Genomic DNA, 48,906 nt, shown 5'->3' on the forward strand with positions numbered 1-48,906 from the left:
GCGGTGCCGTACTCGTCGTTCCACGTGCGGCCCAGGCCGAAGCGCTCGTAGCGGACCATGTCCAGCAGCGGCGCGCTGCAGACCACGCCCGCGACGAGGTCGGGCCGCTGGGTCAGCGTGGCGCCCACCAGCAGTCCGCCGTTCGAGCCGCCCATGACCGCCAGCTGCGCGGACGTCGTCCACCCCTGGGCGATCAGGTGCTCACCGGCCGCGGCGAAGTCGTCGAAGACGTTCTGCTTGCGCTCGCGCATGCCCGCGCGGTGCCACTCCTCGCCGTGCTCGGAGCCGCCGCGCAGGTTGGCCACCGCCCAGACGCCGCCCGCGGCGACCCAGGCCAGCGCCTGCGCCGAGTAGGCCGGGGTGAGGGAGACGTTGAAGCCGCCGTAGCCGTAGAGGACGGTCGGGCGCGGGGTGTCCGGGGCGCCGGTGGCCGAGAGCACGAACAGGTGCACCGGCGTCCCGTCGCGCGAGGTGGCGTGCGTCTCGACGACGGTCACGTCCGGCACCTCGCCGGCCACCGGTGCGCGCTCGTCCTCCACCAGCGCCGTCGGCTCGGCGGCCTCCCAGCGCAGCACCGAGGGCGGGGTGGCGTGGTCGGTGTAGCCGACCCACGCCGTCGGGCCGCCCTCCGGCGGGGCGCTGACGCCGGAGACGCTGCCCGGCGGGAGCCCGGTCACCTCGGCCAGCCGTCCGGAGCCGTCGCCGGCCCACACCGAGAGCCGGTCGGTGGCGTCGACGGAGTGGACGGCGAGCACCTGCAGCGACCCGCCGGCGCCGTCGACCAGCGCGACGTCGGACAGCACGCCGTCGCCGGACTCCGGGACGACGTCGGCCCAGCGCTCGGGTGCCCAGGTCGCGGGATCGGCGGGGTCGGCGACGGCCAGCCGCCAGCGCGGGGTGCCGCGGTCGCTCATCAGCCACAGCCGGCCGTCGCGGGCCACCCAGGCGGCGGTCTGCGCGTCGACGCCGACCTGCAGCTCGCGCAGGGCGCCGTCCCCGTCCAGGTCGGCGAGCCACACGTCGTCGCGCGGGGCGGTGCCGGCCGAGGCGGAGACGACCAGCCAGCGGCCGTCGGCGCTGACCCGGACGCCGTAGTAGTTGGTCGGGTCGAGCTCATCGCCGTGCACGAGGACGTCGCCGGCGGGGTCGGCGCCCACGCGGTGGCGCCACACCCGCCGGTGGAACTGCTCCTCGCCCGCGGGCACCTGGTCGGGCGCCAGGCGGCGGACGTAGAACAGCTCCTCGCCTCCGGGCAGCCAGGCGACGGGGGAGTAGCGGCAGCGGTCGACCGGCCCGTCGAGCCGCTCGCCGGTGGCGACGTCGAGCACGTACAGCCGCGACTCCTCGTCGCCGCCGGTGGACAGCTGGTAGGCCAGCCGGTCGCCCTCCCAGGACGGCGACCAGGCGTCGAGCGTCGTCGTCCCAGAGGGGTCCACGGCCATCGGGTCGACAAGCACCCGCACGGAGCCGTCGGGCTCGCGGACCCGCAGCACCGCGTGCTCCTGGCCGGGGTCGCGGCGGGTGGAGAAGGCCCGGCCGCCGCGGTGCACCGGGACGCCGACCGCGCCGGCGTGCACGAGCCGCTCGAGGCGGGCGGCGAAGTCGGCCCGCGCCGGCAGCGCGCCGAGGACGTCGGCGGCCAGCGCGTCCTGGGCCGCCGTCCACGCGCGGGTGCGGGGGTCGGCGGGGTCCTCGAGCCAGCGGTAGGGGTCGGCGACGCGGTGGCCGTGCAGGTCCTCGACGAGGTCGAGCCGCTCGGCGTGGGGATGGCGCACCCGGTCCACCGTAACCGCCGTCCGGCGGCGTCCCGGGAGGTGACCGCCGGTCCCCGCGCGCGCCGGGGGCCCTGGCCAGGGCAGGATGGGGAGGCCCGCGGGCCGCCCCGGTACGGCGGTCCGGGGCGTCCGGAGGTGATCCGTGCCGCGTACAGCGCCCGGGTCGGTCGTGGGCCAGCCAGGTCCGCGCCGCGACCCCGTCCCCCGCCCCCGGCTGCCCGTGCCCTCGTCCGGCACGACGTCGGCGACGCTGCTGCTCAACGCCACCTACGAGCCGTTGTGCGTGGTCTCCAGCCGCCGCGCCATCGTGCTGGTCCTGGCCGACAAGGCGGTGCCGGTGGACGCCGCCGCCGAGGTCGTGCACGCCGAGCGGGTGAGCCTGGCCGTGCCCGTCGTCGTCCGGCTGACCCGGTACGTGCGGGTGCCCTACCCGGCGCAGGTGCCGCTGTCGCGCCGCGCGGTGTTCACCCGCGACGGGCAGACCTGCGTCTACTGCGGCGGGTCGGCCACCAGCATCGACCACGTCGTGCCGCGCAGCCGCGGGGGCACGCACACCTGGGACAACGTGGTGGCCGCCTGCCGCCGGTGCAACCACACCAAGGCCGACCGGTCGCTGGCCGAGCTCGGCTGGAAGCTGCCGCACCCGCCGCGCACCCCGAGCGGTGCGGCCTGGCGGCTGCTCGGCGCCCGCACCGTCGACCCGCGCTGGCGCGAGTGGCTCAGCATGCCCGAGAGCGTCTCCGCATGAGGAAGGACCCTGCTGCCCCCCGGGAAGGACCTCCCTGCCGCCCGCCGCCCGCAGGCTCGCGCCGGGCCCCTGCAGGGAGGCCGATCGGGGCTCGCGACGGGCCCCTGCAGCGGCGCCGACCACAGGAGTGCCCATGACTTCTCCGGGGACTGCTCGGCGGCTCTGGGCGCTGGGGGAGCCCTTCCACGCGCTCACCTACTTCGCCGACGAGGCGCGGACCGCGGGGGAGGCCGCCGGGCTGGGCGGCTTCTGGTCGGTCTACTTCGCGCAGCGGGCAGCGCCGCTCGGGCCGGTCGGCGCGGAGGTCGTGACGGCGACCTTCTACAACTTCGCGCCGTCCTTCGTCGCGCGCCGGGTGCCCGGCGTGTGGTCCGCGACCACCCCGGCCGCGGCTCTGGAGGCCCGGCTGGCCGGGGTGGACGGCGCCGTCCACCGGGTGCTGGGGGACTGGGCCGCGTCGCCCGAGGCCGCCGAGGCCGCGCGGCTGGCCGGCGCCGCGGCCGCGGCGGTGGACCTGCCCGGGCGGCCGCTGGCGGCGGCCAACGCCGGGCTCGAGCACTCCGACGAGCCGCACCTGGCGCTGTGGCAGGCGCTCACCACGCTGCGGGAGCACCGCGGCGACGGGCACAACGCCGCGCTGCTGGAGCGGGAGGTGTCCGGGGCCGGGGCGCACGTGCTGGCCGCGGCGGCCGGCCGCACCGACCGCGAGTGGCTGCAGCGGGCCCGGGGCTGGGACGACGAGGAGTGGACGGCGGCCGCCGACGAGCTCACCGCCCGCGGCTGGCTCGACGGCGCGGAGCTCAGCGCCGAGGGCCTGGCGATGGTCACCGCGATCGAGGCCGACACCGACCGCCTGGCGCTGCGGCCGTGGCGGGCGATCGGCGACCCCGGGTGCGACCGGCTGGCCGAGCTGCTGGTGCCGCTGCGCCGCGCCGTCGTCACCGCGGGGCTGTTCCCCGATCGCAACCCGATCGGCGCCCCCGACCCCGAGTGAGCCGGCGACGTGCCGGCGCGGCCCTCGTGCAGGGGCCCGCCGCGAGCTCGCGAGCGGTGGGGGGCACGAGGGTCCTCTCTCAGGTGACGCGGGTGCGCTCCTCGGGGTAGGCGCGCCACCCGCCGTCCTCGAGCAGCGCGCGGAACCGGTCGACGGCGTCCCACACGTCGACGAACCGCGTGTAGAGCGGCGCCGGGCCCAGCCGCACCCGGTCGGGCGTGCGGAAGTCGGGGACGACGCCGCGGTCGATGAGCGCCCGGGTCAGCTGCCAGGCGTGCGGGTGGGCCAGCGTGACGTGCGCACCCCGCCGCGCGCCGTCCCGCGGGCTGGCCAGGGCCACCCCGTGCGGCACCAGGTGCTCGTCGGCGAGCGCCACCAGCAGCCCGGTCATCGCCCGTCCCTTGGCCGCCAGCCGCCCGATCCCGGCCTCGGCCACCAGCCGCGCGCCGACCTCCACCGCGGCCGCGGCCAGCACCGGCGGCGTCCCCACGGCGAACCGGTCGATGCCCGGCGCCGGGTCGTAGGCCGGGCCCATCGCGAACTGGTCCCGCTGGCCGAACCAGCCCCAGATCGGCTGGCGCAGCTGCTCCTGCAGCTCCCGCCGCACGTAGAGGAAGGCCGGCGCGCCCGGCCCGCCGTTGAGGTACTTGTACGTGCAGCCGACGGCGAGGTCGGCGCCGCTCGCGGCCAGGTCGACCTCCACCGCGCCGACGGCGTGCGAGAGGTCCCAGACCACCAGCGCCCCGGCGGCCCGGGCGGCCGCCGTCACCGCCGCGACGTCGGCCAGCGCGCCCGAGCGGTAGGCCACCGCCGACAGGACGACGACGGCGACCCGCTCGTCCAGCGCGGCGGCCAGCACCGCGGGGTCGAGGCCCTCGTCGACGTCGGCCGGCACCTCCCGCACCGCCATCCCCCGCGCCGCGGCCACCCCGGCGACGACGTAGCGGTCGGTGGGGAAGTCGTCGGCGCAGCAGACCAGCACGTCGCGGCCCGGCCGGGCGTCCGCGGCGGCCACCAGCAGCTTGTAGAGGTCGACGGTGGTGGAGTCCGACAGCAGCACCTCGCCCGGCCGCGCGCCCAGCACGCCGGTGCCGATGACGTCGCCGACCCGGGTGCCGACGTCGATCCACGTCTCCCACGAGCCGATGAGTCCGCGGCCCCACTCCTGCTCGGCCACCCGCGCCAGCGCCGCCGGGGTCTCCCGCGGCATGCGGCCGAGCGAGTTGCCGTCGAGGTAGAGCAGCCCGTCGTCGACGCCGGCGAAGCGGTCGCGGAAGCCGGCCAGCGGGTCGGCGGCGTCGAGCGCCGCGGCGGCGGAGCGCGTGAGGTCCACGGGACCTGTCTACCGGGCGCCGCTACCGTCGCGGCCCGGGCGGCGATGGAGGCGCTCACCGCGCTGCGGCTGTTCGCCCGCCGGTTCCTGGAGGCCACCGCGGGCTTCGACGTCCTGCTCGCGCCGGTGACGACGATGACGCCGCGGCCGCTGGGCTGGTTCGACGCCGACGGCGACGGCGCCGCGGACTTCGAGCGGCAGAAGCGCTACGCCGCGTTCACCGCCGTCTACAACGTGACCGGGCAGCCGACCGTGAGCCTGCCGCTGTGGTGGACCGACGACGGCCTGCCGATCGGCACCATGCTGGTCGGGCGCCCGGCGGACGAGGCCACGCTCGTCTCGCTCTCGGCCCAGCTGGAGGAGGCCCGGCCCTGGGCGCGACGCCACCCGCCGCAGTGGCACGCGTACCGATAGGGAGGGACCCCGGTTGGGTAGGTTGTCGGGGTGACCGTCGTCGAGACACTGCTCGTCTTCCTCGCCGCGCCGCTGGCCGTCTACCTCCTGCTGTGGGCGCTGACCTACCTGCCCGGCGGGCGCAAGCGGCAGGGCGTCCAGTACAGGCCGGGGCAGTCGTGGGACCACGAGCCGGTCTGGTACGAGCCGCAGCCGGAGAACGCGCCGACCCACGCCGCCGGCGAGGGGGACACCCAGGCGGTCGGGTCCTCGCTGTACGGCGAGACGGCGGCCATCGGCTCCGGTGACGGCGCCGGCCCCGGGCACGGCGGCCACGGGAGCCACGGCGCCACCGCGATCACGGCCGGCGCCCCCACCCCCGCGAGCGTCGGACCGCTCGGCGGCGCCCGCGGGACCTGGTGACATGACCCGCCCGACCCCCACCCACCTCGGAACCGTCCCCGGAGGCCGGCGATGACCCGCGTCCTGCACGCCGAACCCCACGACACGGGGACGGTGGACACCGCGCCCAACCGTGCCGACGAGGGCTACGACACCGTCTTCAGCTACCGGGAGCTGGCCCGGCTCGACGAGGCGCTCACCATGTCCTCGCGCGAGACCGGCCTGCGCTTCACGCTCTACATCGGTGACCTGGGCAAGCAGACCCGGCTGCGCGCCGAGGAGCTGCACGCCCGCGGCGGCGACCCGGCCAACTCCGTGCTGCTCGCCGTCTCGCCCGGGCAGCGGGTGATCGAGGTGGTCACCGGCCCGTCGGCCGCCCGCCGGCTGCCCGACCGCGCGTGCGCGCTGGCCGTGCTGTCGATGACGAACTCCTTCGCCTCCGGCGACCTCGTGGGCGGTGTCGTCAACGGCCTGCGACAGCTCTCCGACCAGGCCGGCCACCCCCGCCTCGCCCGGGACCACTGAGCGACGGGGCGCACCGCCCCACGACGCCACGGAGCCCGGCCGGACACGACGTCCGGCCGGGCTCCGTCGCTGTCGGGCCTCAGCTCGCCGCGGCGTCCCGCCGGCGGGCGCGCAGGGCGCGGGCGATGCCGTCCCGGCCCTCGGACACCAGCCGGCGCAGCGGCGCGGGGTGCTCCTCGCCCTCGAGCCAGGCGTCGGCCGCCTTCAGCGTCCGCTCCTCGACCACCGGCGGGAACAGGTACTGGACGGCGTTCTTGGCGATCTCGCCCGGACGCCGCTCCCACATGGGGCCGATCTCGGCGAAGTACCGGTCGACGTAGCCCGCGGTGAGCTCGCGCTGCGCCGGGTGCCAGAAGCCGGCGACCAGCGCCTCGTGGACGGCGTTGGGCACCTCGGCGTCGTGGAAGGCGCGCTGCCACGTCTCCTCCTTGGCCTCCGCGGTCGGCCGCAGCGCCCGCGCGGTCGCCGCCCGGCGGACCCCGGTGGCGGTGGCGTCCCGCTCGGCCTCGGCGTCGATCTCGGCGTCGCCGGCCGCGCCGATCGCGACCAGGCCGTTGAGGAAGGCCCACCGCGCGTCGGCGTCGACGGCCAGCCCCTCGTAGGTGCGCGAGCCGTCGAGCAGGCCCCGCAGCACCGCGGCGTGCTCCTCGGTGCGGGCCGCCGCGGCCAGCGTCCGCGACCACTGCAGCTGCTCGTCGCTCTCCGGCGCGGCCGCCCCGAGCGCCTGCAGCGCCTTGTCGGCCAGCGCGGCCCAGCCGGACCCGTCGGCCCAGGCCGGGTCGGCGTAGGAGGTCAGCGCCGACTGCACCCGCGCCAGCAGCGACTGCACCACGCTGATCTCGGTCTCGGCGTCGATGCCGGCCAGCACCAGCTGCACCCACTCGCGGGCGGGCAGCTCGGCGTCGCGGGTCATGTCCCACGCCGCCGCCCAGCACAGCGCCCGCGGCAGGGAGTCGGGGATGGTGCCGATCGCCTCGCGCAGCGTGGCCAGCGACCGCTCGTCGAGGCGCAGCTTGGCGTAGGTGAGGTCGTCGTCGTTGACCAGCACCAGGTCGGCCGCCGGGTGGCCCACCAGCTCGGCGACCTCGGTGCGCGCGCCGTCGACGTCCAGCTCCACCCGGGTGCTGCGGGTCAGCCCGTCGGGCCCGCGGTCGTAGAGACCGACGGCGAGGCGGTGCCGGCGCAGCACCGGGTGCTCGGGGACGGCGGTCTGCTCGATGGCGAAGGAGGCGTAGCGGCCGTCGTCGGTGAGCTCGTACACCGGGCGCAGCGTGTTCACCTGGCTGGTCTGCAGCCACTGCGCCGACCACTCGGACAGGTCGCGGCCGGTGGCCTCCGACAGCGGGTCGAGCAGGTCGGCCAGCGTGGTGTTGCCGTACTCGTGGTCGCGGAAGTACTGCCGGATGCCGGCCAGGAACTCCTCGCGGCCCACGTAGGCCACCAGCTGCTTGAGCACCGAGGCGCCCTTGGCGTAGGTGATGCCGTCGAAGTTCACCTCGACCGCGGCGACGTCGACCATGTCGGCGGCGATCGGGTGGGTGGAGGGCAGCTGGTCCTGCGCGTAGGCCCACGCCTTCTCGGCGTTGGCGAAGGTCGTCCAGGCGGTCGTGTAGTCGGTGGCCTCGGCCTGGCACAGGGTGGAGATGTAGGTGGCGAAGGACTCGTTGAGCCACAGGTCGTCCCACCAGCGCATGGTCACCAGGTCGCCGAACCACATGTGCGCCAGCTCGTGCAGCACCGTCTCGGCCCGGCGCTCGTAGCGCGCGCGGCTGGTGCGCGAGCGGAAGACGTAGTCCTCCAGCACGGTGACCGCGCCGGCGTTCTCCATCGCGCCGGCGTTGAACTCCGGCACGAACAGCTGGTCGTACTTGTCGAACGGGTACGGGTAGTCGAAGACCCGGTGGTAGAACTCGAAGCCCTGCTTGGTGACCCGGAAGAGCTCCTCGGGGTCGAGGTGACGGGCCAGCGAGGCGCGGCAGTACAGCCCCAGCGGGATGTCCTCGTAGGCGTCGGTGACCCGGGCGTAGGGCCCGGCGACGAGCGCGACCAGATAGGTCGAGAGCCGCTTGGTGGGCTCGAAGTGCACCAGCTGCGAGCCGCCCGGCCCGGCCTCGATGGTGCGCCCGCCGGTGTTGGAGACGACCTGCCAGTCGAACGGCGCGACGACGTGGACGGTGTAGCTGCCCTTGAGGTCGGGCTGGTCGAAGCAGGCGAACATGCGCTTGGCCTCGGCCGGCTCGAAGTGCGAGTAGAGGTAGACCTGCCCGTCCTCGGGGTCCTCGAAGCGGTGCAGGCCCTCGCCGGAGTTGGAGTACCGGCAGTCGGCGACCACCTCGAGCACGTTCTCGGACGCGAGGTCGGGCAGCGGCAGGCCGCCCTCCTCGGTGTAGCCGGCGACGTCGAGCGCGCTCCCGTTGAGCGTGGCCGAGTGCACCCGCTCGGCGACCAGGTCGATGAAGGAGCTCGCGCCCGGCTCTCGGCAGGTGAAGCGCACCGTCGTCGTCGAGCCGAAGGTCTCCCGGCCCGGGTGGCCGGAGCCGTCGGTGAGGTCGAGGTGCAGGTCGTAGCTGTCGACGTCCAGCAGCCGGGCGCGGGCGGCGGCGTCGTCGCGGGTCAGGTTGGGTACGGCCACGCCCGGCAGCTTCCCACGGACGGCCGACACGCCCGGCGGGCGCGGGGAACAACCGCCCGGCCGGGGCACTTGGCAGCCAGCAGCGGTCCGGGCGCAGCCTGCCCCGGACGACGACGAGAGCGAGAGTGAGCGATGACCGAGGCAGTGCAGAGCGCCCCCACGGCGGCCCGGGTGGACTTCTGGTTCGACCCGCTGTGCCCGTGGGCCTGGCTGACCAGCCGCTGGGTCCTCGAGGCCGCGAAGGTGCGCGACATCGACCTGCACTGGCACGTCATGTCGCTGGCGGTGCTCAACCGCGGCCGCGACCTGCCGCCCGAGTACCAGCAGATGATGGAGCAGGCGTGGGGTCCGGTCCGGGTCGCGATCGCCGCCGCGGAGAAGCACGGCGACGAGGTCCTCGGCGACCTCTACACCGCCATGGGGACGCTGCGCCACCACGAGGGCAAGGAGCTCGACGAGCTCGTCGCGCCGGCGCTGGAGCGCGTCGGCCTGCCCGCCGAGCTGGCCGAGGCGGCGACGTCGACCGAGTACGACGAGGCGCTGGAGAAGAGCCACCACGCCGGCATGGACCCCGTCGGTGACGACGTCGGCACGCCGGTCATGCACATCGACGGCGTCGCGTTCTTCGGCCCGGTGATCAGCAAGGTGCCCACCGGCGAGGAGGCCGGCAAGGCCTTCGACGGCGCCGTCCTGCTGGCCAACCTCCCCGACTTCTGGGAGCTCAAGCGGACCCGCACCTCCGGGCCGGACATGGACTCGGTGCCCGCCGACGCCCTGGAGCTCACCCGCCGGTGACGTCCCCGTGCACGTCCGCGGAGTCGCACCGCGCGACTCCGCGGACGTGCACGGCTGGCATCCTCAGCGGGTGCCGCACCCCACCCGCCAGCGCATCCTGATCACCGGCGCGAGCTCGGGCCTGGGCGCCGGGATGGCCCGCCGGTTCGCCGCGCGGGGCCGCGACCTCGCCCTCGTCGCCCGGCGCACCCACCTGCTCGACGAGCTGCGCGACGAGCTGCTCGCCGCCCACCCCGGGATCCGGGTGGTCACCGCCGCGATGGACGTCGACGACCCCGCGGCGGTCGCCGACGGCGTGCCCGCGCTGGCCGCCGAGCTGGGCGGCGTCGACCGCTTCGTCGCCAACGCCGGCATCGGCAACGGGAGGCCGGTGGGCACCGGCGCCGCGGCGGTGAACCGCGCCGTCCTGGCCACCAACGTGCTCGGCACCCACGCGCAGTGCGAGGCCGCCGTGGAGCTGTTCCGCGCGCAGGGCTCGGGCCACCTCGTCGTCATCAGCTCGGTGGCCTCCGTCCGTGGGATGCAGGGCTCCCGGACGGCGTACGGCGCCAGCAAGGCCGCGCTGAACGCGCTCGCCGAGGGCATCCGCGCCGACCTGCTCGGCACCGGCACCCGGGTCACCACGGTCCTGCCCGGCTACATCGAGACCGACATCAACGCCGGCCGCCGCGGCCCGTTCACCGTCGACCTCGACACCGGCGTCGACGCGCTGGTCGCCGCCATCGAGCGCGAGCCGGTGCGCGCCTACGTGCCCGAGTGGCCCTGGCGCCCGGTCTCGGCGCTGCTGCGCGTGCTGCCCCTGCCGGTGCTCCGCCGGCTCACGTGACGGACCTCCCTGCCCCCGCTCCTCGCGAGCTCGCGGCGGGACCCCGGCAGGGAGGCCGCTACCACCAGATCCGCATCGGGCGGTCACGGGCGTCGCGGGACCCGTCGCCCACGCACTCCGCGACGCCGTCGGCGATCCGTCGCGCCGACCAGGCCGCCGCGCAGGCGTCGAGCGCGTCGACGGCCGGCACCCGGGGCGGCGCGGCCGGCAGCGCGGCGTCGACGTCCATGACCGGGCGCAGCGCAGCCAGGCGCTGCGCCAGCCCGCGGGCGGTGACCTTCGGGTCGGTGACCCCGCCGAGGCCACGGCGGAACGCCAGCTCGGGGTGGACCTCGACGACGCGCTCCAGCGGCGGGTCGCCCAGCGCGTCGTCGAGCGCGCGGATCGACCGGACCAGCCGGAACGCCTGCGCCGACAGCGACACCCCGCCGGTGGCCGCGACCGAGAGCCGGCGCGCCTCGGCGTAGTCGTCGGTCGCGAGCACCGCCCGGACGGGTGCGGCGAAGACCGAGCTGCCCGCCCTCCCCAGGAGGGCCTTGGCGCGCTGGTCACAGGCCCGCGCGCCGTCGTCCGACAGGCCGATCGGCATGTCGATGCCGACCACCTCGACGTCCGGGACGGCGAGCACGGCGGGGACGTCGTCGAGGTCGAGCAGCCGGACCGAGCGCCCCTCCAGGAGGGCCCCGACCCACCGGCCGCGCCAGCCGTCGACCCCCAGCACCGCCACCGTCGCAGCCTGTCAGACTCGCCGCCATGCGCGTCTTCGTCGGGACCGACCACGCCGGCCTGGAGTTCAAGGAGCACCTCAAGCAGGCGCTGACCGAGGCCGGGCACGAGCCGGTCGACTGCGGCGCGTTCGACTACGACCCGCAGGACGACTACCCGCCGTTCTGCTTCGAGGTCGGCGAGCGGGTCGTCGTCGAGCCCGGCAGCCTCGGCGTCGTCATCGGCGGGTCGGGCAACGGTGAGCAGATCGCGGCCAACAAGGTGCCCGGGGTGCGCGCGGCGCTGGTGTGGAACCGCGACACCGCGGAACTGGCGCGGGCGCACAACGACGCCAACGTGTGCGCGATCGGTGCCCGGCAGCACTCGGTCGAGGAGGCCACCGCGCTGGTGCTGCACTTCCTCGCCTCGCCCTGGAGCGGCGAGGAGCGGCACGTGCGACGGATCGGCCTCATCCACGACTACGAGCAGAACCGGCACCGCCCCGCCGGCGGCCTGCCCACCCGGGACGACGTCGTGTGAGGCAGCGGGTCCTCCTAGAAGGTGTCGGGGCACCACGGTGAGACCGGCCAGGACAGCGCGGTCGCGGCCAGCGTGACCGCCCCCGGGCTCACCTCGGTCACCCGCCCGGCGGCCTGCAGCGTGGCCAGCGAGACCCCGCCGAGGTGGGCCGCGGCCAGCGCGTCCGCGTCGACGACCAGGTCGGGGTCGAGGTCGGTGCGGCCGCAGTAGCCGCCCGCCGGGTGACCGGCCCAGCGCCAGCGCCCCTCGTTCCAGGGGCAGAACGGGTCGCGCACCTCGAGCACCAGGTCGACCGGGGCGGGGTAGCGGCGGGCGGCCAGCGCGCGGTCGACGTCGACCAGCCGCAGCCACAGCCCGTCGGTGGGCCGGGCGCGCAGCGCGCGCGGATCGGCCAGCAGGTGCCGCAGCGGCTCGTCGACGCCGCCCTGTGGGTACTCCAGCGTGCGGACCAGGTCGAGGTCGAGCAGGTACCGCCACAGCGCCGCGTGCGCCGGGGTGCCGCGGCCGCGGACCTCGTCGACGACCAGGGTGCCGTCGGGGTCGCCGTCGTCGAGGTCGCGGGGGCGCACCCGGAACGCGGCGTAGCCGGTGACCTCGCCGTCGGCCTCGGTGTGCAGGACGAACCGGCGGGGGGTGGCGCCCCGGCGCTGGTCGGGCGGGTCGCGGAGGACGCGCTCCCACCACCGCTCGTCGCGCTCGAGCTGCCCGGGCACCCAGCGGCGCAGCGCCTCGTGCACCCGCGGGGCACCGGACCGGAAACCGTCGAGGTCGACCGGTGCGACCGTGCCGGTGCCGAGGTCCACGCCGGGCCGGAAGGTCATCCGCTGCGTCGGGCCGGTGAGGTTGCCGCGCACCGCCGCGGGCGCGTAGCCGAAGCGGCCGTAGATGCCGCCCTCCGCCGCCCACAGCGCGGCCACCGGCTCCCGCTGCTGCTCGTGCAGCTCGGTGAGCTGGCGGCGCATGACGGCGGTGAGCACGCCCCGGCGGCGGTGGGTGGGGGAGACGGTCACCCAGGTGACGCCCGCACAGGGCACGACCGCGCCGGGCACGGTGAGCGTGCGGCTGTAGATCCCGGACGTGGCCACCACCCGGTCGCCGTCCCACAGGGCCAGCGTGCGGTCGAGCTCGGTCGTGGCCGGCGGCGCCTCGACGAACGACCCGGTCGCCTCCTCGCCGAAGACGTCGAGCATCGAGCGGGCGAAGACCGGCCACTCGTCGGCGGTCACGGGTCGCAGGGTGGCGGGGTCGGTCACCCCTGCTGTCTACCGGGCGGTCCGGCGGCCCCGCGACCGCGTTCCGTCGGCGGCCGGTGCCAGGCTGCGCGGCGTGCAGGAGCGGCGGCCGGTCGGGTGGTGGGTCAGGCGGCTCGACGAGCTGCTCGAGGAGGGGCTCGACGCCGTCGTCGGCGCCGAGGGACTCACCCGGCGGCACTGGCAGGTGCTGCAGTCCGCCGTCGACGGGCCGGTCGAGCGGGCCGCGCTGCACGCCGCGCTCGCCTCCTTCGCCGGGCCGGCGGAGGTCGACGGCGTCGTCGCCGAGCTGGCCGGGCGGGGCTGGCTGCGCACCGACGGCGGGCCGCTGTCGGCCACGGACGAGGGCCGGGCGGCGCACGCCCGGCTGGCCGCGGCGGTCGGCGCGTTCCGGCGCTCGGTGGCCGACGGGCTCAGCGAGGAGGAGTACGCGCGCACGGTCGCCGGCCTGGCGCGGATGGTGGCGAACCTGGAGCGGGCGCTGGGCCGCTGACCCGTTCGGCGGCGGGGACGGCGACGGCGTCGGTAGGGTGCCCCGGGAGCCGGGCGTGCCGACGGCGTCGCGCCCCCGCGCGGCCGGGGGCCCGGCGGACGGAGGTCCCCGCGTGCGACGTCGGACCGCACCCCTCGCCGTGAGCGCGCTGCTGCTGGCGGCCGGCTGCACCTCGTCGGCCACCGGCGACGGGCCCGGCGGCGGCGGTGACGCGGGAGCCTCCGTCGCCGCCTCCGCCCCCGACCAGCGGCTCACCGTGGTCGCCGACGCCGAGCCCGCCGCCGCCGCGGTGAGCACCAGCCGGGCGCTGTTCGACGCGGCCGGCGTCGTGGTGGTCGCCCCCGACGGCGATGCCGCCGCCACGCTGCTGGGCGCCTCCGCCGCGGTCGGCCTGGGCGTCCCGCTGCTGCTCGACCCCGAGGGCGACGCCGGGGACGACGCCGTCGCCGCCGAGCTCGACCGTCTCGGCACCGGCACCGTGCTCGCCGTCGGCGGGGACGCCGCGCCCGGCGGGGGCGACCGCGAGGTGGTCGGCGTCCCGGCCACCGCCGAGGCCGTCGGCGCCGCCACCGGCCTCGACCTCGCCGAGGCCGACCCGGTGCCGGCCGACGGGGAGGCGGCCGCCGTCGCGGTGCTCGACCCCGACGCGCCCGCCGCGCTGGTCCCCGCGGACGGCGCGGGCAGCGGTGAGGGCGAGGCGTCCGGCGAGCTGCCGGAGGTGACCCGCGCCGAGCCGCTGGAGGACACCGTCGTGCTGGCAGCCGGGACGCCGGAGTCGCTGGCCGGCGTGGCGACCGCCCGGGCGGCCGGCGCGCAGGTGCAGCTCACCGGCGGGTCGACCGACCCGCGCGCCTCGGGCGACGTCGTCGACCTCGTGGCGCAGGACCCCTCGGGGACGGTCGTGGCCCTGGGTGCGGGCTTCGGCGCCGAGGAGGGCCTGGACTGGAAGCTGGAGACGGCCGCCACCGGCGCGCAGCTGCCCGGCGGCGGACAGCTGCTGTTCCCGCAGCACTTCATGGTCGCCCTCTACGGGCACCCGGGCACCGGCTCGCTGGGCGTGCTCGGCGAGCAGGACGTCGACGCCAGCGTGCAGCGGGCCCGCGACCACGCCGCGCCCTACGAGGCCCTGGTGCCCGACGCCACCGTCGTCCCGGCCTTCGAGATCATCGCCACGGTCGCCTCGCAGTTCCCGACCGAGGAGGGCGACTACTCCTACGAGGCGCCGGTCGAGCAGCTGCGCCCGTGGGTGGAGGCGGCGGGGCGGGCCGGTCTCTACGTCGTCCTGGACCTGCAGCCGGGCCGCACCGACTTCGTCACCCAGGCCGAGCGCTACCGCGAGCTGCTGGTGCTGCCGCACGTCGGCCTGGCCCTCGACCCCGAGTGGCGGCTCGCCCCCGACCAGGTGCACCTGACCCAGATCGGGTCGGTGCCGGTCGAGGAGGTCAACCGGGTGGTCACCTGGCTGGCGGACCTGACGCGGGAGAACCGGCTGCCGCAGAAGCTGCTGGTGCTGCACCAGTTCCGGGTGGACATGATCCCCGGCCGCGAGGGCGTCGACCTCTCCCGCGACGAGCTGTCGGTCATGGTGCACGCCGACGGGCAGGGTCCCCAGGGCAGCAAACAGGAGACCTGGCGGGTGCTGCGGGGGATCGGCCCCGAGGGCCTGAGCTGGGGCTGGAAGAACTTCTACGACGAGGACCAGCCGATGCTCACCCCCGAGGAGACGATCGCGCAGGTCTCGCCGCGGCCCCAGCTGATCAGCTACCAGTAGCCACTCGCGCGGGGGTCCCGTTCCGTCCCTGGTCCGTGGTGGACTACCGCCCGCCGACGGGGGATGCCGACGAGGAGAGGTGGTCCTGAGGTGACCAGCGTGCTGACCGGGGTGACCGGCGAGATCGACCCGCGGCTGCTCGAGCACCGGCGGGAGCTGACCGGCTACTGCTACCGGATGCTCGGGTCGTCCTTCGACGCCGACGACGCGGTGCAGGAGACGATGGTCCGCGCGTGGCGCAGCCTGGCCGACTTCGAGGGCCGCTCCTCGCTGCGCTCGTGGCTCTACCGGATCGCCACCAACGTCTGCCTCGACCAGCTCTCCGGCCGGCAGCGCCGCGCCCTGCCGATGGACCTCTCCGGCCAGTCGTGGTCACCGGTGGAGGCCTCGCTGGCGGCCACCCGGCCGGCCGAGGCCTGGGTCGAGCCGGTGCTCGACCGCCAGGTCCTCCCCGAGGACGGCGACCCCGCCGAGCGGGCGGTGGCGAAGGAGTCGGTGCGGCTGGCCTTCGTCGCGGCCCTGCAGCACCTGCCGCCGCGCCAGCGGGCGGTGCTGCTGCTGCGCGACGTGCTGCGCTGGCACGCCGACGAGGTCGCCACCCTGCTGGAGACCACCGTCGCCTCGGTCAACAGCGCGCTGCAGCGGGCGCGGGCGACGCTGGCCGGGCTGGGCGGCGCCCCCGAGCCGCGGCCGCTGGACGCCGACAGCAGGGACCTGCTCGAGCGCTACCTCGACGCCTTCGAGCGCTACGACATCGACGCGTTCGTCGCCCTGCTGCACGAGGACGCCACCCAGCACATGCCGCCGTTCGAGATGTGGCTGGGCAGCGCCGCCGACATCGGCACCTGGATGCTCGGCCCGGGCAGCGAGTGCCGCGGGTCGCGGCTGCTGCAGACCGAGGCCAACGGCTGCCCCGCCTTCGCGCAGTACCGGCCGCGCGCGGGCGGCGGCCACGAGCCGTGGGCGCTGCACGTGCTGGAGGTCGAGGACGGCCGCATCCGGCACATCACCAGCTTCCTCGACCTCGACACCGGGCTGTTCCGCCGGCTGGGCCTGCCTCCGGCCCTGGAGCCCGAGGAGCAGCCGAGCGCCGGCGTCTGACCGGACGGCACCGGGGCCGGGGAGCGAGCGCTCCCCGGCCCCGGTCTGACCCTCCTGCAGGGTCCCGCCGCGAGCGTGCGAGCGGTGGGGGGCAGGAGGGTCCTTCTTCAGACCTGCCGCAGCCAGACGGTGGTGTCCGGCGGCAGCTGCCCGCCGGTCAGCGGACCGCTGGCGAGCAGCACCTCGCCCTCGGGCAGCTCGACGGGCGCGTCGCCGAAGTTGGTGACGCTCTCCCACCCGGTCGGGCGGCGCAGGTGCAGCAGGTGCGTGCGGGCGACCGGGCCGGCGTCGACCCACTGCAGCGACTCGTCGGCCTGCAGCTCCCGGCGCAGCGCCAGCGCCGACCGGTAGAGCTCCAGCGTCGAGCCCTCCACGCCGTCCTGCGCCTCGGCCGACAGGGCGCCGAACGACGCCGGCTGCGGCAGCCACGCGCCGCCGTCCCCGAAGCCGAACGAGCTGCCCTCGCGGGTCCACGGCAGCGGCACCCGGCAGCCGTCGCGGCCCTTCTGCGCGTGCCCGGTGCGCTCCCAGATCGGGTCCTGCAGCGCCTCGGCCGGCAGGTCGGCGACCTCGGGCAGGCCGAGCTCCTCGCCCTGGTAGAGGTAGGCCGAGCCGGGCAGCGCCAGCATCAGCAGCGTGGCCGCGCGGGCGCGGCGCAGGCCCTGCTCGGCGTCCGGCGCCGGGGTGGCGCCGTCGGCGAGCAGCCACGCGTCGAGGTCGGCGCCGGAGGGGAGCGCGTAGCGCGAGGCGTGCCGGACGACGTCGTGGTTGGACAGCACCCAGGTGGCCGAGGCGCCGGCGACCGCGGCCGCCGACAGCGCGGCGTCGATCTCCACGCGGAACTGCTCGGCCGACCACGGCTGCACCAGCAGCTCGAAGTTGAAGGCCTGGCCGAGCTCGTCGGGACGGGCGTAGAGCACCCGGCGGCTGGTGGTCACCCACGCCTCCGCGACGGCCGACCGCGGCGGGTCGTAGGTGTCGAGCACCTTGCGCCACTCGCGGAAGATCTCGTGCACCTCCTCGCGGTCGAACAGCGGGTGGCTGCCGTCGAGGGGCAGCTGGGTCATGGCGTCGGGGTGCACGCCGCCGTAGTCGCGCAGCGGCTCGGAGAGGTCCTTGGCCAGCGCGTGCGCGACGTCGACCCGGAAGCCGTCGACGCCCCGGTCGGACCAGAACCGCAGGGTGGCGAGGAAGTCCTCGCGCACCTCCTGGTTGTCCCAGTTGAAGTCGGGCTGCTCGCGGGCGAACAGGTGCAGGTACCACTGGCCGTCGGGCACGCGGGTCCAGGCCGGGCCGCCGAAGTGGCTCATCCAGTCCGAGGGCGGCCGGCTGCCGTCGGGACCCCGGCCGTCGCGGAAGACGTAGCGGTCGCGGGCGGGGGAGCCCGGCTCGGCGGCGAGCGCCTCCCGGAACCAGGCGTGCCGGTCGGAGCTGTGGTTGGGGACGATGTCGACGACGACCTTCATCCCGAGCTCGTGCGCCTTCGCGATCATCGCGTCGGCGTCGTCGAGAGTGCCCAGCCGCGGGTCGACGTCGCGGTAGTCGTCGACGTCGTAGCCGCCGTCGGCCAGCGCCGAGGGGTAGAACGGGCTCAGCCAGACGGCGTCCACGCCGAGCTGCTTCAGGTAGGGCAGCCGCGAGGTCACGCCGGGCAGGTCGCCGAGGCCGTCGCCGTTCGCGTCGGCGAAGCTGCGCGGGTAGACCTGGTAGACGACGGCCTGGCGCCACCAGTCCGCGGCGGCGCTCCGGTTCGGGGCAGGGGTGTTCACGGGCACGGGTCTCCTGGGGAGTGGTCTCGAGAGGGTGCGGCGTCGGCGCGCCGGGCCCGGGGTGCCTGCGCTGGGTGGTCCCGGGCTCCTGCGGTCTCGGGGCAGCGGCGGTGCTGCGCGCGCGAGGGCCGTCTCCACTGTAGGGACCCGGACGCGCGTGCCGCGCGCGACATCCCCCGTCAGGGGCGGGGGTCGGTGCGGGTCCAGCCGCGGTCGTCGCGGCGGGCGCCCATGCCGGCGCGGCAGCGCCGGCAGACGTCGGCCACCTCCTCGGCGTGCCGGCCCGACTCCGGCTGGACGTCGGCCCAGCTGACGTGCGGGAAGCGGGCGAGGCGGGAGCGGGACAGCGACAGCCCGCAGACCGTCTCGTTGCGCCCGCGCTCCCACGCGTGCACCTCGCCGGAGGGGTAGCGGACGCCGTCGTCGGGGTCGACCCACTGACCGCCGGCCGCCACGGCCGCGTTGCGCAGTGCCATGGGGTCCCGGTACCCACGGACCGGGTCTTCAGCGGGCTCCTCGGTGGACGAGGGCCAGGACGGGAGGAACGCATGGACACCTCGGGTCCCTCGGGCGCGGTTCCGGACCGGTGACGAGCGTCGAGGGCAACAAGCGGCTGGTCGCCCGGGCTATCGCCGAGGTGCTCAACGGCGGCGACCTCGACGCCGTCGACGAGCTGTACGCACCGGGGATCGCCGCTGCTGCGCGGGAGTGGGTGGCCCCGTTCCGGGAGGCGTTCCCCGACGTGCGGATGGAGACCGTCGCCCTGGTCGGCGAGGGTGACACCGTCGTGGGCCACTTCCGCTGCTCGGGCACCCACACGGGGCCGTGGAGGGGCCGCCCGCCGACCGGTCGAGCGTTCCGCGACGTGCGCGAGGTCTACTGGTTCACCCTCCGCGACGGCCGCATCGTCGACTGGTGGGGGCTGGAGGACGACGACGACCGACGGCGGCAGCTGGGCCGGCGGCCGGGATCGTCCTGACCGGTCCTCGGGTGTCCCGGGCGGCTACGCCGAGCGTGGCGCGTACATGATCACGGCGACGCCGGCGAGGCAGACCAGCGCGCCGACGACGTCGTAGCGGTCGGGCCGGAACCCGTCGGCGACCACGCCCCACGCCAGGCTGCCGGCGACGAAGACGCCGCCGTAGGCGGCGAGGATGCGCCCGAAGTTCGCGTCGGGCTGCAGGGTCGCGACGAACCCGTAGGCGCCCAGTGCCACCACGCCCAGGCCGATCCACAGCCAGCCCCGGTGCTCCCGGACGCCCTGCCAGATCAACCAGGCGCCGCCGATCTCGGCGACCGCGGCCACGGCGAACAGCACGACGGAGCGCAGCACGGTCATGCGCGGCAGCCTGCCAGCGGCACGCGCGGGTAAGTCGACCGCGGTGCCCTGCCGGTCAGTCCAGTGGGCGGCGCAGCAGCACCAGTCGGCGGTCACCGAGGTGCAGTGTCGGACCGCCGACCGGACCGGCCGCCTCGCCTCGCGCTGATCCGGTGTCCACCTCGACCGACCACTCACCCGGGGGCAGGGTGACGTCCACCGGGTCGGTGCCGGCGTTGATCGCGATGAGCAGGTCGTCGTCGCGGACCCGCTCCCCGCGGGGCCCCGGCTCGCTGATCCCGTCGCCGGCGAGGAACACCGCGAGGGCCCGCGCCCACGGGGTGTCCCAGTCCGGGCCGGTCATCGGTGTGCCGTCGGGCCGGAGCCAGGCCAGGTCGGCGTCGTCGCTGTCGAGGACGGGCCGGCCCTGGAAGAAGCGGCGGCGGCGCAGCGCGGGGTGCGTGCGGCGCAGCGCCACGAGGCGGCGGGTGAAGGCGAGCAGGTCGCCGTCGACGTCCTCCCAGTCGAACCAGGAGATCGCGTTGTCCTGGCAGTAGGCGTTGTTGTTGCCGCCCTGGGTGCGGCCGATCTCGTCGCCGCCGAGCAGCATCGGTACGCCCTGGGAGAAGAGCAGCGTGGCGAGCAGGTTGCGCACCTGCCGGGCCCGCAGGGCCAGCACGTCGGGGTCGTCGGTCGGGCCCTCGACACCGTGGTTGTCCGACCGGTTGTCGTCGGTGCCGTCGTCCGCACCGTTCGCCTCGTTGTGCTTGCGCTGGTAGCTGACCAGGTCCCGCAGGGTGAACCCGTCGTGCGCGGTGACGAAGTTGACCGACGCGGTCGGCCGCCGCCGGCGGGCCTGGTACAGGTCGGACGAGCCGGACAGGCGCCTGGCGACGTCGCCGAGCCCGGCGGTCCGCCCGCGCCACAGGTCCCGGACCGTGTTGCGGTAGTGGTCGTTCCACTCGCTCCACAGGTCGGGGAAGGCCCCCACCTGGTTGTCCCTGGTGTCCCACGGCTCGGCGATCAGCTTGACCTGGCTGATCACCGGGTCCTGCTGCACGAGGTCGAAGAAGACCGCCGCCGGGGTCGGGTCCTGGCCGGCCTCGCGGGCCAGCGTGGTCGCCAGGTCGAAGCGGAACCCGTCGACGTGCATCTCCAGCACCCAGTAGCGCAGCGAGTCCATGACCAGCTGCAGCGGTGCCGAGTGCGTGACGTTGAGCGAGTTCCCGGTGCCGGTGGTGTCGAAGTAGTAGCGCCCCTCGTGCAGGCGGTAGTAGGCGGCGTTGTCGAAGCCCCGCAGCGACAGCGTGGGGCCGAGGTGGTTGCCCTCGGCGGTGTGGTTGTAGACCACGTCCAGGACCACCTCGAGGCCGGCGCGGTGCAGCGCAGCGACCATCTGCTTGAACTCCGTCACCTGGGCTCCGGTGTCGCCGCCGGCGGCGTACCCGCCGTGGGGGGCCAGGAAGCCGAGGCTGTTGTACCCCCAGTACTGGCGCAGCCCGCGGTCGAGCAGGTGGCCGTCGTGGACGAACTGGTGCACCGGGAGCAGCTCGACCGCGGTCACGCCCAGCGAGGTCAGGTGCTCGATCACTGCCCGGTGAGCGAGGCCGGCGTAGGTGCCGCGCAGCTCCTCGGGGACCTCGGGGTGCCGCTGCGTGAGGCCCTTGACGTGGACCTCGTAGACGACGGTGTCGGCGTACGGGGTCCGCGGGGCGGTGTCCTCGCCCCAGTCGAACGCCGGGTCGACGACGAGGCCGCGCGGCGCGTAGGGGGCGCTGTCCTCGTCGTCGCGGACGTCGGGCTGGTCGGCCTGGCCGCCGTTCAGCGCCGGGTGCCAGCGCACCTCGCCGGTGATCGCCTTCGCGTAGGGGTCGACGAGCAGCTTGGCCGGGTTGCAGCGGTGGCCGCGGGCCGGGTCGAACGGCCCGGTGACGCGGTACCCGTAGCGCTGCCCCGGGCCGACGCCGGGGAGGTAGGCGTGCCAGATGTCGGCGTCGACCTCGGTGAGCTCGATGCGTTCCTCGGTGCCCGCGTCGTCGAACAGGCAGAGGTGGACCGCGTCGGCGACCTCGCTGAAGACGGCGAAGTTGGTGCCGCCTGCGTCGGGTGTGGCACCCAGCGGCCGGGCAGCTCCCGGCCAGACGCGGGCCTCCGGCGGGACCGGCCGGTCCTCGTCCTCGAGTGGGTGCACGTCCGCCTCCGTCTCGTCGGGGGACGGTCACCGTGGCAGGAGCCCGTCACCGCCACGTCACGCGCGCCCCGGCCGAGTGGGGCTCCCGCGCCTCCTGGCCACCGACCGGTCCGAACGCGACAGGACCGAAGGGCCTCCCGGGTGACGACGTGGTGACGGCGCCGTGATGCCGCGTCCCGACGATCCCCGCGACAGGTGAACGGACCAGTTCGGGAGGATCGACCATGGCGAGTGACGGGACCCGCGGCGGAGCGCGCGCGGACGGGCAGCGGTCGTACTGGGCCGCCGGCGAGCGGGTGGAGCTCACCCCGTCGTCGGCCTTGGTCGCCGTCCGCGAGGCACCGGGCGAGGAGCGGGGGACGGCGGCCGTCGCCGAGCGGATGGCCGGGGTGGCGGGGGCCGAGCGGGTGATCACGCTCCCGGACCGGGGTCTCGTCCTCGTCCGCGCCGACGGCGGCGCGGCCACCGCCACCCGCTCGACCGAGGGGATCCTCGAGGCCGTCGAGCACGACGAGCACGTCGCCGGCGGGCCCACCGTGTTCGAGACGGCCAGTGCTCCCGGCGTCTACCTCGTGCCCGACGGCGAGGTGATCGTGAAGTTCCGCCAGGGCGCGGACGACGGTGCGGTGCAGTCCGTCCTGGCGCGCCACGGCGCTGCCGTCGTGCGGACCGACCACCCCGAGCCCGGCGCACTCCTCGTCCAGGTGGACGACGACTCGACCGTCGACGCGGCCAACGCCCTGCACGACGAGGAACTGGTCGAGTACGCGGAGCCCAACTTCGTCCAGATCACCCGGCCGCCCGGCCCCGCCGTCCAGGTCCTCGACAGCGTGCCCGCCCCGGCGCGCCCGGTCGACGACATGAGCGCGCTGGTGCGCACGGACGGCGGCACCCGGGACGGCGGGCTCGCCGACCCCGGGTTCGCCTCCCAGTGGGGCCTGACCAAGATCCGCGCTCCCGAGGCGTGGGGGATCTCGACGGGCAGCAGCGCGATCAGCGTCGCGGTGATCGACGAGGGCAACGACGTCACCCACGAGGACATCTCCTACCGCCTGCCCGGCTTCGACGCCTACGACGGCGACAACGACCCGACCCCTGCCGGCAGCGACGCCCACGGGACGGCGTGTGCCGGGATCGTGTCGATGCGGAAGGGCAACGGAAAGGGCGGTGTCGGCGTAGCGCCGAGTTCTCCCGTGCTCCCCGTGCGCATCGCCAAGGGCATCGGGGGTGGCAACTGGGACACCGACAACGCCAAGGTCGCCAACGGCATCCGGACCGCGGTGGACCGTGGGGCGGACGTCCTGTCCAACAGCTACCGCCTCGCTCCCAGCACCGCGGTGACCAACGCCCTGCAGTACGCGGCCACCAACGGCCGGGGCGGCCTCGGCTGCGTCATGGCGGCGGCCACCGGCAACGACGACGTGTCCGGCGTCGACTTCCCGGCCCGGCTGTCGCCGTCGATCAGGGGGCTGCTGGCCGTCGGCGCCTCCAACGAGTGGGACCAGCGCAAGAGCAAGACCAGCCTCGACGGCGAGAACTGGTGGGGCTCCAACTGGGGACCGGAGGTCGACCTCGTCGCCCCCGGCGTGCACGTCTACACGACCGACATCACCGGCGCGGCCGGCTACAGCGGCGGCAACTACGTGACCGACTTCAACGGCACGTCGTCCGCCACCCCCCACGTCGCCGGGGTCGCCGCGCTGGTCCTCTCGGTCGACCCCCAACTGCGCGGCTGGGAGGTCGAGGACATCCTCAAGCTGACCGCCCGCGACCTCGGCACGCCCGGCCGCGACCAGTTCACCGGCTTCGGCCGCGTCGACGCCCGCGCCGCTCTCGAGGCGGCCAGCCGGCTCTGGTGCGAGGTCACCGCGAGGGTGGAGTTCATCTCCGGCAAGGCCTTCATGCGGGTCGACGCCCGCCTCTTCAACCCGGGGATCAACACCGTGCGGGTCGACTCGTTCACCCTGAGGTCCCTCACGGCCGACGGGACCAGCGAGGTCGACCGGTTCGAGTACCGGCCCACCACCGGTGACATCCTGCTGCCGCGCAGCGGCCAGGAGGTGAGGTTCAACCAGCTGCTGCTCAGGGCCAACGGGACGCCGCAGGCGTGGTCCTACCGGTGGGCCGCGAGCTGGACCTACACGTTCTGGCGGCCCACGGGCCCCGGCTTCCCGCTCAACGCCGGCACCGCGAGCCTCGACGCGGCCATGGCCGGAACACGCGGTCAGGGCGAGGGAGGGTCGGGGGACGGGTCCAGCGGCTCCGCGCCGGCCGCCCAGGACGGCGTCGCCACGGCCGACGGTGAGGCCGTCCGCCAGACCGGCAGGCGCACGATCACCATCACGATCGACTGATCCCGACCGGGGCTCCCGGCCCTGTCCCCGTCACGGGCGCCCGCTGCCAGGGTGCCCGTGCCGGGGACAGGGCGCCCGCGCTGCGGGGGAGGCACAGGGCGATCACCGACACCGGCCGGCCGGGACCCGTCCGCGACAAGGCACTGACGGCACGGTCGATGCGCACCGCTGCCTCGACCCGGTAGGAAGGGCGGGTGAGCCGCATCAACGACGTCGGTGGGATGGCCGGGTTCCCGGCCATCGCCGAGGAGCCCGACGAGCCGCCGTTCCACGCCGACTGGGAGGCCCACGTCTTCGCCCTCAACGGCGCGCTGATCAAGCGGGGCGTCTACAACCTCGACGAGTTCCGCGACGCGATCGAGCGGATGCCGCCGGAGGAGTACCTCGCCGCCTCCTACTACGAGCGCTGGTTCACCGCGATCACCACGCTGCTGGCGGAGAAGGGCGTGGCCCTGCCCCACGAGCTGGAGGTCCCGCGTGGGTGACCTGGCTCCCGGGATGCGGGTGCGGACGCGCACCGCCGACCCCGACGGCCACACCCGCCTGCCCCGGTACGCCCGCGGCGCCGTGGGCGTGCTGGTGGAGCAGGCCGGCGTCCACCCGCTGGCCGACGACCGGGCCCGGGGCCGCGCCGGCACGCCCCAGCCGGTGTGGCACGTGCGGTTCGCGGCCGCCGACCTGTTCGGCTCCGGCGACCACACGGTCACCGTGGAGCTGTGGGCCGACTACCTGACCCCGATCGAGGAGCCCGCATGAGCGCCGACCACACCAGCTCCGTCATCTCCGCCCGGGTGCGCCACGTGGAGGCGCTGCTGGAGAGCCGGGGCCTGCTCGACGAGGGCGAGATCGACGGGCGGATCGACGAGTTCCTGGCCGGTGGGACGCCGGCCAACGGTGCCCGGATCACCGCCCGCGCGTGGGTCGACCCGGGGTTCCGCGAGCGGCTGCTCGCCGACGCGAACGCCGCGATCCGCGAGGTGGGCCTGTCGATGGCCGGCGGCCTGCAGGAGCAGCGGCTGAAGGTCGTCGCCAACACCGCCGACGAGCACAACGTCGTCGTCTGCACCCTGTGCTCCTGCTACCCGATCGCCCTGCTGGGTCCCTCGCCCGGCTGGTACAAGAGCGAGGCCTACCGCTCGCGGGTGGTGCGCGACCCCCGCGGCGTGCTGCGCGAGTTCGGGCTCGAGCTGCCCGAGCGGACGCGGATCTCGGTGTGGGACGCCAGTGCGGAGTCGCGGTACATGGTGGTGCCGCGCCGACCCGAGGGCACCGAGGGGTTGTCCGAGGAGCAGCTCGCGGCCCTCGTCACCCGCAAGGGCCTCATCGGGACCGCCGCGGTCTGACAGCGGACCGTCGACCTCGGCGCCCGCCCGGGAGGTCCGATGGGTCGACTGACCTGCGGTGGTGCGTGGAGCAGCCGTCGTCGAGTCGACGTCCTGGTCTCTCCCCGACTTGCTCGAGGGAGCACGACGGACGGATCCGCCACCCGAGCCGTTGCTCGCCCAGGGATCGCCACGCTGGGACATCGGCAGTCCGGTGTGGAGCGGGCTGCGTCGCAACCCCGTGATCGTTCCTCCGCGTGATCCGGGAACGGTCCATCTGCAGGTCGGCGAGGAGGGACGGGCCGTCGGTCACCGGCCGACGACTGCGGTCGGGCACCGACCACCTGTGACGGCCCCGGGGACGGCACCCCTCCAGCGGGCGCCCGCAGCCGGGCCGTCGGCCGGGTCCGCGGTCACCACCACAGCGGCCCCCAGCGACGTGCATCCGCCTGCACCCGGGACCACGGGACGTCGTCGCTCTTGGCGCGCCCGATGGGGTTGATGCCCCAGCGCATCGTCACGTTGGCCCGCAGGGTGTGCAGCCGGTTCTCGAAGAGCATCTTCTCGCTGATCCAGGAGATGGCGTCCAGCTCCGGCTTCCACGCAGCGGTGTAGCGCTGCGCTGCCCCCGAGAGGGCGCCGACGCCGGATCCGGCCGCGCCGATGCACCGGTCCAGTTCCACGGCTGCCTCCATCGCGGCGTTGACGCCCTGACCGATGGGTGGGAAGGGTCCGGCGGCGTCACCCAGCAGCAGGGCCCGCCCGCCGTCCAGGCGGGAGCACGTGAGCTTCTGGCCGATGTGGTAGCAGGTCCGGTCGGCGAACGCGGTGACCGCCGCGTCACTGGCGAGGTCGAGCACGCGAGGACAGTGCTGCTGCAGGTAGGCCCGGGCCGCGGCGGCCGAGGAGAACGAGAGCGGCCGGCGGGTGCCGATCCCGCAGAACCAGCGCGGACCATCGGACTCCTCGTCGCCGGGGATGGCACCGGCGACGCAGAACGGCCGGGTCGCCAGGGCCTGGAGGTAGGTCTCGTCGAGCTGGTCGACGAGCCGGTCGAGCGCGATCATCGTGAGGTAGTTGGGCAGCGACTTCCTCGCCACGGTGAACCCGGGGACGTGCCGCTGCAGGGCCTCGCGGACCACGGAACCGGCTCCGTCCGCGCCCACGACCAGGTCGAACTGCCGGGTCACCGGGTCCCCGCCCGGAGGCGTGTACGACACGGCACCACTCAGCACGTCGACCGCGCTGACCCGGCAGCCGTACTCCACGTGGACGGCGTCCTTGTGACGGTCGCTGATCACCGCGGCGAGCGCCCGGAGGATGTCGCCGCGCGCGCCGGTCCATCCCGGGCCCGGCCAGTCCTCCACCACCCGCCCCGCGTACTGGATGCCCCGGAACGGGAGCAGTCGGGCGTCGAAGTGCCCGATGGCGTCGATGTGCCGCAGGGCCCGCAGTCCGTGCCCGGTGATGTCGATGGTGTACGAGCGGTCCGGGTTGAACCGCGGGGCCAGCTCGGGGTGCGCGTCGCGCTCGAAGACCGTCGTGGCGATCCCCCGTCGGGCGAGCGCGATCGCCGCCACCAGCCCCGCGGGGCCACCTCCGACGATGGCGATGCCGCCCGGCTCGCCGGGCCGCCGGCTCGAGGGCTCCTCGGCGGTGTGGTTCGACGCGGTCTGGTTCGACGCGGTCTGGTTCGACGCGGTGTGGTTCGACATGGCCGTCTCCCGTCGTCGGCGTAGGACGTGTGCCGATGGCCAGGCTCGCGGGCACGGAACGGTGATCGCATCGATGACCTCCCCAGTCCCGCGGGACTAGCCTGACGGGGTGCTGCTCGGCCGCGAGCCGGAGCGCATCCGCCTCGACGGCGTGTTCGCGGATGCGCGGGCGTCGCGCAGCCAGGTGCTGGTGGTCCGTGGGGAGGCCGGGGCCGGGAAGTCCGCGCTGCTCTCGTGGGCGGCGCAGCGAGCGGGGCCCGCCCGCTGCCTGCGGGCCACGGGCGTCGAGTCCGAGTTCGAGCTCGCGTTCGCGCTGCTGCAGCAGCTGCTCGCCCCGGTGGTGGACCGGCTCGACGCGCTGCCCCCCGTGCAGGCCGACGCGCTCCGCGGGGCGCTCGGTCTCGGGCCGGGGCGCGGCAGCGACAGGTTCCTCGTCGGGATCGGCGTGCTCTCGCTGTTGGCCGAGGTCGCGGCGGACTCCGGGGCGGTCTGCCTGGTGGACGACGCGCAGTGGGCGGATTCCGCGTCGCTGGCGGCGCTGGTCTTCGCGGCTCGGCGGCTGGAGGCCGAAGGCGTGGCGCTGGTCGTCGCCACCAGGTCAGCAGGCGAGGACGCTCTCGCCGCCGCGGGGTTGCCGGAGCTCGCACTCGGTGGCCTGGACCCGGAGGCGGCGTCGGCGCTGGTCGCCCAGCGGGTGCCGACGGCGGCCGCGGACGTCCGCCGCAAGCTGGTCGAGGGATCCGGCGGCAACCCGTTGGCGCTCGTCGAGCTGCCCGCGGTGCTGACCGCGGCGCAACTGGCCGGACTGGAGCCGTTGCCGGATCCGCTCCCCGTCGGGGCCGGCGTCGAGCGGCTGTTCGCGGCGCTGGCGGCGCAGCTGCCGGAGCCCACCCGCCGGCTCCTGGTCCTCACGGCCGCCGACGACACCGGGCGGCTGGGCGTCATCGGCCGTGCAGCGGCGGCGGAGGGCCTCGACCTGGCCGCGCTCGGCCCCGCGGAGGCCACCGGCCTCGTCCGGATCGCCGGCGGCCGGGCGGAGTTCCGTCATCCGCTGGCGCGGTCGGCGGTGTACCAGGACGCCGGCTTCGCCGACCGCCGGGCGGCGCACCACCGCCTGGCGGCGGTCCTCGACGGTGCCGAGGACGTCGACCGCCGGGCATGGCACCTCGCGGCCGGGGCGGTGCCCCCGGACGACGCCGTCGCCGATCTCCTCGAGGCGTCGGCCGCCCGGGCGCGCACCCGGTCCGGCCCCGCGTCCGCCGCCGCGGCCCTGTCCTGGGCCGCGACGCTCACCGGGCCCCCGGAGCGCCGGGGCCGCCGGCTCGTGGCGGCTGCCGAGGCGAGCTGGGCCGCCGGTCACCCGGCCCGCGCCGCGCAGCTGCTGGACGAGGCCGAACCCCTGCTCCGGGCGCCGGAGCAGCGCGCGGCCCTGCAGGGTCTGCGCGGTCTCATCGAGCTGAGTGGCGGGTCGCCGGACACCGCCTATCCGCTGCTCGTCGCCGCGGCGCTGGACGCTCCGGACCGGTCCACCGCGGTGGCGGGTCTCGCGCTCGCCGGCGAGGCCGCCTCGCTCGCCGGCGGCGAGCGGGCCGTCGAGCTCGGCCGCCTGGTCCGGCAGGTGGTGCCCGGGGACGCCGGGGTCGACGGGCCGGTCGTCGACCTGCTGACCGGGGTGGCCGAACTCACGGCGGGGAACTGGGCGGACGGCGCGACCCGCCTGCGCAGGGTCCTGAGCTCCGCCCGATGGACCGAGGAGCCCCTGGCGTTGTTGCGTGCGGGCCAGGCGGCCCTCCTCCTCGGTGACGAGGTGGCCGCGCGGCGGTGCTACCTCAGGGCGGAGGCGGTCCTCCGCCGCACGGGCGGCGTCGGGCTGCTCGCCACGACCCTCAACCGGCTGGCCTTCTCCTACGCCCAGTCGGGGCTGCTCGCCGACGCCGAGGAGAGGTGCCAGGAGGGAGAGGAGCTCGCCCGTGAGCTCGGCCAGCAGACGGCCACCGGCGACGTCGTGCTGGCCCTCGTCGCCGCCTGGCGTGGGGACGAGGGGACCTGCCGGCGGCACGCCGAAGGCGCCGCGGAGCAGGCCGAGGCGCGCCGGCTGGGCGCCGTCCGGGCCGGCGCGGCGTGGGCGCTCGCCCTGCTCGACCTCGGGCTCGGCCGGCCGGACCAGGCGCTCGCGAGGCTGGCACCCGTGGTGACCGGGCGGGGACTGAGCCATCCGGCCGTGGCGCTCTGGGCCACCCCCGACCTGGTCGAGGCCGCGGCACGGGCCGGCCGCCCCGAGGACGCACGCGCCGCGCTGCAGCGGTTCGGGGACTGGGCCCGGCGGGCGGGGACGCCCTGGGGGATCGCGCTCGCCCGCAGGGGCGCCGCACAGCTCTCCGGAGGGGACCTGGGCTCCTTCGAGGAAGCGCTGGACCAGCACGCGGCGGCCGCCCGCCCGCTCGACGAGGCGCGCACCCGGCTGGCCTACGGCGAGTCGCTCCGGCGGCAGCGCCGCCGGGTGGACGCGCGGTCGGCGCTACGGGCTGCAGCGGAGGCCTTCGACCGGGCGGGCGCGGTGCCGTGGGCGGACCGGGCGCGCGCCGAACTGCGGGCCACGGGGGAGACCTTCGGCCGGCGGCAGGCCACGGAGTGGGACCGGCTCACCCCCCAGGAACTGCAGATCACCCGGCTGGCAGCGGGCGGTGCGTCGAACCCCGAGATCGCCACGCAGCTGTTCCTGTCCCGGAAGACCGTGGAGTACCACCTGCACAAGGTCTTCACCAAGCTCGGCGTCGGCGGCCGGGCCGAGCTGGCTCGGCTGGCGGAGAACTAGGGACCTCCCGGATTCCACCGCGAGCACGGACGGTCAACCTCGTCGCCGTCCCGGCTGTCCGACGAGGTGAGCACCATGACCACCACGACCGACCGACCGTCCACCGCATCTCGCACCCGTTCCCCCACCCGCCTGCGGAGTGTCCGCCTCCTGGCGGCCGTGGCCCTGCTGGCGCTCCTCGTGCTGTGGCTGGTCGCGCGGTTCGGACCCACGTCCAGCGAGCAGCGCTCCTTCACGATGGGCCCCGGCACCACCCGGTTGACGGTCGAGGTCGGCACCGGTTCGGTGCGGCTCACCCCGACCGGTGGGTCGCAGATCCAGGTCCAGCGAACCGTCCGTTCCGGGTGGTGGGACCCGCGGATCGAGGAGCGCACGGACGGCTCCCACGCGGTGATCGAGGCATCGTGCCCGGGCCTCCTCGTCGGCAGGTGCGAGGTCCGCTACGACATCGCCGTCCCGGCCGGCCACGACGTCGAGCTGGCGGCCAGTACCGGCGACCTCGACGTCCGCGGGATCGAGGCACGGTCGCTGAGGACCACCGTGTCCACCGGCCGCACCACCCTCGTCGACGTCGACGCGCCGCTGCAGATCCGGGCCAGCACCGGCGACGTCGGTGCGTCCGGGCTGCGCAGCGACCAGGTCACCGCAGACGTGTCGACGGGCAGCGTCGAGCTGGACTTCGCCACCGCACCGACAGACGTCACCGTGTCGGCCAGCAGCGGGAACGTGACGGTCGAGCTGCCCCAGGCCGGGGACCCGTACCGGGTGCAGGTGGGCACCAGCTCCGGCGACGGGCGCATCGACGTCCCCACCGACCCCCGCTCGCCGCGGTCGGTCGCGGTGACCGTGAACAGCGGGGACGTCGCCGTCCGGCCGCGCTGAGCGCGGGCCCGAGGGGGAGACCACCGGAGCGGACGACGGGAGGCGGTCGGGATGGACACGAGGACGGCGCCGGCGGAGGAGACGACCGCGCCCTTCGGGCAGCGCTGGGCGAGCCGGCTCGACACCGGGCCCGAGGGGAGGGGGACGGCGGCCGCGGCGACCGTGTTGCGGCAGCTCGGCGACGTCGACCTGGCGGTCTACCGCGCCGTCGCGGCAACTCCCACCCCGACGCTGGACGCCCCGGTCCGCCGGCTGTCGGACGCCGCTGACCGGTCCCGGCTGTGGCTGGCCGTGGCCGCCGCCATGGCGACCCTCGGCGGCCGTCCCGGTCGGCGCGCCGCCGGCGCGGGCCTGCTGGCGGTCGCCGTCGACTCCGCGGTGGTGAACGGCATCCTGAAGGCGGTCGCCCGCCGACGTCGGCCCGATCGCGAGTCGGCCCGGGTGCCCACCGACCGCCGGGTGCTGATGCCGGCATCGCGGTCGTGGCCGTCGGGGCACGCGGCCTCGGGATTCGCCTTCGCCACCGCCGTCGGTCAGGTCCTGCCTGCCGCGGCTCTCCCCCTGCGCGTGCTCGCGTCCGCGGTCGGTTACTCCCGCGTGCACACCGGAGTGCACTTCCCCGGGGACGTCGTCACCGGGGCGGTTGTCGGCGCCACCGTCGGCGAGGCCGTCGCCTGCGGACTGTGGCGGGTGCACGCGGTACCCCGGCTCTCCCTCGGTCCCCGGCGGGGGACGTCGTGAGCGCCCTGGCCGGGGCGTGGCGGCGCCTGACGGCGACCGGTGCCCTCCTGGCCTCGGGCGCGGGAACCGTGGTCGTCCTGCTCGCGATCGTCGGCGACCTCCGGCGGCTGCCGCTCGAGCTGGCCCTGCTGGCGGCGGTCGTGCTCGGCGCCTGGTCCGCCGTGACCCGCGCGGGATGGCGCCGGCTGCTCGCCGCCATCGTGACCCTCGGAGCTGCCGCCGGTCTGGTGGCGGTCTCCTTCGGCGGCGCGGACACGGCCTCGGTCCTCGTCCGGGTGGCCGCCGTCGCGCTGGCGCTCGTCCTCGTGGCACTCGCCGTCCGCCGCGACGCCCGCGGCCTGCGGCGTGCCCCGACGGCCGGCGTCGCCGTCCCGGGCGCCCGCAACGCGGTCCTCATCCTGAACCCGCGCAGTGGCGGCGCCACGGCGCAGCGCCTCGACCTGGCGGGGCAGTGCCGCGCGCGCGGCATCGAGCCGGTCGTCCTGGGGCCGCGGGACGACCTGGTCGCGCTGGCCGAGGCGGCGGTCGCCCGGGGGGCGGACGTGATCGGCATGGCCGGTGGCGACGGCTCGCAAGGGCTCGTCGCCGGGGTGGCGGCCCGGCACGGCGTGGCCATGGTCGTCGTCCCCGCCGGCACCCGGAACCACCTGGCCCTCGACCTCGGCCTGGACCGGGACGACGTGATCGGCGCGCTCGACGCGTTCGGCCCGGCGGTGGAACGCGTGGTCGACCTGGGAGCGGTCAACGGCCGGGTGTTCGTCAACAACGTGTCGCTGGGGCTCTACGCCGAGATCATCCGCTCGCCCGAGTACCGCGACGCCAAGGTCGACACCACCCTGGCCGCTCTGCCGCGCCTGCTGGGCCCGGGGAGTGCGCCGTTCGACCTGGAGTTCACCGGGCCCGCGGGGGAGCGGCACTCCGGCGCGCACGTCGTCCAGGTCTCCAACAACCCGTACGGCGCGACGGCGGGCTCCCGCACCACCCGTCCGCGTCTGGACACCGGCCACCTCGGGGTGATCGCGCTCGAGATCCGGGGCGACCGGGCGGCCACCGGGTTCCTCGCGGCGGCCGCGGCGGGTCGACCCGGGCGCCATCCGGGCTACTGCGCGTGGGAGACGGCGGCCTTCCGGGTCCACTCGGCGCACCCGGTGGACGTCGGACTCGACGGCGAGGCCCTCCGGATGGCGCCACCGCTGAGCTTCAGGTCCCTGCCCGGCGCGCTGCGGATCCGCCTCCCCGCGGGCGCCCTGGGGCTCTCCCCTGCGGCCCGGGACGCCCGGGCCCGGGAGGTGCTGCACCAGCTCCGCCTGACCGCCTCCGGCCGGTCGAAGGCCCGGACGTGAGCGCCCGGCAGCGGCCCAGGCCGCTGGACCCGGCCCTGCGGGCGTACGCCGCACAGCGCAGGCACGCCCTGGAGGACCGGGTCGCCGATGCGGTGACCGCGTTCGCCGGGTCGATGCGGTTCGTGTACCTCCACGTCCTCTGGTTCGCCGGCTGGATCGTCCTCGGCGTCGAGGAGTACCCCTTCGGACTCCTGACCATGATCGTCTCGCTCGAGGCGATCTTCCTGACCACCTTCGTGATGATCAGTCAGAACCGGAGCGACGAGAAGAGCGAGGTGCTGGCCGACCACCGCTGGCAGACGGTGCAGCACCAGGAGGAACAGAACGACGAACTGCTGCGGATCGCCGCGGAGATCCTGGAGGTGACCAGGACCAGCAGCGGATCCGCCCAGGGCTCGGCATGAGCCCGGTCCGCGGCGGCGGAGGCGGCTCGGGAGACCGGACGGCTCGCGAGCGCGGGCCGCGCACACCCGGTCCGCCCCTCCAGGAAGAGGTGCCCGATGACCGACACGACGACCGGGGACCGAGGCGGCCCCGCCCCACCGGCCAGGCTCGGCGAGCGCACCCGGTCCCTGAAGGAGCAGATCTACGCCAGCTTCACCGGACTCGCCATCCTGGCGGCTGTCTCCGGTACCGGACACGCCACTGCCGCGGACGCGCTGCTGTCCGTCGGGATCGGTGTCCTGGGGATCTCGGCCGCAGGCCTCCTCGCCGAGGTCGTCTCGCACCAGGTCGTCCACCAACGGCTGCCGGCCACGGAGGAGCTCCGGACGATGGGGCGGATCGCTCTCGGTGCCCTGGGGTCGGCCCTGGCCCCGGTGGTCGTCCTGGCCCTCGCCTGGGGCGGGATGCTCCCCCTGGACCGGGCGCTGTGGACCGGGATGGCGCTCTACGCCGCCGTGCTGGTGGCAGTGGTGCTGCTCGCCGTCCGGCGCACCGGGCTGCGACCCCTCCAGCGTCTGCTCGCGACCGCGACGATCCTCGGGCTGGCGCTCCTGGTCGTGGCCCTGCTGCAGCTCGGGCACCTCGACTGACGGTCCGCCGGCAGGGTCACCGCCGCCCTGCGAGGTGCACGGCTGCCCCACCTGGTCCACCTGACGGTCAGGGAGCGGCAGGACTGGTCGCCCCGAACACGATGTCGGGCTTGAACCACCGCGACGAGGGCTCGTCGTCGGACTCGACCAGGGACCGGATGGACCGCGCCATCTCCTCGACGGGCTGGCGCACCGTGGTCAGCGAGGGATGGGCGAGCGCTGCGGCGCCGATCCCGTCGAAGCCGACGACGCGGAACTCGTCGGGGACCGAGCGGCCTTCGTGCAGCAGGTGCGCCAGGACGCCGAGGGCGATCACGTCGGCCGCGGTCACGATCGTGGCGCCGGTCCAGCCGTCGGCGAGGATGCGGGCGGCCGCCTCCCGCCCCCAGGCCGCGGAGAAGTCCCCGAGCAGAACGGGGACGTCGGGGGAGAAGTACTGCCGCATGCCGTCGAGGCGTTCGTGGGCCGAGGAGGAGTCCGGCGTCGCGCCGACGTAGACGACCGGTTGCCTGCTGACGTCGACCGCCGCGGCGACGTGCTCGCGGACGAGCTGCATCCCCGCCCGGTTGCTGACGCCGACGTAGGACGCGGCGGTGCCCTGCACGCGGCGGTCGAGCTGGATGGTGTGCACCGCGGCCGCGGCCGCGGTGACGGACGGTTCGCTCAGCTGCTCGTGCACGGGGATCAGCACGAGTGCGTCGACCTGGCGCCCGAGGAACGAGCGGACGCCCCGGGCCTCGGTCTCCAGCGAACCGTCGGCGCTGAACACGAGCAGGTCGATCCCGGGGTCGGAGAAGGCACGGGACAGCTGCTGGGCGAGCGCCGAGAAGTACGGGTTGTCCAGGTCGGGCACGACCAGCCCGACCGTCGACGTGCGGGTCTGGCGCAGCGCCCGACCGACCAGGTTCACCCGGTAACCGAGCCGTTCGGCGGCCTCGGTGACCTTGCGCTGCATGGCCGGGTCGACCGACCGCGTGCCGCTCAGGGTCCTCGAGACCGTCGCCACCGACACGCCGGCCAGGCGGGCGACGTCGGCCATCGTGGCCGAGCGGGACGGCGGCACGACGGGCTCCTGTCGTCGGACGAGGTGGCACGGGAGCGTGAGGTATCGGTTGCGCGACGACCCTCGACCAGGTGGTCAGCGTGTGTCTACAGTCACCGACCACCACGGTAATCGATTTCCCACGGAACGAGGACCCCCATGACCCGACACCTCGGCATGGCCGCCCTGGCGACTGCCGCGACCCTGACGATGACCGCGTGCAGCACCGGCAACGAGGAGCCCGCCACCGGGGCGTCCGGGGAGCCTGCCGAGGAGTGCGTGATCGGCATGACCCAGATCAACCAGACCGCCACCTTCTTCACGCAGATGAACGAGGGCGCGCAGGAGGCGGCCGACGAGGCCGGGTGCGAGCTGCAGATCGCCAACGCCAACAACGACTCGGCCAAGCAGAACAGCGACATCGAGAACTTCGTGTCCCAGGGCGTGACGGGCCTGATCGTGGTGGCCATCGACGTGAACGGCGTGCTGCCGGCGGTGCAGCAGGCCACCCAGCAGGGGATCCGGACGGTCGCCATCGACGCCGAGCTCGAGGAGGGGTCGGTCGACACCTTCGTCGGCGTCGACAACGAGGCCGCCGGGGAGCAGGCGGGCCAGTGGGTCGTGGACGAGGGCCTCGCCGAGGGGGCGAGCTACGGCGTCGTCGACGCCCGCAACTCGTTCATCCAGAACCAGCGCGAGGACAGCTTCCGGGCCGTCGTCGACGCGGCCGGGGCGACCTTCACGCAGGCCGTCGACGGCGAGAACGTGCAGGAGCAGGCCGCGACCGCCGCGCAGAACCTGGTGACCGCCCAGCCCGACCTGTCCTTCGTCTACACCACGGGTGAGCCGGCCACCGTCGGCGCCGTCGCCGCGCTGGACCCCGCGGGTAGCACCAAGGTCATCGGCTGGGACCTCACCGCCGAGGTGATCGCCGGCATCGACAGCGGCCTGGTGACCGCCGTCGTGCAGCAGGACCCGCGGCAGGAGGGGATCGAGGCGGTCAACGAGCTCGCGGCCATCCTCGAGGGCGAGGAGCCGGCGGGCTTCATCGACGTGCCGATCACGATCGTCACCTCGGACAACGTCGACGAGTACCGCGAGATCTTCGAGTGACCTCCGGCACCCGCGACCTCTCGACGCCGCGCGTCGAGATGCGCGGGATCCGCAAGCGCTTCGGCGCCCTGGAGGTGCTGCGCGGCGTCGACCTGACGGTCGGCAGGGGGGAGGTCGTCGGTCTGGTCGGCGACAACGGTGCCGGCAAGTCGACGCTGATGAAGATGCTGGCCGGCGCGGTCGTCCCCGACTCGGGGGAGATCCGCGTGGACGGGACGGCGCTGACCGGCTCGGGCCCCCGCGCAGCACGGGCAGCGGGGATCGAGATGGTCTACCAGGACCTGGCGCTGTGCAACGACGTGGACGTCGCCGGCAACCTCTTCCTCGGCCGGGAGATCTACCGTCCCCTCAGCCGGCGCCTGGACCACAAGCGGATGCACGAGGAGGCCGCGAAGGACCTCGCCACCCTGCACATCCGCATCAGCGACACCCGTCAGCTGGTGGCCACCATGTCCGGCGGACAGCGCCAGGCGATCGCCATCGCCCGTGCCGTCACCTTCGAGCCGAAGGTGCTCGTGCTCGACGAGCCGACCGCTGCCCTCGCGGCGCGCGAGGTCGAGATGACCCTCCAGCTGATCCGTGACGTCTCCACCCGGGGGGTCAGCGTCGTGCTCATCACCCACCGCCTCCAGGACCTCTTCGAGGTGGCCGACCGGTTCGTCGTCCTGTACGAGGGCGTCAACCACCGACAGATGACGCCCTCCGAGACCGACCTCGGCGGTCTCGTGACCGCGATGATGGGGAAGTGACGCCGTGAGCACCGAGACCGTCACCCCGCCCACCGGTCGGGCCGACCGGCGCGGCGCCCGTCAGGACTTCGTGCACCGCAACTTCGGGGTGTTGTCGATCTCCGCCGTGCTCGCCGTGCTGTTCGTCTTCTTCAGCGTGCAGACCGACGCCTTCCTGACGACGAACAACCTGGTCAACGTCGCCCGGCAGGTCGCCCCGACGGTCGTCGTCGCCGTCGCGATGACCTTCGTCATCACCACCGGCAACATCGACCTGTCCGTCGGGTCGATCCTCGGGCTCAGCGCGGCGGCCCTCGCGATCGTCGCCGAGAGCGGCAGCGCCGTCGTGGCGCTCGTGCTCGCCCTGGTACTCGGGCTGGGCATCGGCCTGGTCAACGGCGCCCTGACGGCGTTCGGCAAGCTGCAGTCCTTCATCGTGACCCTCGCCGCGCTCACCGCGGTGCGCGGTCTCGCGCTGCTCATCACCGACGGCTACAGCACGCCGATCACCTCCGACTTCCTGCTGCCGATCGGCAACGGCAGGCTGGCGGGGCTCTACACGCCCACGTGGATCGCGGTCGTCGTCGTCGCCGCGGGCTGGTACGTCTTCAACCACACCCGGTTCGGCCGGTACGTCGTCGCGGTGGGCTCGAACGCGGAGTCCCTGCGGCGCGCCGGGGTCGACGTGCGACGGATCCAGCTCGCCGTGCTGACGCTGACCGGACTCGTGGCGGGACTGGCGGGCGTGATCACCGCCGCCCGCCTGGCCAGCGGCTCGTCCAACTCCGGCACGCTCTTCGAGCTCGAGGTCATCACGGCCGTGGTGCTCGGCGGGACCGCCCTGATGGGCGGCAAGGGCTCGATCATCGGCTCGGCGATCGGCGCGGTCACGCTCGGCGTCATCAGCAACGGACTGGTCCTGCTGAGGGTGGACGTCTACTGGGTACCGATCACCCAGGGCCTGATCCTCATCGTCGCGATCCTGCTCAACGCCAGGCTCTTCAGCGGCATCTCGGGGCAGCGGACGTGAGCCGGTGACGGCCGTCCAGACCGTCCGCGGGCCCGTCCCCGTGGACGACCTCGGGATCACCCTGACCCACGAGCACCTGCTGAACGACGTCTCGTCCTGGTGGCAGCGCAGCACGTCCCACGGTCTCGACCCGGACGAGTTCGCGGACGCCCCCGTCGGCGAGGCGCTGCTCTGGGACCTGCGCCAGGACCCCTTCGGCAACCGCGCGAACCTCGCGCTCGACGACGTCGACGTGGCCTGTGCCGAGCTGGGCCGGTTCGCCGCGCTGGGCGGACGCACCGTCGTCGAGACCACGGGCTGGGGGATCGGCCGCGACCTCGCCGGGCTGAGGCAGATCTCGGAGCGCACCGGCGTGCACGTCGTGGCCGGCACGGGGTTCTACCTCGAGGCCTCCCACCCGGTCGACCTGGTGGCGCTCGGGGCCGACGGGGTGACCGACCGCATCCTGGCCGACGTCCGCGACGGCGAGGACGGCGTACGGCCCGGCATCATCGGCGAGATCGGGGTCAGCGCCGACTTCACCGCGGCCGAGCAGGTCGGCCTGCGGGGTGCCCTGGCAGCCCAGGTCGAGTGCGGGCTGCCGATCCAGGTCCACCTGCCCGGGTGGTTCCGCCTCGCGGGCACGGTCCTCGACCTCGCCGAGAGCGCGGGTGCCGACCTCGCCAAGGTCGTGCTGTGCCACATGGGCCCGTCGGGGGAGGACCCGGACTACCAGCGCGCGGTCATGGACCGGGGCGCCTGGGTCCAGTACGACATGCTCGGGATGGAGGTCTACTACGCCGACCAGGGCGTGCAGTGCCCCTCCGACGAGCAGAACGCCACCCACCTGGCCCGCCTGATCGCGCTCGGCTACGGCGGCCGGCTGCTCCTGAGCCAGGACGTCTTCGTCAAGTCGCTGCTGCGCCGCCACGGCGGCCCGGGCTACGCCCACGTCCTCCAGTACTTCGCTCCTCGTCTGCACCGGCACGGCGTGGACGAGGCGCAGGTGCTGTCGCTGATGACCGACAACCCGCGCCGCCTCTTCGGCGGCGGACACCCGACCGAGGGGACACCGTGACCCGCATCCTGCTGGCCGGCGAGAGCTGGATCTCGACCGCCACCCACGTGAAGGGCTTCGACGAGTTCTCCAGCACCTCGTTCCACACGGGCGCGGACGCGTTCATCGCGGCCGCCGCGAGCGAGGGCCTGGAGGTCGAGCAGATGTACGCCCACGACGTGCCGGGCTCGTTCCCCCGCACCGTCGAGGCGCTGTCCGCGTACGACGCCGTGATCCTCTCCGACATCGGCGCGAACAGCTTCCTGCTCCCCCCGGAGGTGTTCCTCGAGGGACGTCGGACGGACAACCCGCTGGTCGCCCTCGCCGAGTGGACCCGCGGCGGTGGCGGTCTGATGATGGCCGGCGGCTACCTGAGCTTCACCGGCTTCCAGGCGCGGGCCAACTTCGCCAGGACCGCCGTGGCCGACGTGCTCCCGGTGACGATGCTCGAGGCCGACGACCGGGTGGAGGCGCCGCAGGGCGCCCCGGTCGCACTCGGCCTGCCGACCCACCCCGTCGCCGCAGGCTGGGCCGAGCTGGCCAGCTCCGCGCCGACCCTGCTCGGCTACAACCTGGTCCGGCCCCGGGAGGACGCCGCGGTCGTCGCGACCGTCGGGGGCGACGTGCTCATCGCCACCCGGGAGGTCGGCGAGGGCCGGTCCCTCGTGTGGACCTCCGACATCGGGCCCCACTGGTGCCCGGAGGACTTCCTGGCCTGGGACGGCTTTGCCCCGCTCGTCGGCGGGATGCTGCGCTGGCTGGCCGCGCGGTGACCGACGCCGGTCCCACGCCCGTCGTCCTGGACTGCGACCCCGGGCACGACGACGCGGTCGCCATCCTGCTCGCGCTGGGGTCACCGGGGGTGCGCCTCCTCGGGATCACGACCTGCTTCGGCAACTGCGCGGTCGAGGACGCCACCCGCAACGCCCTGAGGGTGCTCGCGCTGGCAGGTCGCGAGGACGTCCCCGTCGCGGCCGGAGCCGCCGGGCCGATGCGCGGTCAGGTCGCCCTGGGCAACTACGTCCACGGGGTGACCGGGCTCGACGGCCCCGACCTCCCCGAGCCGACGGCGGCACCGGTCGACGAGACGGCCACGCAGATGCTGCGGCGCCTGCTGACGGACTCGCCCGAGCCGGTCACCGTCGTGGTCACCGGGCCGATGACGAACGTCGGGACGCTCCTGTCGCAGGAGCCGGGACTGGTCCGGCACATCCGCGAGATCGTCTTCATGGGTGGCTCGACCGAGCGGGGCAACCACACCCCGACCGCGGAGTTCAACACGTTCGCCGACCCGGAGGCGCTCGACGTCGTCCTCCGTGCCGGCGTGCCGGTGCGGATGGTGGGGCTCAACCTGACCCACCAGGCCCTGGCGACTCCCGCGGTCGTCGAGCGCATGTCGGCGATGCCGCACGACGTGGGTCGCACGTGCGCGGCGTGGATGGGGTTCTTCGGCAGCTCCTACGAGCGCATCTGGGAGTTCGAGGCACCACCGGTGCACGACCCGTGCACGATCGCGGCGCTGCTGGACCCCGACGTCATCCGCTGGCGCGACTGCTTCGTGGCCGTGGAGCTCGACGGGACGTGGACCCGCGGCACCACGGTCGTCGACCTCTTCGGCCGGCTGCCCGACCACGCGCCCAACGTCTCCGTCGCGATGGAGCTCGACGCCGAGCGCTACTGGGACCTGGTCCTGGCCGCGCTGGACGCGCTGGGATCGGCATGACCGGTCTGGTCTGCGTCGTGGGGTCGCTGAACGACGACACGACCCTGGCGGTCCCGGTGCTGCCCTCGCCGGGCGAGACCACCCTGACCCGCGGCGTGCGCCTCACCTCGCCGGGCGGGAAGGGAGCCAACCAGGCCGCGGCCGCCGCGGTGCTCGGTGCGGAGGTGGCCATGGTCGGGGCGGTCGGGGACGACGAACCGGGGGAGCGGTCGCTGGCCGCGCTGCGGGACGTCGGGGTCGACCTGACCGCGGTCGCGGTGCGCGAGGACGTCGGGACCGGCATCGCCGTCATCACCGTCGACGACAGCGGGGAGAACACCATCGTGGTCGACCCCGGTGCCAACCGCACGCTCACCCCGGACGAGGTGACCCGCGCGATCACCGCCGCCTCGCCCGCGGTGCTGCTCGTCCAGCTCGAGGTGCCGCGGGACGCCGTGACCGCGGCGGTCGAGGCGGCCGGGGATGCCGTGGTGGTGCTGAACCCGGCGCCGATGCCGGCCGACCCCGAGCCGGTCCGCGAGGTCGTGTCGCGCGTCGACGTGCTCGTCCCCAACCGCAGCGAGCTCGGTCGCCTGGCGGGACGTCCGGAGCCGACGGACGCGTCGGAGGTGGCGGAGTGCGTCGCGGCACTCGGCCCCACCGGCAGCGTCGTGGTCACGCTCGGTGCCGACGGCGCCCTGTGCTTCGAGCCGGGGGCCGCGCCGGTCCTGGTGCCCGGGATCCCCACCTCGACCCGCGACGCGAGTGGTGCCGGGGACGTGTTCTGCGGGTGTCTCGCTCAGGAGCTCGCGCGCGGCACGGGCCTGCTCGACGCGGTGCGCTCGGCCAACGCCCTGGCCGCCGCCAGCACCGCCCACCCCGGCGCGAGGATCCGCGCCGACCTCGTGGACCGGATGTCTCCGCTCGCGCCCTGAGGAACGCATCGATCCTGCCTGGCCCGGTGCTCATCGACCTCGGTCGGCGGACTCCCGCTGACGCTGGGCGGGGGCGGCGACCTCGGATCTGCTGGCCGCGGACCGGCGTCCGTGACGGGAACCCGGACGGCGGGGCCGTGCCGGCCGGTCCGTGCTGTTCACGGACCCGCTCGGAAGCCCGTGACGGAGACGCGCACCGGTCCCACCGTGAGGACGAGCCCCGTCCCGGTGCCCGGGGAACGCACGCTGGGCGCCGACCAGCGTCGTGGCGTCAGGCGCACGTCGACGGTCGGCGTCCGGGGTTCTGTCGCGTCCCGCCGCTCCGCCGGGACGGGCGCTGGGGCGTCCCCTCGCGGCCGCGCCATCGGCATCGGCGTGGCCTGCTGCAGGTCGGCCAGCAGATCGGCCTGCAGGCTGCCCGGGCGGGGGGAGGGCGGCTTCACGGTGGTCATGCGGGGACCCTCTCGGCGGCGGCGAGCACCTCGTCGGCGAGCGCCAGGTAGGCGGAGGCGACGGGACTGGTCGGGTGGGAGAGCACGACAGGTCGTTTGGCGAGCGTGCTGGTCGGTACGCGCCGGGACAGGGGGACGCGGGTGGCCAACAGCGGCAGGTCGGTGTCGTCCAGAGCGCCGGCGACCTCCCGGGCGGCGCGCCCCCGCTCGTCCCAGACGGCGCAGGCCACCCCGACGAGGACGGCGGAGGTGTTCTCGTAGGCACGGTGCTGGTCGAGGAACGCCGCGACCCGTGCGACGCCGAGGGCGGAACCCGGGTCGCTGGTGAAGACGGTGAGCACGGCATCCGCGGCGCAGACCGCCGCCAGGGTGAGACCGCCCAGGTCGCCCCGCGTGTCGAGCACGATGTGCTCGTAGTCGGCGAGCAGCGGTCGCAGCACGCGCCGGATGCTCGTGACGAGGCCACCCGCGCTCGCCAGTTGCGCGGCAGCGGTCTCCAGGGCCGGGTGTGCCGGCAGGAGGTCGAGCCCGGGGACGACGTCCCGCCGGATGACCGCGCGGGCCTCGGCGTCCGGGTCGTCCAGGAGCGCGGCCAGGCTCTCGTCCGGGCGCTTGGCGACGACCCCGAACGCCCGTCCCAGGCTGTCCTGCGGATCGACGTCCACGGCGAGCACCCGGCCGCGGCGGGCGAGTGCGGCGGCGAGGTTCGCGGCGGTCGTCGTCTTCCCCACCCCGCCCTTGGAGGAGCAGACAGCCAGGCGCATGCGGGGCAGTGTGGGGAGCGGCAGCCCTCGAGCCGGGGATGCGGGCCGGTGCGCCGGGCCGGAGTGTCCCATCCGGCGCACTGTGCCCAGCATCACCATGGCGCCTGTGCTCCGCCCCATCAGCTGCGCGGTGCGCGAGGCGCTGTCCACCGGTGCGCAACAGGTCCATCCGGCCCGCTCCGGTCGCGGTGGTGCGCGGTGTGGCAGGTGACGAGGACGGCTGCGGAGAGGCGCCACTGACGGGGATGGGACCGCTAGCGTCAGGCCGTGTGCGACGGTGACGGCGCGTCGGGCGCGGCCGCCCCTCGTCCGGCTCCTGGTCCGGCGGTCGACCCCATCGCCCTCGTGCCGGTCGACGAGGTGGTCGTCACCACGATCATCGACAACGTCTTCGACGCCCTGCTGACCAGCGACGACCGTGTGACCAGGGCACCGTTCGCCAGCGGGTCGGTCGCCGCGCCGCAGTTCGAGGGTGGGCGGACGTTCACGGGCCTGCGGGCGGAGCACGGCTTCTCCGCCCTGGTGACCGTCCGCCGAGGGGAGACGACCACGACGCTGCTGTTCGATGCCGGTGTCTCGCCCGACGGCATGACGACCAATGCCGACCGGCTGGGCATCGACCTGCAGGGTGTGCAGGGTGTCGTCCTCAGCCACGGGCACTTCGACCACGTCGGCGGGCTGGCCGGGCTGGCCACACGCAGCCGGCTGCCGATGACGGTGCACCCGCTGATCTGGACGCGTCGGCGGCTGCTCCTGCCGGGCACCGGGGGCACGGAGCTGCCGACGCTGAGCTCGGCGGCGCTGGAGGCCGAGGGGTTCCGGGTGATGGAGCGGCGCGAACCCTCACTCCTGGTCGACGGCTGCGTGCTGATCACCGGCGAGATCGACCGGACGACGGACTTCGAGCGCGGCATGCCACCGCCGCACCAGGCGTGGGACGGTTCCGACTGGCGCCACGACCCGCTGGTGCTCGACGACCAGGCGCTGGTGGTGCACGTCCGCGGCCGCGGGCTCGTCGTCCTCACCGGCTGTGGTCACGCCGGCGCCGTCAACACCGCTCGGCACGCCATGCGGCTCACCGGTGTCCGTCGGCTGCACGCGCTCCTCGGCGGCCTGCACCTGGGTGGGCCGGCGTTCGAGCCCATCATCACGCCGACGGTGCAGGCGCTGGCCGAACTGGCGCCGGACCTGGTCGCCCCGGGGCACTGCACGGGCTGGCGGGCCCAGGCGGCGTTGGCCGCGGCGCTCCCCGACGCCTTCGTGCCGAGCAGCTCGGGAACTCGCTACACCCTCGCCGCTGCTTGAGCGCTCCGGCCTGAGCGTCGTGTGCCGCGGTGCACTGCACCGGTGCCTCCGACCCCCTGCCCGTCACAGCTGATCTGGCTGGGGTCACCCGGTCCCTCTTGAGCGCGCCGATGCCTCGGTCCACCCACCACGGCTGATCCGGACGGGGAAGGCCACCACGCCCCGGACATCACTGCTGGGACGTGGCGGTGAGCATCCGCGTGTTCGTGCGGCGGGCGCACTCCCTGGACGATCCGGTCACCGTCACCCCGCCGGCGGCGCGGTTCCTCGAGGACACGGTCGTCCCCGGGCACGACGTCCTCGTCGGTTGCGGTCCGTTCCCGCGGCCGGGCGCCGATCCCGTTGCGCAGCGTCTGGTGGTGGTGCTCGGTGCTGCTCCGACGAGGGGTCGCCTCCGGTGTGGTCAGCCGGGTGCGCCAGGGGGAGGGCGACGTCGCCGGTTCCCACTCGGTCCCGACGCCGATGTCGAGCGGAGCGGTCAGCACGGCGGGACCCGTGCCTCGAGAACGTCGACGGGGCATCTCGTCGAGGACCTGCCGCACGCTGCCTGCTGCTCTGACGTGAGGTCGCCGACGGTCATCCCGCTGCGCCCGGGGGAGTCCGAGGCACAGATGGCCCTGTAGCCGTTGGACCCGGTGACCTGGCACCACTCGCGTCCCGAGCGGACGAGTGGACGGACGTGGACGTGGACGTACTGACCGGCGACGAGGTCCTCGGCGGCGACCAGGTGGCCGTAGGAGGCCGGGTCGGGGGTGGGGATGGGGATGTGGCTCCGGGGCGTCATGCGGCGACTTGTCCGCGCTGGCCGTCGGCGGTCGATCATCAGATCGCGATGGCGAGGAGCAGCCGTCGCCGGGACGACTGCTGCGGTGGAGGCGAGGCGTCGCGCCTTCCATGCGTGCGGTAGCCGCCATGCGAGCCACCGGCACCAGCCGTGTCCGGCGCGCCGGGGTCTCTCGCCGGGCGGCGGCGCGCAGATGAGGCTCCTCGGGCCAGCATCGGTTCCACGCCGTCCTGGAGGGTCGAGATGAAGTACGTCATCACGTGGACAGCCCGAGAGGGCGGGTCGGCGGGGCAGAACGAGGAGGCGACGCAGCGGGCGCTGGAGCTCTTCGGCAAGTGGACGCCGGAGTCGAACCTCCAGATCCACCAGCTCGTCGGCGGACTGGACGCCCGTACCGGCGTGTGCGTCTGCGAGACCGACGATCCCCACGCGATCGTGTTGACGACCGCCTATTTCGCTCCCTTCTTCAGCTACACCGTCATGCCGGTCATGGACGTGCAGCAGACCGTGGAGAGCATCCAGGCTGCGACTGCCCGCCGCGGGTAGGTCGCGGCAGTCGGGTCCGCGGTCGTCCGTGGACCGAGGCCCCGTCGGATCATCGGCCGGGTCAGCTCTCGTGCGGTGCTCCGTCCGGCTGGCCTCGTCGGTCACCCCCGGGTTCGGACTCCGGTGAGTTGGCGCGAGCGCAGGAACTCCTCGCGCACCAGTGTGCGGAGGTCCTCGACGGATCGGGCACGAGGTGGACCTGATCGCGACCCGCTCAGCGCCCTTCAACCCCGGCCGGGTCCAGCAGGTCCACCCGGAGCCGTAGCCGAGCTCGGCCGGCAGCTTGGTCCAGCCGATGCCGGTGGACAGCACGAAGGCGATGCCCTCGAGCAGCCAGGCAAGACCATGCTGCTCAGCTGCCTGTGCCCGGCTGGTCGGACCTGTGCGCCTGGTGTCCCCCAGCGACGACGCACCGCGGCTGAGGGACTTCCCACGCGAGTCGTCCACTGCCACGATTCCGGCCGCGTAGGTCCGTCTGTTGGCCAGGTCGGCCGTGGCCGGCGTCCGCGGGGAGGCCCCCATGACGTCGAGACGCTCCGGCGTCAGACGGTCGCTCGTCCTGGCGATGACGGTGAGCACCGTCGTCCTCGTCGGGTGCGGCCCTGAGGACGAGAACTCCGGGCTCACGTCGGATTCGACATCCACGCGCGCGACATCCTCGACACCCCTGCCGAAGGCAGAGGACGTGGCAGACCTCGGCACGCTGACCATCCAAGCCCGACCCTTCCCCGACTTCGCTCTCGCTGACGGAGACACGGTGTGGGTCTCCGGTGTGGAGCCTGGTCTCGTCGGCTACGACGCCGGCACCGGCGATGTTCGGGCGGAGGTGGCCATGGGTGACGTGCCGCTCGCCATGGATCAGGGCTTCGGGTCGCTGTGGGCCGGCGAAGGGGTGGCCGGCGTGATCGCGACGCTCGTCCGGATCGATCCCGCGACCAGCACGGTCACCGCCCGCGTGCCGATGCCCGACGCCGGTCTCCGCCCGGAGTCCTCGCTGGCGGTCACCGAGGACGCGGTCTGGGCTCTCGTCGATGGCGCGGACGCGGAGAGCCGCCTGCTCGTGGCCGTGGACCCGGCCACGAACGAGGTGCGGGAGACCTTTCCCGCACCTCGGGCGGCGGAGGCGCTTCGCGGTGGGTTCGGCTCCCTCTGGGTCGCCACCTCGCATCAGAAAGTGGTGCGGGTGGACCCCGACGACGGCAGCACGCAGGCGACCGTCGACACAGGCTACGGGTCCCGGTTCATGGCCGTGGGCGACGACGCGGTGTGGGTCATGAACCAGGACGACGGCACGGTGTCGCGCATCGATCCGGAAACCGACGCGGTCGTCGCGACCGTACAGGTCTCCACCGGCCGCATCCCCGGCGGCGACATCGCGATCGGGGACGACGCGGTGTGGGTTCGCACGGAGGCCGAACTGGCCACCGCCGTGGACCCGAGGACCAACGAGGTGGTGCGCGTGCTGGGTCCCCCGGCCGGGAGTGGGAGCATCGCCGTCACCGAGGGCGCGGTGTGGGTCACCGCGCATGACCAATTCGTCATCCACCGCGTGCCGACCGCCTGACGGGCCGGACGCGGCCGGAAGACCGCCACGGTGCGCTGTGCGATCGGCGCGGCCGATCGGCCCGGCAAGCTGGCCTCTCGATCAGATGTCGACGTCTGTCGATCCGTACAGATGTCGCTGCTGAACTGCCTGTGCGCGGCGATCCCGGCGCGGGAGCGGGTGATCACCTGCGAGGAGGTGTTCGAGCTATCCGTCCCGCTGCCTGACGTCGCTGGTAGCCGCTTCCGGACGTGCGGCCATGCATGGTGTTCGACCTGCGGGTGCCGTCGTTGGTCGCCAGCCGCCTGAGTGCACGGTGCGCTGCAGCCGCCGGATGTCCCCGCCTATTCGCGTCGGCGACTCGGGGCACCCCGTTGCTGCAATGGCAGCGTGCCCTCGCTCAATGCCGGACGTCAGCTCGGTGTCCCTGTATCGATGTCCAGCCGGCAGCGCGTCGATGTGGAGGTCCTGCACCGCTGGGCGAAGGAGACCGTTCTGTCCGGGCTCGCTCGGGGCTACGACGTCTCCGACCTCATGTGGCGCCGCGGAGCCCAACCACGTGCCCGACTCGTTCACGCCGAGCGACGCACTGCTCGAGCTCGTCGTCACGGCGCTCGATCTCGCCAGCCCATCGCGCGCAGAGCATATCTGGCCTTCCGGAGGGTCTTCCGGACCTTCCCCACTTCGCCTGTCGTGCAACGGGACCTGCGGAATTGCGCGGAGCGGGTGACCGGGATCGAACCGGCATGGCCAGCTTGGAAGGCAGGCCGCTCCGGGCCATATGCCCTGCTCAGGAGCTCGCTAGGGGTCTCATAGAGGCCTTTATGACCACTACGTGACCAATCGTCTTCCCGGCCGCTGCTACTTCGGCGGTTCCGAGCCGTCCTGGTCGTCGCCCAGCGCGCCCAGCATGGCGTCGAGCGCCCGGGCGATGTCGGCATCGCGATCGTCGGCCGCGTGCTGGTACAGCAGGGCGGCGGCGGGGGAGGAGTGGCCTAGTCGGCGCATCAGCTCCTTGGTGGTGGCACCGGTGCCTGCAGCCAGGGTGGCACCGGTGTGCCGGAGCTCGTGCGGTCGGACCGCAGGCAGGCCGATGGCGTTCGCCGCGCGGCGGAAGGTCGAGTTCCAGTTGCTGCGGGCGAGGTAGCCGCCAGTACTGGTGGAGAACAGGAGGGCGTCCGGAGCAGCGCCGACGTACTTCCTCACGTGTTCCTCTAGCACTGCCGCGATGGCAGCGGGGAGCGTCACGGTTCGGTGCCCGGCATCGGTCTTGGGCTCGCCGACCACCCAGCGGCCGCTGACGCGACGGACTGATCGTTCGACGCGCAGTCGACCTCCGGTCAGGACATCAGACCGCCGCAGGGCGGTGGCCTCCCCAAACCGCAGCCCACCGAAGGCCAGTACGAGGAGAAGTGCGCGGTAGCGCTCGGTTCTCCGGTCCTGCCCCAGGCGCTCAGCCAGCTGCAGCGCCTCTGCGGCGGTCAGCGCGCGGGAGGGCCGGGACGCCTTGGGCGTGCCAGCACCGCGCAGTCGGCACGGGTTTGACGGGATGGCCTCATCGGCCACGGCGACGTTGAGGACGGCCCGCAGCAGCCGATACGACTGCGCGAGTGCCGTCGGACGAGTCGTCCGGCCGGCCTGCGCGTGCCAGGAGCGAACGGCCGCCGGTGTGACCTCGTCGACCGGAACGTGGGCCCATGCCTCGGCGAGGTGGTGGCGCCAGAGGCCGGCGTAGAGCACGCGGGTGCTCTCACGGAGGTCGTTGCGAGCGAGGTAGTCCTCGGCGTACTCGCCGACTGTCCGGCCGCTGGCGTTCGGAGCTCGCCAGCTCTTCCGGGCGAGGTCCGTCTGCTCGCTCGCGAGCCAGGCCCAGGCGTCCGCCTTCGCGGCGAAGATCTTGCTGTGACGTCGACCGTCAGGGCCGAGGTAGCGGGCGCGGAAGCGGCCGCTCGGCAACCGGTCGACCGATCCGAACGTCCGCTTGGGCATGCCGCGACCTTGGGCGACCTCAACGAGCGCGTGTCGAAGTCAGCGCAAACTGGGGACGCGTCCGGCATCCACAAATGAAGTGACCCCCGTCGGCTGAACACCTCCAGACTTGGCGCAAGCCGAGGAGGGAGGGCCCGGGTGGGCCGACGGAGCAAGTACCCCGAGGAGTT

At 74.6% G+C, this 48,906-nt stretch carries 45 protein-coding genes, 1 tRNA gene and 1 pseudogene (1 of these 47 only partly in view); 32 read left to right on the forward strand and 15 right to left on the reverse strand.

What is annotated here, in order from left to right; genetic code table 11:
* Window positions 1–1,775, reverse strand: the 5' portion of a protein-coding gene (locus LY71_RS04995; RefSeq protein WP_106275919.1) for a prolyl oligopeptidase family serine peptidase. It extends 331 nt beyond the left edge of the window; 1,775 of the gene's 2,106 nt are visible here — the first part of the coding sequence; the start codon lies at window positions 1,773–1,775; its stop codon lies beyond the left edge, outside the window.
* Window positions 1,776–1,917: 142 nt separating this feature from the next.
* Here LY71_RS04995 and LY71_RS05000 point away from each other — a divergent pair, with 142 nt between their 5' ends.
* Window positions 1,918–2,523: an HNH endonuclease gene (locus LY71_RS05000; protein ID WP_245887668.1), complete on the forward strand. Its 606-nt coding sequence runs from the start codon at window positions 1,918–1,920 to the stop codon at window positions 2,521–2,523.
* Window positions 2,524–2,656: 133 nt separating this feature from the next.
* Entirely contained in the window at window positions 2,657–3,517 is an 861-nt protein-coding gene (locus LY71_RS05005) for an SCO6745 family protein (RefSeq protein WP_106275824.1), read from the forward strand.
* A 79-nt stretch (window positions 3,518–3,596) separates the two neighbouring features.
* Here the strand turns inward: LY71_RS05005 and kynU are convergent, their stop codons facing one another.
* The gene (gene kynU, locus LY71_RS05010; protein ID WP_106275825.1) at window positions 3,597–4,850 is read right to left on the reverse strand and encodes a kynureninase; all 1,254 of its coding nucleotides are present in this window, start codon (window positions 4,848–4,850) and stop codon (window positions 3,597–3,599) included.
* A gap of 45 nt (window positions 4,851–4,895) precedes the next feature.
* Between kynU and LY71_RS05015 the strand changes: the two genes are divergently transcribed.
* The 3 genes from LY71_RS05015 to LY71_RS05025 are packed head-to-tail and all read left to right on the forward strand — an operon-like array spanning window position 4,896 to window position 6,170.
* Window positions 4,896–5,264, forward strand: coding sequence for an amidase family protein (locus LY71_RS05015; protein ID WP_245887669.1), 369 nt, complete (start codon window positions 4,896–4,898; stop codon window positions 5,262–5,264).
* A gap of 30 nt (window positions 5,265–5,294) precedes the next feature.
* Window positions 5,295–5,666, forward strand: a complete 372-nt coding sequence (ctaJ, locus tag LY71_RS05020) for an aa3-type cytochrome oxidase subunit CtaJ (RefSeq protein WP_106275826.1) — start codon at window positions 5,295–5,297, stop codon at window positions 5,664–5,666.
* 51 nt (window positions 5,667–5,717) lie between these two features.
* A complete protein-coding gene (locus LY71_RS05025) occupies window positions 5,718–6,170 on the forward strand; it encodes a DUF5130 family protein (protein WP_091112479.1) in 453 nt (150 codons plus the stop codon).
* Between the two features lie 79 nt (window positions 6,171–6,249).
* On the opposite strand, the gene pepN is transcribed toward LY71_RS05025, so the two are convergent.
* The gene (gene pepN, locus LY71_RS05030; RefSeq protein WP_106275921.1) at window positions 6,250–8,802 is read right to left on the reverse strand and encodes an aminopeptidase N; all 2,553 of its coding nucleotides are present in this window, start codon (window positions 8,800–8,802) and stop codon (window positions 6,250–6,252) included.
* A gap of 132 nt (window positions 8,803–8,934) precedes the next feature.
* On the opposite strand from pepN, the gene LY71_RS05035 reads away from it, so the two are divergent.
* Window positions 8,935–9,597: a mycothiol-dependent nitroreductase Rv2466c family protein gene (locus LY71_RS05035; RefSeq protein ID WP_106275827.1), complete on the forward strand. Its 663-nt coding sequence runs from the start codon at window positions 8,935–8,937 to the stop codon at window positions 9,595–9,597.
* A 70-nt stretch (window positions 9,598–9,667) separates the two neighbouring features.
* Entirely contained in the window at window positions 9,668–10,423 is a 756-nt protein-coding gene (locus LY71_RS05040; RefSeq protein ID WP_106275828.1) for an SDR family oxidoreductase, read from the forward strand.
* 58 nt (window positions 10,424–10,481) lie between these two features.
* Here the strand turns inward: LY71_RS05040 and LY71_RS05045 are convergent, their stop codons facing one another.
* Window positions 10,482–11,150 (reverse strand): DUF429 domain-containing protein, encoded by a 669-nt coding sequence (locus tag LY71_RS05045; RefSeq protein WP_106275829.1) that lies wholly within the window; start codon window positions 11,148–11,150, stop codon window positions 10,482–10,484.
* A 26-nt stretch (window positions 11,151–11,176) separates the two neighbouring features.
* Between LY71_RS05045 and LY71_RS05050 the strand changes: the two genes are divergently transcribed.
* Window positions 11,177–11,668 (forward strand): ribose-5-phosphate isomerase, encoded by a 492-nt coding sequence (locus tag LY71_RS05050; RefSeq protein WP_106275830.1) that lies wholly within the window; start codon window positions 11,177–11,179, stop codon window positions 11,666–11,668.
* A 14-nt stretch (window positions 11,669–11,682) separates the two neighbouring features.
* On the opposite strand, the gene LY71_RS05055 is transcribed toward LY71_RS05050, so the two are convergent.
* Window positions 11,683–12,921 (reverse strand): GNAT family N-acetyltransferase, encoded by a 1,239-nt coding sequence (locus tag LY71_RS05055; protein ID WP_106275831.1) that lies wholly within the window; start codon window positions 12,919–12,921, stop codon window positions 11,683–11,685.
* 73 nt (window positions 12,922–12,994) lie between these two features.
* Between LY71_RS05055 and LY71_RS05060 the strand changes: the two genes are divergently transcribed.
* From LY71_RS05060 to LY71_RS05070, 3 genes are all read left to right on the forward strand, one after another.
* Complete coding sequence (locus LY71_RS05060) at window positions 12,995–13,411, forward strand: MarR family transcriptional regulator (RefSeq protein WP_146146059.1); 417 nt, start codon at window positions 12,995–12,997, stop codon at window positions 13,409–13,411.
* A gap of 139 nt (window positions 13,412–13,550) precedes the next feature.
* A complete protein-coding gene (locus LY71_RS05065; protein ID WP_245887671.1) occupies window positions 13,551–15,182 on the forward strand; it encodes a prolipoprotein diacylglyceryl transferase in 1,632 nt (543 codons plus the stop codon).
* A 90-nt stretch (window positions 15,183–15,272) separates the two neighbouring features.
* Window positions 15,273–16,283: a sigma-70 family RNA polymerase sigma factor gene (locus tag LY71_RS05070; RefSeq protein ID WP_245887672.1), complete on the forward strand. Its 1,011-nt coding sequence runs from the start codon at window positions 15,273–15,275 to the stop codon at window positions 16,281–16,283.
* 107 nt (window positions 16,284–16,390) lie between these two features.
* Here LY71_RS05070 and LY71_RS05075 read toward each other — a convergent pair whose 3' ends face one another.
* Both LY71_RS05075 and LY71_RS05080 read right to left on the reverse strand, forming a co-directional pair.
* The gene (locus LY71_RS05075; protein WP_211297144.1) at window positions 16,391–18,052 is read right to left on the reverse strand and encodes a glycoside hydrolase family 13 protein; all 1,662 of its coding nucleotides are present in this window, start codon (window positions 18,050–18,052) and stop codon (window positions 16,391–16,393) included.
* Between the two features lie 179 nt (window positions 18,053–18,231).
* Window positions 18,232–18,528 carry a hypothetical protein gene (locus tag LY71_RS05080; RefSeq protein ID WP_106275835.1) on the reverse strand — a complete coding sequence of 99 codons (297 nt, stop codon included), beginning with the start codon at window positions 18,526–18,528 and terminating at the stop codon, window positions 18,232–18,234.
* A 110-nt stretch (window positions 18,529–18,638) separates the two neighbouring features.
* On the opposite strand from LY71_RS05080, the gene LY71_RS05085 reads away from it, so the two are divergent.
* Window positions 18,639–19,031, forward strand: coding sequence for an ester cyclase (locus tag LY71_RS05085; protein ID WP_106275836.1), 393 nt, complete (start codon window positions 18,639–18,641; stop codon window positions 19,029–19,031).
* Between the two features lie 24 nt (window positions 19,032–19,055).
* Here the strand turns inward: LY71_RS05085 and LY71_RS05090 are convergent, their stop codons facing one another.
* Complete coding sequence (locus LY71_RS05090) at window positions 19,056–19,391, reverse strand: YnfA family protein (RefSeq protein WP_106275837.1); 336 nt, start codon at window positions 19,389–19,391, stop codon at window positions 19,056–19,058.
* Between the two features lie 55 nt (window positions 19,392–19,446).
* On the reverse strand, window positions 19,447–21,561 hold the full coding sequence (gene glgX, locus LY71_RS05095) for a glycogen debranching protein GlgX (protein ID WP_106275838.1): 2,115 nt from the start codon (window positions 21,559–21,561) through the stop codon (window positions 19,447–19,449).
* Window positions 21,562–21,785: 224 nt separating this feature from the next.
* On the opposite strand from glgX, the gene LY71_RS05100 reads away from it, so the two are divergent.
* The 4 genes from LY71_RS05100 to nthA all read left to right on the forward strand — a co-directional run bounded on the left by LY71_RS05100 (window position 21,786) and on the right by nthA (window position 25,258).
* Window positions 21,786–23,915 carry a S8 family serine peptidase gene (locus LY71_RS05100; RefSeq protein ID WP_106275839.1) on the forward strand — a complete coding sequence of 710 codons (2,130 nt, stop codon included), beginning with the start codon at window positions 21,786–21,788 and terminating at the stop codon, window positions 23,913–23,915.
* 194 nt (window positions 23,916–24,109) lie between these two features.
* A complete protein-coding gene (locus LY71_RS24395; protein WP_106275840.1) occupies window positions 24,110–24,400 on the forward strand; it encodes an SH3-like domain-containing protein in 291 nt (96 codons plus the stop codon).
* On the forward strand, window positions 24,393–24,671 hold the full coding sequence (locus LY71_RS24400) for an SH3-like domain-containing protein (RefSeq protein WP_211297145.1): 279 nt from the start codon (window positions 24,393–24,395) through the stop codon (window positions 24,669–24,671). The genes LY71_RS24395 and LY71_RS24400 overlap by 8 nt, the downstream gene beginning before the upstream one ends.
* Window positions 24,668–25,258, forward strand: coding sequence for a nitrile hydratase subunit alpha (gene nthA, locus LY71_RS05115; protein ID WP_106275841.1), 591 nt, complete (start codon window positions 24,668–24,670; stop codon window positions 25,256–25,258). Before LY71_RS24400 ends, nthA begins: the two co-directional genes overlap by 4 nt.
* Before the next feature lie 392 nt (window positions 25,259–25,650).
* On the opposite strand, the gene LY71_RS05120 is transcribed toward nthA, so the two are convergent.
* The gene (locus LY71_RS05120; protein WP_106275842.1) at window positions 25,651–26,952 is read right to left on the reverse strand and encodes an FAD-dependent oxidoreductase; all 1,302 of its coding nucleotides are present in this window, start codon (window positions 26,950–26,952) and stop codon (window positions 25,651–25,653) included.
* A gap of 109 nt (window positions 26,953–27,061) precedes the next feature.
* On the opposite strand from LY71_RS05120, the gene LY71_RS05125 reads away from it, so the two are divergent.
* The 6 genes from LY71_RS05125 to LY71_RS05150 all read left to right on the forward strand — a co-directional run bounded on the left by LY71_RS05125 (window position 27,062) and on the right by LY71_RS05150 (window position 33,767).
* Window positions 27,062–29,767 carry a helix-turn-helix transcriptional regulator gene (locus LY71_RS05125; protein ID WP_106275843.1) on the forward strand — a complete coding sequence of 902 codons (2,706 nt, stop codon included), beginning with the start codon at window positions 27,062–27,064 and terminating at the stop codon, window positions 29,765–29,767.
* A gap of 159 nt (window positions 29,768–29,926) precedes the next feature.
* Window positions 29,927–30,649, forward strand: coding sequence for a DUF4097 family beta strand repeat-containing protein (locus LY71_RS05130; RefSeq protein ID WP_170121222.1), 723 nt, complete (start codon window positions 29,927–29,929; stop codon window positions 30,647–30,649).
* Between the two features lie 51 nt (window positions 30,650–30,700).
* Window positions 30,701–31,390 (forward strand): phosphatase PAP2 family protein, encoded by a 690-nt coding sequence (locus tag LY71_RS05135; RefSeq protein ID WP_106275845.1) that lies wholly within the window; start codon window positions 30,701–30,703, stop codon window positions 31,388–31,390.
* On the forward strand, window positions 31,387–32,733 hold the full coding sequence (locus LY71_RS05140) for a diacylglycerol/lipid kinase family protein (protein ID WP_106275846.1): 1,347 nt from the start codon (window positions 31,387–31,389) through the stop codon (window positions 32,731–32,733). Before LY71_RS05135 ends, LY71_RS05140 begins: the two co-directional genes overlap by 4 nt.
* A complete protein-coding gene (locus LY71_RS05145; RefSeq protein WP_170121223.1) occupies window positions 32,730–33,137 on the forward strand; it encodes a DUF1003 domain-containing protein in 408 nt (135 codons plus the stop codon). Before LY71_RS05140 ends, LY71_RS05145 begins: the two co-directional genes overlap by 4 nt.
* A gap of 96 nt (window positions 33,138–33,233) precedes the next feature.
* Window positions 33,234–33,767, forward strand: coding sequence for a hypothetical protein (locus LY71_RS05150; protein ID WP_106275847.1), 534 nt, complete (start codon window positions 33,234–33,236; stop codon window positions 33,765–33,767).
* A 67-nt stretch (window positions 33,768–33,834) separates the two neighbouring features.
* Here the strand turns inward: LY71_RS05150 and LY71_RS05155 are convergent, their stop codons facing one another.
* Window positions 33,835–34,830 (reverse strand): LacI family DNA-binding transcriptional regulator, encoded by a 996-nt coding sequence (locus LY71_RS05155; protein WP_106275848.1) that lies wholly within the window; start codon window positions 34,828–34,830, stop codon window positions 33,835–33,837.
* Between the two features lie 138 nt (window positions 34,831–34,968).
* Here LY71_RS05155 and LY71_RS05160 point away from each other — a divergent pair, with 138 nt between their 5' ends.
* From LY71_RS05160 to LY71_RS05190, 7 genes are read left to right on the forward strand one after another with little or no spacing between them, the layout of a single operon-like run.
* Window positions 34,969–35,922, forward strand: coding sequence for a substrate-binding domain-containing protein (locus tag LY71_RS05160; protein WP_211297146.1), 954 nt, complete (start codon window positions 34,969–34,971; stop codon window positions 35,920–35,922).
* On the forward strand, window positions 35,919–36,671 hold the full coding sequence (locus tag LY71_RS05165; RefSeq protein WP_245887673.1) for an ATP-binding cassette domain-containing protein: 753 nt from the start codon (window positions 35,919–35,921) through the stop codon (window positions 36,669–36,671). Before LY71_RS05160 ends, LY71_RS05165 begins: the two co-directional genes overlap by 4 nt.
* 4 nt (window positions 36,672–36,675) lie before the next feature.
* Window positions 36,676–37,680, forward strand: coding sequence for an ABC transporter permease (locus tag LY71_RS05170; RefSeq protein ID WP_106275849.1), 1,005 nt, complete (start codon window positions 36,676–36,678; stop codon window positions 37,678–37,680).
* Between the two features lie 4 nt (window positions 37,681–37,684).
* On the forward strand, window positions 37,685–38,737 hold the full coding sequence (locus LY71_RS05175; RefSeq protein ID WP_106275850.1) for a phosphotriesterase family protein: 1,053 nt from the start codon (window positions 37,685–37,687) through the stop codon (window positions 38,735–38,737).
* Window positions 38,734–39,489 carry a glutamine amidotransferase gene (locus LY71_RS05180; RefSeq protein ID WP_106275851.1) on the forward strand — a complete coding sequence of 252 codons (756 nt, stop codon included), beginning with the start codon at window positions 38,734–38,736 and terminating at the stop codon, window positions 39,487–39,489. Before LY71_RS05175 ends, LY71_RS05180 begins: the two co-directional genes overlap by 4 nt.
* Entirely contained in the window at window positions 39,486–40,439 is a 954-nt protein-coding gene (locus tag LY71_RS05185; protein ID WP_106275852.1) for a nucleoside hydrolase, read from the forward strand. The genes LY71_RS05180 and LY71_RS05185 overlap by 4 nt, the downstream gene beginning before the upstream one ends.
* Window positions 40,436–41,353 carry a ribokinase gene (locus LY71_RS05190; RefSeq protein ID WP_106275853.1) on the forward strand — a complete coding sequence of 306 codons (918 nt, stop codon included), beginning with the start codon at window positions 40,436–40,438 and terminating at the stop codon, window positions 41,351–41,353. Before LY71_RS05185 ends, LY71_RS05190 begins: the two co-directional genes overlap by 4 nt.
* Before the next feature lie 448 nt (window positions 41,354–41,801).
* Here LY71_RS05190 and LY71_RS05200 read toward each other — a convergent pair whose 3' ends face one another.
* Window positions 41,802–42,569 carry a ParA family protein gene (locus tag LY71_RS05200; protein WP_170121224.1) on the reverse strand — a complete coding sequence of 256 codons (768 nt, stop codon included), beginning with the start codon at window positions 42,567–42,569 and terminating at the stop codon, window positions 41,802–41,804.
* A gap of 267 nt (window positions 42,570–42,836) precedes the next feature.
* On the opposite strand from LY71_RS05200, the gene LY71_RS05205 reads away from it, so the two are divergent.
* Together LY71_RS05205 and LY71_RS05215 are read left to right on the forward strand one after the other, a co-directional pair.
* A complete protein-coding gene (locus tag LY71_RS05205) occupies window positions 42,837–43,874 on the forward strand; it encodes an MBL fold metallo-hydrolase (RefSeq protein ID WP_106275856.1) in 1,038 nt (345 codons plus the stop codon).
* 1,027 nt (window positions 43,875–44,901) lie between these two features.
* Window positions 44,902–45,204, forward strand: coding sequence for a DUF3303 domain-containing protein (locus tag LY71_RS05215; protein WP_106275858.1), 303 nt, complete (start codon window positions 44,902–44,904; stop codon window positions 45,202–45,204).
* 234 nt (window positions 45,205–45,438) lie between these two features.
* Here the strand turns inward: LY71_RS05215 and LY71_RS05220 are convergent.
* Window positions 45,439–45,537: pseudogene (locus LY71_RS05220) on the reverse strand (IS5/IS1182 family transposase); the annotation flags it as partial.
* A gap of 238 nt (window positions 45,538–45,775) precedes the next feature.
* Between LY71_RS05220 and LY71_RS05225 the strand changes: the two are divergent.
* A complete protein-coding gene (locus tag LY71_RS05225; RefSeq protein ID WP_146146061.1) occupies window positions 45,776–46,768 on the forward strand; it encodes a Vgb family protein in 993 nt (330 codons plus the stop codon).
* Window positions 46,769–47,468: 700 nt separating this feature from the next.
* Here LY71_RS05225 and LY71_RS23340 read toward each other — a convergent pair.
* Both LY71_RS23340 and LY71_RS05230 read right to left on the reverse strand, forming a co-directional pair.
* Window positions 47,469–47,549: transfer RNA gene (locus LY71_RS23340), tRNA-Gly, on the reverse strand.
* 59 nt (window positions 47,550–47,608) lie between these two features.
* Window positions 47,609–48,736 carry a site-specific integrase gene (locus LY71_RS05230; protein WP_106275860.1) on the reverse strand — a complete coding sequence of 376 codons (1,128 nt, stop codon included), beginning with the start codon at window positions 48,734–48,736 and terminating at the stop codon, window positions 47,609–47,611.
* Between the last annotated feature and the right edge of the window lie 170 nt (window positions 48,737–48,906).

Origin of the sequence: Geodermatophilus tzadiensis (assembly GCF_003002915.1) — a bacterium.
Classification (GTDB): domain Bacteria; phylum Actinomycetota; class Actinomycetes; order Mycobacteriales; family Geodermatophilaceae; genus Geodermatophilus; species Geodermatophilus tzadiensis.

What these genes read in the sequence shown, in the direction of transcription:
- LY71_RS05005 (WP_106275824.1), top strand. Translation starts at nt 2,657, where the DNA reads ATGACTTCTCCGGGGACTGCTCGGCGGCTCTGGGCGCTGGGGGAGCCC.
- LY71_RS05015 (WP_245887669.1), top strand. Translation starts at nt 4,896, where the DNA reads ATGGAGGCGCTCACCGCGCTGCGGCTGTTCGCCCGCCGGTTCCTGGAG.
- LY71_RS05025 (WP_091112479.1), top strand. Translation starts at nt 5,718, where the DNA reads ATGACCCGCGTCCTGCACGCCGAACCCCACGACACGGGGACGGTGGAC.
- LY71_RS05035 (WP_106275827.1), top strand. Translation starts at nt 8,935, where the DNA reads ATGACCGAGGCAGTGCAGAGCGCCCCCACGGCGGCCCGGGTGGACTTC.
- LY71_RS05050 (WP_106275830.1), top strand. Translation starts at nt 11,177, where the DNA reads ATGCGCGTCTTCGTCGGGACCGACCACGCCGGCCTGGAGTTCAAGGAG.
- LY71_RS05080 (WP_106275835.1), bottom strand. Translation starts at nt 18,528, where the DNA reads ATGGCACTGCGCAACGCGGCCGTGGCGGCCGGCGGTCAGTGGGTCGAC.
- LY71_RS05090 (WP_106275837.1), bottom strand. Translation starts at nt 19,391, where the DNA reads ATGACCGTGCTGCGCTCCGTCGTGCTGTTCGCCGTGGCCGCGGTCGCC.
- LY71_RS05100 (WP_106275839.1), top strand. Translation starts at nt 21,786, where the DNA reads ATGGCGAGTGACGGGACCCGCGGCGGAGCGCGCGCGGACGGGCAGCGG.
- nthA (WP_106275841.1), top strand. Translation starts at nt 24,668, where the DNA reads ATGAGCGCCGACCACACCAGCTCCGTCATCTCCGCCCGGGTGCGCCAC.
- LY71_RS05120 (WP_106275842.1), bottom strand. Translation starts at nt 26,952, where the DNA reads ATGTCGAACCACACCGCGTCGAACCAGACCGCGTCGAACCAGACCGCG.
- LY71_RS05135 (WP_106275845.1), top strand. Translation starts at nt 30,701, where the DNA reads ATGGACACGAGGACGGCGCCGGCGGAGGAGACGACCGCGCCCTTCGGG.
- LY71_RS05150 (WP_106275847.1), top strand. Translation starts at nt 33,234, where the DNA reads ATGACCGACACGACGACCGGGGACCGAGGCGGCCCCGCCCCACCGGCC.
- LY71_RS05160 (WP_211297146.1), top strand. Translation starts at nt 34,969, where the DNA reads ATGACCCGACACCTCGGCATGGCCGCCCTGGCGACTGCCGCGACCCTG.
- LY71_RS05190 (WP_106275853.1), top strand. Translation starts at nt 40,436, where the DNA reads ATGACCGGTCTGGTCTGCGTCGTGGGGTCGCTGAACGACGACACGACC.
- LY71_RS05200 (WP_170121224.1), bottom strand. Translation starts at nt 42,569, where the DNA reads ATGCGCCTGGCTGTCTGCTCCTCCAAGGGCGGGGTGGGGAAGACGACG.
- LY71_RS05215 (WP_106275858.1), top strand. Translation starts at nt 44,902, where the DNA reads ATGAAGTACGTCATCACGTGGACAGCCCGAGAGGGCGGGTCGGCGGGG.
- LY71_RS05230 (WP_106275860.1), bottom strand. Translation starts at nt 48,736, where the DNA reads ATGCCCAAGCGGACGTTCGGATCGGTCGACCGGTTGCCGAGCGGCCGC.